Origin of the sequence: Terrabacter sp. 2YAF2 (genome assembly GCF_052114705.1) — a bacterium.
Classification (GTDB): Bacteria; Actinomycetota; Actinomycetes; order Actinomycetales; family Dermatophilaceae; genus Terrabacter.
In genome coordinates this window covers 1-56,943 of record NZ_JBFRFG010000013.1, presented here as the reverse complement: position 1 = coordinate 56,943, position 56,943 = coordinate 1, and the positions used below count along the sequence as shown (strand labels likewise).

Genomic DNA, 56,943 nt, shown 5'->3' with positions numbered 1-56,943 from the left:
CCGGGCCTGGCTGCGCGGCGCCGACCCGGAGCGGCTCGACACCTCCGCGTGGTGGGCCGAGCAGGAGCTGGGGGCGGACCGGCCCGCGGCGCCGAGCCTCGTCGTCCCGGCGACCGACGACCCGTTCGCGCCGTCGGTCGTCGACGACGGCCGTGTCACCCACGCCGTCGTCGACGGGCCGGCGCGCGCAGTCCAGAACGATGCCCTGCGCGCCCACGCGACGCAGGTCATCGTCGCGAGCGAGGACGTGCACGCCCTGTCCAACCTCGTCGCGGCGCGGACCACGGGCCGTGAGGGCTTCCGTCGCGTCGACCCGTTGACCTGGGAGACGCTCGGAGGAGCCGTCGAGCCCGGCGAAGCCGGCCTGCTCGCCTGACTCAATCGAAAGAGCAATCCGTCCGCTCTCACCAATCGAAAGAGCAATCCGTCCGCTCTCAGTCCTGTGAGCCGTGCGCACCTGACGATCGAAAGAGCAATCCGTCCGCTCTGGAGGCCCGCCAGCCGGGTCGCTGGGCGGACGGATTGCTCTTTCGATCGGACTGGGGGCGCTCGGTGAGTCTCGGGCCCGTGGGCCCGCGCGGACGCTGAACAAGCGACCTCCAGTGCCCTTCAGTGTCGCGGCGCACCGGCGGCAGGACGGCTAGACGTTCGACCATGGCGATTCGGGGGTCACCTCTCGGGTTTGGTGACCGGCTGGCGTTACCGTCGTGCCACTCGATGTCCCCTTGCCCGGAGAGCCGATGGCCGACGACTGGTACGACGACACGCGCCCGGAGCGGCGCTCGACGCTGCTGCGCCTCTTCGTCGCTGCCGTCGTTCTCGGCGGAGGCTATGCCGGCCTGTGCGTGTGGTCCTCGGAGCACGTCCCGGCGACGGTGTCGGTGGGTGGCATCCAGATCGGCGGCATGACCCCCGAATCCGCCCGAGCAGCCATCGCGCGGGGCTCGCGCTCGCTGGTCGCGACGCCGATCGCGCTGGACGTGCCCGGGCGCGACAGCCCGGTGCAGGTGGTGCCGAGCGACGCCGGGCTCACCGTCGACGCCGACCGCTCGATCGACGGGCTCACCGGCTTCACTCTCGACCCCCGCGTGGTCTGGGGCCGGCTCACGGGCTCGGTCCGGGCGCCGTTGCTGACGAGCACGGACGACGACGCGCTGACCGCGTACCTCGACCGGATCGCGCCCACGGTGGCCGTGGCACCCGTCGAGGGCCGCGTGACGTTCCCGGGAGGTGCCGTAGCGGTCGACATGCCGGTCCCGGGGCACACCCTCGACGTGGCCGCGACGAAGCTGGCCCTCCGCAGGGCCTTCCCCGACTCGACCCAGGCCACGGCGGTCCTCCGTGAGGCTCCACCGCGGGTGAGCGGCGAGATGGTCGAGCAGGTCGCCGCCGAGTTCGGCAGCACGGCGATGTCCGCGCCGCTGACCCTGGTGTCCGGTGCCAAGCGGGTCCAGCTCCCCCCGACGGAGTTCGCTCCGTACGTGTCAGCCGTCCCCGACGACTCGGGCCGTCTGGCGCCACGTTTCGACGAGGCCGCCCTCGCCCGGTTGGTGGCCAGCAAGCTGCCCGTGACGACGCGCGCTGCCAGCAGCGCACGCTGGGAGTTCGAGACGGGCAACGGCAAACCCCGCCTCGTCCCGTCGGTCGATGGTCTCGCCGTCGACGAGGACGCCTTGGCCAAACGGGCTGTCGCCGCCATCTCCGGCACGAACCGGACGGTGGACGTGAGCGCCTCCGCGGCCCGGCCGCCGTTCACGACGGAGGACGCCCAGAAGGCGGGCGTCACCGATCTCGTCGTCGACTTCCTCTCACCGTTCCCCACGAACGACGCCACCCGCACGAACAACCTCGTCTTGGCTGCCAAGCGCATCAACGGCACGTACGTCCCGCCCGGAGGGACCTTCAGCCTCAACGGGATCCTCGGCGAACGCACCGAGGACAAGGGGTATGCCGACGGCACCGTCATCATCGACGGTCGCCTGACCCGTGGCACCGGCGGCGGCATCAGCCAGGTCTCGACGGTCGTCTACAACCTCGCCTACTTCGCCGGGGTGGACTTCCTCGAGTTCAGCCCACACGCGTTCTTCATCCCGCGCTACCCGGAGGGTCGGGAGGCCACGGTCTACTGGCCCACGATCGACAACAAGTGGAAGAACGACACCCCCCACGGGATGCTCCTGCAGACCTGGGTCGAGGGCGGCAACGTCCACGGGAGGGTGTGGAGCACCAAGACGTGGGACATCGCATCGGTCAAGGGTCCTCGTCGAAATGTCACGCCGCCCAAGACCATTCGCAACGACAGCCTGAAGTGCTACCCGCAAGAGGCCAATCCGGGCTTCGACGTGACAGTGACCCGACAGTGGCGGCGTCCCGGGTCGAGCGCGCTCGTCAAGAGCGAGCCCGTGACGACGCACTACGTCCCCGAGGACCACATCATCTGCACGAACCCGCAGGCGACTCCGCCCTGACGCGGGGCCACGACCGGCCACGACCGGCCACGACCGGCCACGACCGGCCACGACCGGCCACGACCGGCCAGCACCGGTCAGGCGGACGGACGGGTGAGGTAGGTGTACTCGTGGTGCACTCCGAACCCGAGTCCCTCCCAGAACGCCACGCCATCGGTGTTGTCTGCCGAGACCTGCAGGTAGATCGCCGGCATGTTGTTCTCGCGCGCCACCATGGCGACGGCCGAGACGAGCGTCGTCGCGAGTCCCTTGCGCCGGTGGTCGGGGTGCACCCAGAGGCCGAAGATGCCGGCCCAGCCCGGATGGATCGCCATGCGGGCCACGGCGACGACGCGGTTGCTGTCCGGGTCGTTCACCGACAGGAAGAGCTGCCCGTCGCTGCCCGTGAGGACGGCCTCCGTGGCGCCCGGCACGATCGAGCGCTGTTCGGCGTAGGCCTGGAGCCAGTCCATCTTCAGCTCGGCGTCGGCGACGACCGGGGCCGAGGCCTCGGTGAGGGGCGGGACCGCGGCGGACAGGCCCGTCATGATCACCACCCGCTGCCAGTCGTCGCGACCGCCGCCGACGGCATAGCCCCGGTCCAGCAGTGCGGCGGCAACGGGCAGCTCCTCGACGACGAACCCGCGCTCGCCGTGCACCTGGAAGACCGGCGGGCGGCCGCGGTCGGAGTACCACTTCTCGACGAAGTCGATGGCCTTGTCGAGGGGCAGGCTCGGGTCGCCGACGACGAGCGCCGAGTTGGCGCGCCCGGTGAATCCCTCCGAGGCGCGCAGCACCCAGTCGCCGAGGCCGCCGCGGTCGAGGGCCTGCCAGCCCTTGGCCATGAGCTTCTCGAGGTCGTCGGCCGAGATGCGCTCGTGGGCGCGACCAGGACGGCTCGCCGGCGGCGGCACGTCCTTGGCAGCGATGACGTCGGCACGGATGAGCTTGACCCGTTCCGTCTTCGTGTCGATGACGAGGAAGTCCTCGTTGCGGGCCACCAGCTCGCCGAGGAAGTCGGTCGCGCCGGCCTCTGCGCCCTCAGCCAGTCGGTAGCGCACGACGACACGGCTCCCCACGGTCAGCGCAGCGCTGAGCCGGTGCCCGACGGTGTCGGTGAGCTCGCCGGCGTCCTCGAGGGGCCCGCCTCGGGAGCTGGTCTCGGAAGAGCTCTCGGAAGAGCTCTCGGTGCCCGAATTCGGGTTGGTCTCATCGGTGGGGCCGTCGGTGGGCTCGCCGTTCATGTCCGGCATACTAGGCGGTGCAGCATCCGCTCCCGAACGCCTCACAGCAGGAGGTCCGCACCCCCATGACCTACGTCATCGCCCAGCCTTGCGTCGACCTCAAGGACCGTGCCTGCATCGAGGAGTGTCCGGTCGACTGCATCTACGAGGGCAAGCGCTCGCTCTACATCCACCCCGACGAGTGCGTCGACTGCGGTGCGTGCGAGCCCGTCTGCCCCGTCGAGGCGATCTACTACGAGGACGACGTCCCCGAGCAGTGGGCCGACTACTACAACGCCAACGTCGAGTTCTTCAACGACCTCGGCAGCCCCGGCGGTGCCGCCAAGCTCGGCGTCATCGACAAGGACCACCCCCTCATCGAGGCGCTGCCGCCGCAGGAACACGACGAGTGACCGTGCCCGGCGCGCCCGTGCGCGGGCTCGACCTTCCGGACTTCCCCTGGGACTCGCTCGCGCCGTACAAGGCGCGAGCGGTCGCGCATCCGGAGGGCATCGTCGACCTGTCGGTCGGCACCCCCGTCGACCCGACGCCCGAGGTCGTATGCCGTGCGCTGGCCGATGCGGCCGACGCACCGGGCTACCCGCTGACGGTCGGCACCGCCGACCTGCGTGCCGCGATCTGCGAGTGGTTCGAGCGCCGCCGCGGGGTTGCCGGGCTGACGGCCGACGCCGTCCTGCCGACGATCGGCAGCAAGGAGCTCGTCGCGTGGCTGCCGACGCTGCTCGGCCTCCGCGCCGGTGACGTCGTCGGCATCCCGGCCGTCGCCTACCCGACCTACGACATCGGGGCGCGCATCGCCGGTGCGACGAGCGTCGTCGCCCAGTCGCTGACGAGTCTCGGCCCGCTCACCGCTGCGACGACGCCAAAACTGTTGTGGCTCAACAGTCCCGGCAATCCCAACGGGCAGGTGCTGGGTGTCGAGCACCTCCGCAAGGTCGTCTCGTGGGCGCGTCAGCACGGCGTGGTCGTCGCGAGCGACGAGTGCTACGCCGAGCTCGACTGGCGCGAGGGGCAGGTCGGCACGGCGACGCCGAGCATCCTGCACCCCGACGTCTGCGACGGCGACCACACGGGCCTGCTCTCGGTCTACTCCCTCTCCAAGCAGTCCAACCTCGCCGGCTACCGCGCGGCGTTCGTGGCCGGGGATCCCGCGATCATCGGGACGATCCTCGAGGTGCGCAAGCACGCCGGCATGATCATGCCCACACCCGTCCAGCACGCCATGGCGGTCGCCCTGCGCGACGACACCCACGTGCAGGCGCAGCGGACGGCATACGCCAGGCGGCGTGAGCTGCTGCTGGCCGCGGTCGCCCGTGCGGGACTTCGGGTCGACCACTCCGAAGCCGGGCTCTACCTCTGGGCCACACGCGAGGAGGACTGCTGGGCAACGGTTTCCGAGCTCGCCGAGCGCGGGATCCTCGTCGCGCCCGGCTCGTTCTACGGAGCGGCCGGGAGCCGGCATGTCCGGATCGCCCTCACGGCGACCGACGAGCGCGTCGCCGCCGCCTGCTCCCGGCTCTGACGGCCGGCCTCCGGCGCCGATCGGCCGCATCCCCGGGCGGTGGTGCGGAACAGGCCTGTTTTCTCCGTCGACCCGACGCTGGGGTAACGTCGCTCGCGGATACGTCCGGCGAGTTGGGCCGGAGTTACAAGAGGCGGAGGAACAGTGACGAAGGCAGTGGACGCGACACTCAGGGTCGCAGACAAGGAACTCACGTTCCCGGGCGTCGGCGCGGTCGACGGCAACGACGGGCTCGGTGTTGGCTCGTTGCTCAAGGAGACCGGCCTCGTCACCTACGACGTCGGGTTCGTCAACACCGCGTCGTGCAAGAGCGCCATCACCTACATCGACGGTGACGAGGGCATCCTGCGCTACCGCGGCTACCCGATCGCCGAGCTGGCCGAGAAGTCGACGTTCGTCGAGGTCTCCTACCTGCTCATCTACGGCGAGCTGCCGACTCCCGAGGAGCTGACGCGCTTCGAGGACTCCATCCGTCGGCACACGATGCTGCACGAGGACCTCCGCGCGTTCTTCAACGGCTTCCCGCGCGACGCGCACCCGATGCCCGTGCTCAGCTCGGCGGTCTCGGCGCTCGGCACGTTCTACCAGGACAGCCTCGACCCCTTCGACCAGGAGCAGGTCGAGATCTCGACCGTCCGCCTCCTCGCCAAGCTGCCGACCATCGCGGCCATGGCGCACAAGAAGAGCGTCGGCCAGCCCTACATGTACCCCGACAACTCGCTGTCGTTCGTCGAGAACTTCCTGCGGATGACGTTCGGCTACCCCGTCGAGCCCTACGAGGTCGACCCGACCGTCGCCAAGGCCCTCGACCTGCTCTTCATCCTGCACGCCGACCACGAGCAGAACTGCTCGACCTCGACGGTGCGTCTCGTCGGCTCGGCCCACGCGAACCTCTTCAACTCGGTCTCGGCCGGCATCCACGCCCTGTCCGGCCCGCTCCACGGCGGCGCCAACCAGGCGGTGCTCGAGATGCTCGGCAAGCTCCACGAGTCGGGCGACGACCCGAAGAAGTTCATGGAGAAGGTCAAGAACAAGGAGGACGGTGTCCGCCTCATGGGCTTCGGGCACCGCGTCTACAAGAACTACGACCCGCGCGCCGCGATCATCAAGAAGGCCGCCGACGACATCCTCGAGAAGCTCGGCCAGAACGACCCGCTGCTCGAGATCGCCAAGGGCCTCGAGGAGATCGCGCTGGCCGACGACTACTTCGTCGAGCGCAAGCTCTACCCGAACGTCGACTTCTACACCGGCCTCATCTACAAGGCCATGGGCTTCGAGTCGAAGATGTTCACCGTGCTCTTCGCCATCGGTCGCCTCCCGGGCTGGATCGCCCAGTGGCGCGAGATGATGACCGACCCCGAGACGAAGATCGGCCGCCCGCGCCAGATCTACACCGGCGAGCCCGAGCGGTCCTACCCCGCCTGAGCCAACTGGCTCGCACCACGTCGCCCGGACTCCGGCCCGTCCCGCACCAGCGGGGCGGGCCGGACGCGTTTCCCCGCGGGGTGAAGGGGTGGGGCGCGGTCGGGCCCGGTCGTATGCCGTCCGTCTCAGCCGAGGTTGATCGTGACCGTCGTGCCGTCCGCCCCGGACGACCACCCGTCGTCGCCCGCCGAGCGCGTCCACGCGCGCTCGCCGATGGCAACCTTCGTGGCGCCGTAGAGGTCGGCGCGTGCCACCGCCCACTGGGCCACGGCCCACGCCGTCGTCGTGTCACGGGCGGTCACGGTCAGGTAGCGCTCGCCGGGGCGGACCGAGGTCACGCCCATCTGCTCGGCCAGATCGCTCGCGACGCGCTGAGGGGTCACGCTCGTCTTCACCGCGTCGAGCCGGCACTTGAGGCCGGCGGGGGAGTGGCCGGTCAGGTTCGAGGCGAGAATGCGGCCCTGCCCCTCGTGGTCACGGTAGGCCTCGGGGTAACCACTCTTCTGGACCCGCTGGGCGATCTTCGTGATGTCGGCCGTCTCGTAGCCCGGGTACTTCACCAGCGCGTCGTAGAAGGCGTTCGTCGCGTGCACGGGGTCGAGGATCTGCTCCGCCGTGCCCCAGCCCTGGCTCGGCCGCTGCTGGAAGAGTCCGAGGGAGTCGCGGTCGCCGTAGCGCAGGTTGCGGATCTTCGACTCCTGGAACGCCGTCGTGATGGCGATGGTCGCAGCGCGCGGTGGCATGCCGCGCTTGACCGACAGGGCTGCGATGAGCGCGGCGTTGCCGGTCTGCTCGGGGTCGAACGTCTCGGTGCTCCCCGCGGCAGTGATCGTGCACTTCGGACTGGCGACGCTCTGGATCAGGTACCGGGCACCGAACCAGCCGGCCGTGACGACGACGGCCAGCACGAGCAGCGCCGTGAGCCGGCGGCGTCGGCGTTGTGCTGCGGATCGTGGCCGGGAGTCGGCGAGGGTCGGGCCCGGTCGTTTGGTCGGCATGGGGTCTGGTCCTCAAGTGGTCCGGCTGCGGTCTGAACCGGGTCGGTCGGGGCAGGCGTTGGTGTCAGGCGGGGCGGGGTCGGTAGGTCGGTGTGCTTCCGTGTCAGCGGGTTCAGTCGTTGTGGTGGAGCGCGGCGTTCAGGGTGATGCCGGTGCCCTTGCGGTCGCGGGCCTCGACCGCACCGGTCACGCTGTTGCGGATGAAGAGCACGTTGCTCGACCCCGACAGCTCCTTGGCCTTGACCACGGTGCCGTCGGGCAGCGTCACCTTGGTGCCGGCCGTCACGTAGAGCCCGGCCTCGACGACGCAGTCGTCGCCGAGTGCGATGCCGATGCCACCGTTGGCACCGACCAGACAACGCTCGCCGATGCTGACGCGTTCCGTGCCGCCGCCCGACAGGGTGCCCATGATCGAGGCGCCGGCCCCGATGTCGGACCCGTCGCCGACGATTACGCCCTGCACGATGCGGCCCTCGACCATCGACGTGCCGAGGGTGCCGGCGTTGAAGTTGCAGAAGCCCTCGTGCATGACCGTGGTGCCGGCGGACAGGTGCGCCCCCAGGCGCACGCGGTCGGCGTCGGCGATGCGCACGCCCTGGGGCACCACGAAGTCGGTCATCCGCGGGAACTTGTCGACGCCGTAGACCGCGACGTGCTGGCCACGGGCGCGCAGCCGCATCCGGGTCTGCTCGAAGCCGTCGACGGGGCAGGCGCCGGCGCTCGTCCAGACGATGTTGGGCAGTGCACCGAAGACGCCGTCGAGGTTGATCGTGTTGGGCCTGACGAGGCAGTGCGAGAGCAGGTGCAGGCGCAGGTAGGCGTCGGGTGCATCGGCCGGCGGAGCATCGAGGTCGATCTCGACCAGACGGACCTCGGTGCGCACGCGGCGTGCCTCGTCGGTGCCGACGAGTGCGGCCAGCCCCTCCGGGACGGCCGCGTCGGCGGGACGCTCACCGACCGTCGGCTGGGGGAACCACGTGTCGAGCACCTGCCCGTCGTCCGTGATCGTCGTCAGTCCGTGACCCCATGCGTTGCGCTCCGACATGGCCGCAAGGATATGGGGCTGCGGGGCGGCCGTGAAACGGCGACCCGCGGCGCGGACGCCCTTGCTGCAGCACTTCCCCGGGTCCCTGCGGATAACCTTCCGCGTATGCCGTCGACCAGCCCCGCCGCCGACCCGACCACCGCGCCCGCTTCACGCGATGCCCGTGGTGCCGTCCTGGACCTATCCGCCGACGTCACGTCGCTCACCGCGGCCGTCTGCGACATCGAGTCGGTCAGCCAGGACGAGGCGCCCCTCGCCGACGCCATCGAGGCGGCCCTCCGGCCGCTGGCCCACCTCGAGGTGACCCGCGACGGCAACACGGTCGTCGCCCGGACCTCGCTCGGCCGCGACGAACGCGTCGTCCTGGCCGGGCACATCGACACTGTTCCCCTGACGTCGGTGCCCAACCTGCCCACCCGCCGCGTCGACGGCGAGCTGTGGGGGCGCGGCACCGTCGACATGAAGGGCGGCGTCGGCGTCATGCTGCGCATCGCCGCCCAGGTCACCGAGCCCAGCCGTGACCTCACCTTCCTCTTCTACGAGTGCGAGGAGATCGATGCGAGCTTCAACGGCCTCGCCCGCGTCGCCGACACCTCGCCCGAACTCGTGGCCGGCGACTTCGCGGTGCTGCTCGAGCCCACCAACGGCGCCATCGAGGGTGGCTGCAAGGGCACCCTCCGCGTCGAGATCGTCACCAAGGGCGTCGCTGCCCACTCGGCCCGGCCGTGGAAGGGCCACAACGCCATCCACGACGCCGGCCCCGTCCTGACGCGCCTGGCCGCCTACGAGGCCGAGACCATCACCGTCGACGGCCTCGACTACCACGAGGCGCTGCAGGCCGTCGGGATCAGCGGCGGCATCGCCGGCAACGTCATCCCCGACCGGTGCACCGTGACGGTCAACTACCGCTACGCGCCGGACAAGAACACCGAGGAGGCCTTCGCGCACGTGCGCCAGGTCTTCGAGGGCTTCGACGTGACGTTGAGCGACGCCGCCGACGGCGCCCGCCCGGGCCTGCACCTGCCCGCCGCCAAGGCCTTCATCGACGCGCTCGGTGTCACCGTCAACCCCAAGGAGGGGTGGACCGACGTCGCGCGCTTCTCGGCGCTGGGCATCCCGGCCGTCAACTTCGGTCCCGGCGACCCCAACCTCGCGCACATGGACGACGAGCGCTGCCCCGTCGAGCAGTACGTCGAGGCCGAGGCCGCCCTGCTGCGCTGGCTCGGCTGACCTCTCCGCATAGGGTGGCGCTGTGACCGACCACCAGCCTGCACCCGTCACACCAGGGAGTCCGTCCGAGAACCGGCGCCAGACCGGCCCGGTGATGCTGCGCCGTCAGAAGGTGCCCCGGACGACGACCGACCAGCGACTGCTCGAGGCCCGCCAGCCCAACGAGTGGCTGCACGCCGATCCCTGGCGGGTCATGCGCATCCAGTCGGAGTTCGTCGAAGGCTTCGGCACCCTGTCCGAGCTCGGGCTCGCGGCCGCCGTGTTCGGCTCCGCGCGCACGCAACGCGACGACCCGGCATACGCCATCGGGGTCGAGGTCGGCCGCCTGCTCGCCGAGGCGGGGTACGCCGTCATCACCGGCGGTGGGCCGGGCGCGATGGAGGCGGCGAACAAGGGCGCCTTCGAGGCGAGGGGGACGTCGGTCGGGCTCGGCATCGAGCTGCCCTTCGAGACCGGGCTCAACGAGTACGTCGACCTCGGCATCAACTTCCGCTACTTCTTCGCCCGCAAGGTCATGTTCCTCAAGTACTCCCGCGGCTTCATCGTGCTGCCGGGCGGGTTCGGCACCCTCGACGAGCTCTTCGAGGCGGTCACCCTCGCGCAGACGCAGAAGGTCACCGAGTTCCCGATCGTGCTCATGGGCGTCGCCTACTGGCAGGGCCTGATCGACTGGATGCGCGACACGGTGCTCGGCAACGGGATGATCAGCCCGTCCGACCTCGACCGGATCATCCTCACCGACGACCCGCACGAGGCCGTCCGGGCGATCCGCACCTACGAGGAGCCCCGCGCGTGAAGTGGTTCATCCTCGTCGTCGGGATCGTCGTCCTGTGCTTCGTCGTCGCCCTCGTCCTCGGCCTCGCCGGCGGTGGCCTCGGGCGGGGCACCACGAGCCTGAGCCACGAGCCGCTGCCCGACGAGCCGATCCGCGACGCCGACTTCGACGACCTCGTCTTCGACGTGGGTGCCCGCGGCTACCGGATGAGCCAGGTCGACGGGGTCGTCGACCGCCTCCGGCGCGAGCTGCGTGAGAAGGACGCGGAGATCGCGGTGCTGAGAGGTGACGAGGCAGCGGTCGCATCGGACGAGGCCGCCGATCCCGCCGAACCTGTTGAGCCCGGCGAACCGCTCGGGCAGTCCGATCCGACGGTCGGCCGCGAACGCACCACATGACCGAGGCGCTCGCCCTGCGGCCCCGCCGCGTCTTCGTCGGCTGGGTGCTCGCGGTCTACGCGCTGGCCCGGATCGTCACCACGACGATCCTGCTGCTCGTCATGCAGCACCAGGCGCCGTCCGGCATGACCGGCGGGGACGACGTGCCCGTGTCGTACTTCCCGTTCACCGCGCTCTGGGACGGCCAGTGGTACCAGACCATCGCGCAGCACGGCTATCCCTCCACGCTCCCCACGAGCGAGGGCGGGGCCGTCCAGCAGAACGCGTGGGCGTTCTACCCTCTCTTCCCCCTGATGGCTCGGGCCGGCATGGCGGTGACCGGGCTCGACTTCCCCGCCGTGGGGTCGACGATCGCGCTGGTGTGCGGCGCTGGCGCGGCCGTGCTCATGGGTCTGCTCCTGCGCGAGCGCATCGGCGACCCCGCGGCCTACCTCGTCGTGGCGCTGTGGGCGAGCTTCCCGGCGTCGGTGACGCTGCAGCTGGCCTACACCGAGTCGCTGGCGATGCTGCTGCTCGTGGGCTACCTCTACGCCCTGGCCCGGGAGCGCTGGCTCGTCGCGACCGTCGTGGCCCTGCTCGTGGGCCTCTCGAGACCGATCGCCGTGCCGCTGGGGCTGGTGACGCTCGTCGTGGTCGTCCTGCGCTGGCGCGCGCGCCGCGAGCGGCCCCTCACGGCGGGAACGTATGCCGCCATGCTCGCCGCGCTCGTCGGCTGCGGTGTCGCCGGGCTGCTGTGGCCCGCGATCGCGTGGTGGCGCACCGGGGTCCGGTCGGCCTACACCGACACCATGGCCACGTGGCGCGGATCGGGGACCGTCGAACCGTTCACGCCCTGGGTCGGGATGTCGACGTACGTCTTCGGCGACACGTGGGGCCCGGTGATGCTCTTCGTCGTGCCGCTGGTCCTCGTGGCGATGGTCGCCGGCCCGTGGGCTCGCAATCTTCGCGCCGACCTGCGCACGTGGACGCTGGCCTATCCGGCGTATCTCGCGGCCGTGCTGGACCCGTTCACGAGCATCTTCCGCTACCTCATCCCGCTCTTCCCGCTCCTCGTCGTCGGGCTCGGGGCCGGTTGGGCCGACCGTCGCGGCAACACGTGGAAGCGCCTGCTGTGGCGCTTCGTGCCGCTGCTGGTGCTCTGCGTCGTCGGGCAGTACTACTGGACCGACATCCTCTGGCGCTTCATCCCCCCGAGCGACTACCCGCCGTGACCCGACCGGTCGCAGCACCGGTGACACCCGAATCCGCCGGGTAGCGACGATCCGCAGACTGTCTGCCGGGTCGTCCTGCGTCCGGGCGTGCCAGGACCCCTCTCGGGGCAGGACCATGGGGCAGACGACGAGCCGGGGCCGCCCTCACTGCATCCGCGGTTCCCGGCGTCCACACCCCTTCGGCGTCTCGGGCACTCGTCCACAACGGGGACCTCCGGCCACGTCGGTGACGGAGCACCCAGTCAGCCTGAGGCCATGCACCTACCGGACCCCGTACTTGCGCTCGCTCGGTCCCAGCACGGCGTCGTCACCCGTCGGCAGCTGCTCGAGGCCGACGTGACACGCGACACGCTGCGGTGGCGCGTCGGGCGCGACTGGCGGTTGTTGCTTCCCGGCGTCTACGCCTTGCAGACCGGCTTGCCGACCCAACACCAACGACTCGTCGCTGCCCTGCTGTCCGGCGGGGACGGAGCCTGGCTGGCGGGCATGACGGCAGGGGCCCTGCACGGGCTCAGGTCGTGCTCGGTCGGTCCGCCCGTCCGCGTGCTGGTTCCCGCGCCCCGCAGATCACGTCGGATCGCGTGGGTCGACATCCGGAGCACCACGCTGACAGGCGAGCCCGTCCTCGAGCGCGACGGGCTGCGTGTCGGTTGCCTGGCGCGAGCGGTCGTCGACGCGGCGGCTGAGACCCCGGACGGGCGGACGGCCCGAGCACTGGTGATCGAGGCAGTGCAACGTCGACTCGTGCGGCTCGACGACCTCGAGCACTGGGTCGACGCCCGGGGTCGTTCGGGAACCGTCCGCCTACGGCACATGCTGGCCGAGGTGGCGGCCGGCGCGTGGTCGGTGCCCGAGTCCGACCTGCTTGCACTGATCCGTACCTCGCCCAGCCTTCCGTGCCCACTGGCGAATCCTGTGCTCACCGGGCCCGCAGGAGAAGAGCTGACCTCGCCCGACGTGTGGTTCGACGACGTCGGCATGGCGGTGATGGTGCAATCGCGTGAGTTCCACGCCGACGGCCTCGACTGGGACGTCACCGTCGAGCAGGGCTCCGACCTGGCGGCGGCACGGGTCGTGGTGGTCGGCGTGACACCTGCGGCCTTGGCCCGTGACCCGAGCGCCCAGCTGCGCCGGATCGAGCGCGCCCACGCCGGTGCCCGACGGTCCGGCACGCGCGCCCCGGTGGCGGCCACACCGCGCCCGACCCTGCCGATCATGCGGGTGGGCTGAGGTGCGTCCATTCGTACGACGGATCGTCCTGCGTCCGGTGGCGCCAGGCCCCCACCAGACGCAGCACCATGCGCAGGTTCACTGCGTCCCGGACGCGGACCATTCGGCACCCGACGCGCCGGGCCCGAGCTCCGGTGGGATCAGGCGCCGGAGTAGGTGGGCTTCTCCTTGGCGAGGAAGGCGTCGACGGCGGCCCGGTGGTCGCTGCTGCCACCCGTGAGCGCCATGAGCTCGGCCTCGTTGGCCAGGGCATCGGCCAGGTCGGCGCTCGCCGAGTAGGCCACGGCGCGCCGGATCGAGCCGTACGCCAGGGTCGGCCCGTCGGCGAGGGTCCGGGCCAGCTCGAGCACGGCGCTCTCCAGCTCGTCGTCGGGAACCACCTTGGTCACGAGCCCGAGCGCCAGGGCCTCGGCGGCCGGCACCGTGCGCGGGAGCAGCAGCAGCTCCTTGGCGCGAGCCGTCCCGACGAGCCGGGGCAGCGTCCACGACGCACCGGAGTCGCACGAGAGTGCGATGCCCGCGAACGAGGTGTTGAGGCCGGCTCGTTCCGACGCGATCCGGAAGTCGCAGGCGAGCGCGAAGCTCATCCCGGCCCCCGCCGCCACGCCGTTGAGCGCCGCGACGACCGGCTTGTTCATCGTCGACAGCGCGGTGACGATCGGGTTGTAGTGGTCGGTCACCGTCGTCGCGAGCGTCGAGGTCGGGTCACCGAGGCTGCGCACGTGCTCCTTGAGGTCCTGCCCGACGCAGAAGGCGCGACCGGTGCCGATGAGCACGACGCACCGGACAGCAGGGTCCTCGCCGACCTCCCGCAGCGCCGCCACCAGGGCGTCCTTGAGCGCGTTGTCGAGGCTGTTCATCGCCTCGGCACGGTTGAGTCGGAGCCACGCGATGCCGTCGGCGACCTCGACGAGCAGCGGTCCGGTGGCGGGGGAGTCGGGCGTCTGCGTCATGGGCGCCACTCTGTCCCAATCCGTCCGGCGGTGGAAGCAAGGCTGGCCCGGAGAGCGCCGACGTGCCCTCTCTCACATCCCCAATTAGGTCTCGCAAACGAGACACGGAATAATGGTGCCAAAGACCGAGGATTCCTAGGGAAGGGGAACCATGGCAGCAATGAAGCCGAGGACCGGCGATGGCCCGCTCGAGGTCGTCAAGGAGGGCCGCGGCATCGTGTTGCGGATGCCCCTTGAGGGTGGCGGGCGTCTCGTCGTCGAGATGACCCCCGACGAGGCTGCAGCTCTGCGTGACGCGATCCAGGGTTGTGACGGCGTCAACTGACCCTTCCGCCTGATCCAGCTTCGACGGCCCCTGACCTCACGGTCGGGGGCCGTCTCGCATCCCCGCGCGGTGGTCAGGTATGCCGGGTGGCGCGCCACCCGGCATACGCGGTCAACGCTTGACGGCGACGAGAAGGCCCTCGCCGACGGGAAGCAGCGAGACGGTGAACTGGTCGTGGTCGCGGATGGTGCGGCCGACCTCGCGCAGCGTGCGGGTCTCGGCGTCGCGGTTGGCGGGGTCGGACTCCTTGTCGGACCACGTCATGGCGAGGGTGCCGCCGCGGCGCAGCAGCCGCGTGGCCTGCGCGAGGTAGTCGGGGTAGGCCTGCTTGTCCGCGTCGACGAAGACGAGGTCGTAGGCCCCGTCGGTCATGCGGGGGAGCACCTCGAGCGCGCGCCCGGCGATGACGCGGGTGCGCTGGTGGGCGATCCCGGCCGCGCCGAAGGCCTCGCGTGCTGCCCGCTGGTGCTCGGTCTCGAGGTCGATGGTCGTGAGGATGCCGTCGGCGGGCATGCCGCCGAGCAGCCACAGGCCCGACGCCCCCGCGCCCGTGCCGATCTCCATGACGGCCTTGGCCCCGGTCGCGGCGGCGAGCATCTGGAGGGCGGCACCCACGCCGTTTCCCACGGCGGGTGCTCCCAGCTCGTCGCCGCGGTGGATGGCCTCCTCGACCTGCTCGCTCGGGGTGACGAACTCCTCGGCGTGCGACCACGCGGCGACCTTCTGGGTGCTCATGTTCGTCACCCTACTGTGACGTGATGGGGCCAGTTCGCCACCCCGGCCCCCGATCCGGGCCAGAATCGGGGTCATGGACGAACAGGACCTGCCGATCCCCGAGCACCGCCGTCCGCACGGCGTGGACGATGCCACCATCGAGGCTCTCGGCAAGCTGTCCGAGGCGTTCGAGGTCGTCGAGGACGCGCGCGGCCGCCTCTACGGCTTCCACCGGCTGACGGGGACCGCCGACCTCGCCCTCGGAGATGCCGTCGAGCTCTTCCGCAAGGCCGGTCACGAGGCCCTGGCCGACCAGCTCCAGACCGAGCTCGTCGGCCGGAACGTCATCCAGGGGCGGTGGACCTTCCAGATCGTCGAGGAGTACGACGACGACTACTACGCGACGTTCAAGCGTCTCGAGGCGTCGGCGCGCGACCAGCTCGTGGGCGGCCGGCGTCACCTCTTCGAGGCGGAGATGAAGGAGGACCGGCGCACGCACGGTCTCGCGCACCACGAGGCGGTCCCGCACGACGGCGGTGAGCAGGCCCCGTGACAGAGGCCTGTCCCGCCCACAGCGGAACCACAGGTTCCGGCTGGCGGCAGGACAGGTCGATCCGAGACGATGAGTGGGAACGAATCCCCTCCTGACGGCGTTCAAGTCGTTGACCCCCTGCGTGAAAGGCCCAGCCCCCAGTGAGCACCCCCGTGACGTCCACCTCTCCCACCTCGGTGGAGCAGGCCGACTCGACGTGGACTCCTCCGACGTGGGAGGAGATCGTCGAGCAGCACTCGGCTCGCGTCTACCGGCTGGCATACCGCCTCACGGGCAACCCGCACGACGCCGAGGACCTGACGCATGACGTCTTCGTCCGCGTCTTCCGGTCGCTCCACTCCTACCAGCCCGGCACGTTCGAGGGCTGGCTGCACCGCATCACGACGAACGTCTTCCTCGACAAGATGCGCCGCAAGCAGCGGATCCGCTTCGACTCCCTCCCCGAGGATGCCGCCGGCCGACTGCCGAGCAGCGACAAGGGACCCGAGCAGACCTACCACGACGCCCGGTTCGACGACGACGTGCAGCGCGCGCTCGACGCGCTCGCGCCGGAGTTCCGCGCAGCGGTCGTGCTGTGCGACATCGAGGGCCTCTCCTACGAGGAGATCAGCGCGACGCTGGGCGTCAAGCTCGGCACGGTGCGCTCCCGCATCCACCGCGGACGCGCCCAGCTGCGCGAGGCCCTCGCGCACCGCGCACCCGAGGTGGCTGCTGCCGCCCGTCCCGCCAAGCCCGGGTCGCGGGCCGCGCGCGCCGGTCTGCGTCTCCCCGGCCGCCGCGTCGCCGCGAGCTCGCGGTGAGGCCGTGGAGGTGATGTCGTGACGCCGCACCTCAAGGGACACGTCCGGGCGTACGTCGACCGCGCCCTGCCCCCGGCGATGCTGCACCTCTACGACAAGCACCTCGTCTGCTGCACCGTCTGCCGTGCGGCAGCCGACCAGGAGCGTCGCATCGTCGCCGCGCTGCGGTCGGACACCGGCGTCCCGATGAGCCTGCGGACCTCGCTCATGGGTCTTGCCGCGGCAGCACCGCCCGACGCGCGGCCGGTCCCGGGAGCCTCCGACGGGCCACGCGTGCCCCTGGCGCCGTCCGGCTTGCGTATGCCGTCCGTGCCCTCCTACGACCCCGTGCCCACGGTGCGCCCGACCGCCCCGGCCCTGCACCGCTCGCCGATGCGCGCCGCCGTCGTCGCCTCGATCGCCGCCGGTGCCTCGGTGGCGGCGGCCTGGGGCCTGGCCATCTCGCCGGTTCCCGGCTCACGCCCTGCGTCGGTCCGCGGGCCGGTGGCGAGCTTCGGCGCCAGCCACGTGAGCGCCGTGAGCTTCGGCGGCTCCGTGCTTCCCGGTGAGGGGGTCGCGCCGGCCGCGCGGGACGCACAGCCCTCGAACGGGATCGGTGTCGGCAGCGTCCCCACCTGGGTGGTCTCGACCCGCTCGTCGATCCGTGCGCTGGGCACGGCGTCGGGTGTCGTGGCCCCGGTTCGGATGAACACCTTCCGTTCGGCACAATCAGGTCCATGAGCGACGAGTCGAGGACGCCGGACCCCGAGCCGACGGCAGTTCCCGAGTCGACGGGGCCGCCCGAGCGGACGGGCCCCATCGAGGTCGCCGACTCGACGTCGCCCACCGACCCGGGTGCGGCCCCGCAGCGCTCTAAGTCCTACCGGGAACCGGAGACGGAGCACACCGGCATCATCGACCTCCACGACACGCGCGCCATCCCCTCGGGCGCCGGGTCGGCGTCGTCCCGGGACGACGCATGGTTCGACGTCTTCGGCGGTGAGCACCCCACGGAGGGAGCGGGTGTCCCTGCGCGGGCCGACTCCTCGTGGGGCAGCGACCGGGCCGACGCCGCGGCCGAGCAGGCCCACCGGTCGGCCTACGCGCCGCCGGTCGCGGCCCCCGTTCCGTCGTCCGCTCCTGCTGACACGTCGGGTGCCGGGCCGGCGAGCCCGACCGACCCGGGCGCGGACGCGCAGGCGGGGGGCGACCACCCGGCATACGTCGGCCCCGTGCCCCACGCTCCCGCGGGGGAGCCGGGCCCAGACGCTGGATCCGTGCCACCCGGCGGCGTCCCGCTCACCGATGCTCCCGGCGCGCCTCGGCGCGGCCGCGGCAGGCTGGCCGCTCTCGTGGTCGGCCTGTGCCTGCTCTCCGGGGTCATCGGCGGCGTCGCCGGTCAGCTCGCGCAGGACCGCATCCACCTCGCCGGCACGACGCTGCCTGAACCCGGGCCGGGCGCCACGCAGCGCCCAGCCGGTTCGGTCGCCAACATCGCCGCCGTGGCGCTGCCCAGCATCGTCACGATCAAGGTCGACGCCGGCAGCGAGGGGTCGGCGACGGGCTCCGGCTTCGTCATCGACGGCAAGGGGCACGTGCTCACCAACAACCATGTCGTCGAGCCCGGCGTCAACGGTGACATCCAGATCGTGCTGAGCAACGGCGACACGGAGAAGGCCACCATCGTGGGGCGTGACGCGAGCTACGACCTCGCGGTCCTGAAGATCCAGCGCACCGACCTCACGCCGTTGCAGCTGGGACAGTCCGACAAGGTCGTCGTCGGTGACCAGGTCATCGCCATCGGAGCACCACTGGGGCTCGACCAGACGGTCACGACGGGCATCGTCAGCGCTCTGAACCGCCCGGTGACGCCCGGTGAGGGCAGCGAGGCCTCCTTCATCAACGCCATCCAGACGGACGCCGCGATCAACCCCGGCAACTCCGGCGGCCCGCTGCTCGACATGTCCGGCAAGGTCATCGGCGTCAACAGCGCCATCGCCCGCGTCCCCGGCACGACCGGCTCCACCGGGGGCAGCATCGGCCTCGGCTTCGCCATCCCGAGCGACCAGGCGCGGCGCACCGCCGACCAGCTCATCGCGACGGGCAAGGCCACGCACCCGGTGATCGGCGTCAAGCTCGACCGCACCTTCTCCGGGGACGGCGCCCAGGTCGTCGACAGCCCGGACGCCGTGACCTCCGGGGGGCCCGCGGCGAAGGCCGGCGTCCAGGCGGGCGACGTCATCGTCGGCTTCGAGGGCAAGCGCATCCGCACCCCCGACCAGCTCATCGTCTCGATCCGGGCGCGGGCCGTCGGCGACACGGTGAGCCTCAAGGTCCAGCGGGACGGCAAGGAGCTCGACCTGCAGATGACGCTCGAGGCCGACCCGGCCAAGTAGCTGTCAGGCAGGTCCCGGCTCGTGACCGTAGGATGACGCAGCCGGCATGCATGGAAGCGAGGAACTGTGTTCGACATCAACGGGTGGGAGCTGCTCCTGCTCGGTCTGTTCGCGATCCTCATCCTGGGTCCGGAACGGCTGCCCGAGTATGCCGCGAAGTTCGGCAAGTTCGTCCGCCAGGCGCGCAGCATGGCCGACCGCGCCAGACAGCAGCTCAAGGACGAGATGGGTCCGGAGTTCTCCGACGTCGACTGGCGGGCCTACGACCCCCGGCAGTACGACCCCCGCAAGATCGTGCGCGACGCACTCGCCTCACCGCCCGACGAGGACTACGAGCCGTCTCCGGCCGTGGACAAGCCCGTGAGCACGCCCCGCGGTCACGACCCGTCGCTCCCGACCCCCTGGGACAGCGAAGCGACCTGAATCTCTGACCCAGAGGCATCACTGTCGGACCGCACGGTTATCGTCACTGCTTGATGCCTGCCGATCCCGCCTCCCAACCGCCTGCCTCCGTCCGTTCGCTGTGGCGCCTACGGGGCTACCTCCGACCCCACCGCTGGGCCCTCACCGTCATGTTCGCAGTGTCGCTCGCGGGCGTCGGGCTCTCCATCGCGATCCCGCTCGTGACCCGGGCGATCATCGACGGGCCGATCACGCGGCACGAGCTGGCCCCCGTGTTGCCGCTCGGTCTCCTCGCCCTGGGGCTCGGCGTCCTCGAGGCGGTGCTCATCTTCGTGCGCCGGTGGGTCCAGTCCAACGCGGTCCTCGGTCTCGAGACGGACCTGCGCCGCGACCTATACCAGCGCCTGCAGGCGCTGCCGATGAGCTTCCACACCCGGTGGCAGTCAGGCCAGCTGCTGTCGCGGGTCACGACGGACCTGTCCGCGATCCGCCGCTTCAGCGGCTTCGGCCTGCTCTTCCTCGTCGTCAACATCCTGCAGGTCCTCGTCGTCACGATCGTCCTGCTGACGATGTACTGGCCACTCGGTCTCGTCGTCGCTGCGACGGCCGCACCGATCGTCTGGCTCTCGATGCGCTTCGAGAAGGCCTACGTCGTCGTGTCGCGCCGAGTCCAGGACCAGCAGGGCGACCTCGCGACCCAGGCCGAGGAGGGCGCGGTCGGCATCCGGGTGATCAAGTCGTTCGGCCGCAGCGACCACGTGGCACGGCGCTACGACGAGGCAGCGCTCGAGCTGCGTGCGACCAGCCTCGACAAGGTCCGGTTGTCGGCGCGGTTCTGGACCTTCCTCGAGGTCATCCCCAACCTGGCCGTCGTCGTCGTGCTCCTGCTCGGGGCCATCGGCGTCGGCCAGGGCGCCCTGACGCCCGGCGAGCTCGTCGCGTTCATCACCCTCCTGCTCTCGCTCGTGTGGCCGGTCTCGTCGCTCGGCGTCATCCTCGCCATGGCGCAGGAGGCCATGACCGCCGCCGCGCGGGTCCTCGAGATCTTCGACACCGAGCCCGACATCGTCGCCGGTGACCGGCAGGTCAGAGTGCCGCGTGGCCACCTGCGCTTCGAGCACGTCGACTTCGCCTTCCCCGACGCCCCCGACCAGCCGGTGCTGCGTGACGTCAACCTCGACGTGCCGCCGGGCGAGACGCTGGCCCTCGTCGGCGCCACCGGTTCCGGCAAGACGGCGCTCACCGCGCTCGTGCCGCGGCTGTTCGACGTCACCCGCGGCCGCGTCACGATCGACGGTGTCGACGTGCGTGACCTCGAGCTCGTCGCCCTGCGCAGTCTCGTGGCAACCGCCTTCGAGGAACCGACGCTGTTCTCGATGAGTGCCCGGGAGAACGTGACCCTCGGCCGTTCCGACGCGGCGGAGGACGACGTGCTCGCGGCCCTCGAGATCGCCCAGGCAGGCTTCGTCCACGACCTGCCGTGGGGTCTCGACACCCGCATCGGCGAGCAGGGCATGTCGCTCTCCGGCGGACAGCGCCAGCGGCTGGCGCTCGCCCGGGCCGTGCTGGCACGACCGGCCGTCCTCGTGCTCGACGACACGTTGTCGGCCCTCGACGTGCACACCGAGAAGCTCGTGGAGGAAGCCCTGTCGAACGTCCTGTCCGAGACAACCGGCCTCGTCGTGGCCCATCGCGCTTCGACCGTGCTCCTCGCCGACCGCGTGGCGCTGCTCGAGCACGGGACCATCACGCACATCGGCACCCACCGCGACCTGCTCGAGCGTGTGCCGGCCTACCGCGACCTGCTCGCCGCCGACGGTGCCGACCCAGCCGATGGTGCCGACCCCGCCGACCTCGCCGATCCCGCCGATCCCGCCGCGCCGGCCGCCGAGGAGGTCCGCGCATGAGCTCCACCACGCAGCAGTGGCGCGGCGTCGCGGCCGACGACATCGAGGGCGACCTGACGGCAGAGACCTCGGCCCGCCTGGCCGGCCGCTCCCGACGGCTCCTGCGGGAGGTGCTGCGTCCCTGGCGGCGCGCCCTCTGGTGGCTCATGGTCGTGGTGGTCGTGGAGAACGCCGCTCGGCTGTCCATCCCGTACCTCGTCAAGGAGGGCATCGACACCGGCATCCCACCGATCCGGGAATCCGGCGACCTCGGGCCGCTGCTGCTCGTCGTCGGCCTCGTGCTTGCCGCGACCGTGATCCAGGCGGTCGCCCGCAACCTCTTCCTGGTGCGCTCCGGCGTGATCGGGCAGGACATCCTCCTGTCGATACGCCGACGCATTTTCCGACACTTCCAGGTGCTCAGCCCGGCCTTCCACGACCGCTACACCTCCGGTCGGGTGATCTCCCGTCAGACCTCCGACGTCGATGCCATCTACGAGATGCTCGAGTCGGGTTTCGACGGCCTCGTCACGGCGGCCCTGACGCTCGTCGGCACCTCGGTGCTGCTGCTCGTGCTCGACGTCAAGCTCGGCCTCGTCGCCCTGCTGTGCGGACCCGCCCTCGTGCTGCTGACCAACTGGTTCCGCAAGGAGTCGGCCAAGAGCTACCGGTCCACGCGCGAGAAGGTCGCACTCGTCATCGTCCACTTCGTCGAGTCGATGAACGGCATCCGGGCCGTGCAGGCCTTCCGTAGGGAGCCCCGCAACCAGGCGATCTTCGACGACGTCAACGACCAGTACCGCCGCGCCAACCTCGTGGCGTTCCGTCTCGTGGCCTGGTTCATGCCCGGCATCCGCCTGATCGGCAACGTCACGATCGCCGCCGTCCTGCTCTACGGCGGCTACCTCGCCTACCACGGCGAGGTCACGGTCGGTGTGCTCGCGGCCTTCCTGCTGTACCTGCGCCAGTTCTTCGAACCGATGATGGAGATCTCGCAGTTCTACAACACCTTCCAGTCCGCGTCGGCCGCCCTGGAGAAGCTCTCCGGGGTGCTCGAAGAGGTGTCCGACGTCCCCGAGCCCAGTGACCCCGTGCCCCTCGGCGCCCCCCGTGGAGAGCTGCGATTCGACGGGGTCCGGTTCGCCTACGTCGAAGGTGCGCCCGTGCTGCCCGACCTGGACCTCACGGTTCCCGCGGGGCAGACCGTCGCGCTCGTCGGCACGACGGGGGCTGGCAAGACCACCATCGCCAAGTTGGCGACACGGTTCTACGACCCGACCGCGGGAGCGGTGCTCCTCGACGGCGTCGACCTGCGCCGGATCGCCTCCGACGACCTGCGCCGCGCGGTCGTGATGGTGACGCAGGAGAACTACCTCTTCAGCGGCACCGTGGCCGACAACATCCGGTTCGGACGTCCGGACGCCACCGACGAGCAGGTCGAGTCGGCCGCCAGGTCCCTCGGTGCGCACGAGTTCATCGCTGCGCTGCCCCAGGGCTATGACACTCCGGTCTCCAACCGGGGCGGCCTGCTGAGCGCAGGGCAACGACAGCTCGTCGCGTTCGCGCGTGCCTTCCTCGCGGACCCGGCGGTGCTCATCCTCGACGAGGCGACGTCATCGCTCGACATCCCGTCGGAGCGGCTCGTGCAGCAGGCGCTCGGGACCATCCTCGCCGGACGAACCGCGGTCGTCATCGCACACCGCCTCTCGACGGTCGAGAACGCCGACCGCGTCCTCGTGCTCGAGCACGGCCGCATCGTCGAGGACGGTGCGCCGAGCGAGCTCGTGGCCGCAGGGGCCGGTCGCTACTCCGACCTGCACCGTGCCTGGGTGGACTCGCTGGCCTGACTCGCCCCCAGCAATCGAAAGAGCAGTTCGTCCGACGCGACGAACTGCTCTTTCGATTGAGGTCAGCGGCCGGCGGGGGTGAGTCCGAGTGAACGGCCGGCGAGTCCGCGGGCGCGTGACCCCAGGCTGCGCGCGATGCCGCGCAGCGCCACGGCAGCGGCGGTGTCGGGCGCCCCCAGCACGACCGGGGTGCCGGCGTCGCCACCCTCGCGCAGGCGCGTGTCGAGCGGGATCTGGCCGAGCAGCTCCACCGGGGCGCCGATGCTCTTCGTCAGCGAGTCGGCGACCGCCTGGCCGCCCCCGGACCCGAAGATCTCCTGACGGGTCCCGTCGGGCAGCTCGAGCCAGCTCATGTTCTCGATGACGCCGACGACGCGCTGGTGCGTCTGCAGGGCGATCGAACCGGCCCGCTCGGCGACCTCGGCGGCGGCCTGCTGCGGCGTCGTGACGACGAGGATCTCGGCCGTCGGGATGAGCTGCGCGACGGAGATCGCGATGTCACCGGTGCCGGGCGGCAGGTCGAGCAGCAGCACGTCGAGGTCGCCCCAGAAGACGTCGCCGAGGAACTGCTGGAGGGCGCGGTGCAGCATCGGGCCACGCCACACGACGGGCTGGTTGCCCGGGACGAACATGCCGATCGAGATGACCTTCACGTCGTGGCTGATGGGCGGCAGGATCATGTCGTCGACCTGCGTCGGGCGCTGCTCGACCCCGAGCATCCGCGGCACGGAGAAGCCGTAGACGTCGGCGTCGACGACGCCCACGCGCAGTCCCTGCTCCGCCATCGCGGCGGCGAGGTTGACGGTCACGGACGACTTGCCGACGCCGCCCTTGCCGGACGCGACGGCATACACGCGCGTGAGGCTGTTGGGCTTGGCGAAGGGGATCTCCTTCTCGGGAGCCCCGCCACGCAGCTGCGATCGGAGCTCCGCGCGCTGCTCGTCGCTCATGACGTCGAGCTCGACCTCGACCGACGTGACGCCGTCGAGCGCCAGGAGGGCGTTGCTCGAGTCCTTGGTCAGGGTCTCCTTCATCGGGCAGCCCGAGACGGTCAGGAAGATCGCGAGGTCGACCTTGCCCGCCTCGTCGATCTCGACCGACTTGACCATGCCGAGCTCGGTGATCGGCTTGCGGATCTCGGGATCGTTGACCTTCGACAGCGCCGTGAGCAGGGCATCACGGCTCGGCAGTGCGACAGACATGTGTTCCATCGTATGCGTCGTGCCGAGGCTCCCGGACCACGGCCGGGGTGCGCTCGCTCACGGTCAGGTCCGGTCGCCGGCCCCGTCGTCGGGTCCGCGGACGATGGCGCGGTCCTCGAGCTCGTCGAGGAGGTTGCGCAGCTCCGAGCGCACGAAGTCGCGGGTCGCCTGTTCGCGCAGGGCAATGCGCAGGGAGGCCACCTCTCGCGTGAGGAACTCGGTGTCGGCCAGGTTGCGCTCGTCGCGGGCGCGGTCCTGCTCGAGGGCCACACGGTCGCGGTCGGCCTGGCGGTTCTGGGCGAGGAGGATGAGGGGCGCGGCATACGACGCCTGGAGGCTCAGCATGAGCGTGAGGAAGATGAAGGGGAACTCGTCGAAGCGCAGCCCGACGGGCGCGAGGACGTTCCAGAGGATCCACGCGGCGACGAAGACCGTCATGCCGATGAGGAAGCCGGCGGTCCCCATCAGTCGCGCGAACTGCTCCGAGAGGACCCCGAAGGCCTCCTGCGAGAACGTCATTCTCGGCAGGACCCGGGCGCGCTGCTCCTGGGGCTGGTCGAGCTTGTCGCCGCGCACGGCTCGGGTGCCGGTGCGCCGGTCGGCGCGTTCGCTCACGGGCCCACCTCGATCTCGTGCCGCTCTTCACGCCAGTCCTCCGGGAGGATGTGGTCGAGCACGTCGTCGACCGTCACCGCACCGATGAGCCGCCCGTCCTCGTCGACGACAGGCAGCGAGACGAGGTTGTAGGTGGCGAGGGTGCGGGTCACCTTCTCGAGGGAGTCGCTCGCGCCCACCGGCTCGATCTCCTTGTCGATGATCGACCCGATCGCGGCGTGCGGGGGCTCACGGAGCAGCCGCTGGATGTGCACCAGTCCGAGGTAGCGGCCGGTCGGCGCCTCGAGGGGCGGACGGCAGACGTAGACCATGGAGGCGAGGGCGGGCGCGAGCTCCTCGCGCCGCACCGTCGCGAGGGCCTCGGCGATGGTCGCCTCGGGGCCGAGGATGACCGGCTCGGTCGTCATCATGCCGCCGGCGGTGTTCTCGTCGTAGGCGAGCAGGCGTCGCAGCGGCGCGGCCTCGTCGGGCTCCATGAGCTGGAGCAGCTGCTCGGCCTGCTCGGGCGGCAGGTCGGCGAGCAGGTCGGCGGCGTCGTCGGGCTCCATCGCTTCGAGCACGTCGGCCGCCCGGGCGTTGGCGAGGCCGGCGAGGATCTCGACCTGGTCGTCCTCGGGCAGCTCCTCCAGGACGTCTGCGAGGCGCTCGTCGTCGAGCGCAGCCGCGACCTCGGCGCGCCGCTTGGGGTTGAGGTCGTGGATGACCTCGGCGAGGTCGGCGACCTTGAGGTCGTCGTAGGTCTCGAGCAGGCGTTCGGCGCTCTGGGCGCCCAGCTGCTCGTGCAGCCCCACGACGTCACGGATGTCGACGAGCATCGTCTTGCCCGAGCGGCGGCGGGTGAGGCGCGACATCGCCTTGGAGGCCGACGACACGCCGGTTGCGGCCTGCCGAACGAAGACCTTGACGCCGAGCCAGTCGCGCCGCGGTCCCTGCTCGATCGCGAGGTCCTCGACGAGCGCCGCGGAGAATCCGGCCTCGACCGCCTCTGAAGCGGTGACCGTCACGGTGCGGTCGAAGAGCTCGGCCGCGACGAGGACCTCGTTCGTGCGCTGCTCGAAGCGACGCATGTTGACGAGGCCGGTCGTGATGACGGCGCCGGCGTCGATCGAGGTCACGCGGGTCATCGGGACGAAGACGCGACGGCGGCCCGGCACCTCGACGACGAGGCCGATGACGCGGGGTTCGGGCCGGTTCACCGAGAACATCACCACGACGTCGCGGACGCGCCCGACCTGGTCACCGAGCGGGTCGAAGACGCTCAGTCCGGTCAGGCGCGCGACGAAGACGCGGGTGCTCGCACTCATGGGGCAAGGCTATGGGGTCAACGTCCACGCCGACGGGCGCCACGTCGCTGGCGCTTCTTGCGCAGCTTGGCCCGCTCCTTCGCGGCGCGCCGGGCGGCCTTGGCCTTGGCGCGGGCGCGCTTGCGGTCGGCCTTCGCCTCGCCGCGACCACGCCAGTGCCAGGGGCGCCACGACGTCGTCGTCGCGGCGGTGCGCGCGGGCGGCTCGCGATGGTCGTGGGCGGAATACGCCTCCGGCGACTCGAGCGGGTCGCCGAAGGGCACCAGCGCGGCGACGGTGCACTCGGCGGCCCACCGGGTCAGCGAGTCGTCGACCGAGTTGAGCCGCGAGGCGCGGAGCAGTTCGGTGGCGCGCTGCCACTCGGGCGTGCTCGGCTCGAGGACGTGCACGTGGGCGCGCACCGTGAGCAGGCGCCCACCGGTGTCCTTGCTGCGCAGGATCACCCGGACCTCCGGGGGAAGCCAGGGGAGGGGCTGCTCACCCGGCCCGCTGACGACGAGGGCGGCCCCGTCGTCCCACACGTGCCACGCGGGCCACGTGCGGTCCCCGTCCACCTCGATCCAGAGCAGGCCCGACTTCGTCATCGCCTCGCCGAGCAGGGCGGCGGCGAGCGCAGCGGAGGCGTCGGGGTGCTCGGGGACGGCCCCCTGTTCGGTCGCACGCTCGGTCACACCGCCACCCTAGTGATCCCGGCCTCACCGGTGGCACGCGTGACTGTCGTCATAACGTGGACCGGCCGGCCGTTGCTACGTTGGCGCGCATGCGCAGCGCCAAGGACTTCTTCCGACCGCTCGCGTTGGGGGCGCCGACGCCCCTGACGCAGGTGCCCGCCCGCCCGTCCCGGGTCATCCACTTCTTCGATCCGAGCAACCCGAAGATGGCAGCGAAGGTGCCCGACCTCGTCGGCACCGTCGACGTGCTGCTCGGCAACCTCGAGGACGCCGTCAAGGCCGACCGCAAGGAGGCCGCGCGGGCAGGGCTCGTCGAGATCGCGAAGGCGACCGACTTCGGTGAGAACACCCAGCTGTGGACGCGCATCAACGCGCTCGACAGCCCGTGGGCGCTCGATGACCTGACGACGCTCGTCACCGAGATCGGCGACAAGCTCGACGTCGTCATGGTGCCCAAGGTGCAGGGCGCCGAGGACATCCACTACGTCGACCGCCTCCTCGCCCAGCTCGAGGCCAGGGCAGGGCTCACCCGGCCGATCCTCGTCCACGCGATCCTCGAGACGGCGCGCGGGATGGTCAACGTCGAGGAGATCTGCGGCGCCTCGCCTCGCATGCAGGGTCTCTCGCTCGGTCCGGCCGACCTCGCCGCCGACCGACGGATGAAGACCACCCGGGTCGGCGGGGGACATCCGGGCTACCTCGTGCGGACCGACCCGGTCGACGGCGACATCTCCGGTTCGAGGGCCACCGCGCAGCAGGACCTCTGGCACTACACGATCGCCCGCATGGTCGACGCGTGCGCGATGCACGGGATCTACCCGTACTACGGCCCCTTCGGTGACATCAAGGACGTCGTGGCCTGCGAGGACCAGTTCCGCAACGCCTTCCTCCTCGGCTGCGTCGGCACGTGGTCGCTGCACCCGGTCCAGATCGAGATCGCCAAGCGCGTCTTCAGCCCGTCCGCCGAGGACGTCGCGCACGCCCGCCGGGTCGTCGCGGCCATGGGCGACGGCACCGGCGCCGTCATGCTCGACGGCAAGATGGAGGACGACGCCAGCTTCAAGCAGTGCCTTGTCATCGTCGAGCTCGCGGAGCGACTCTCGCAGACCGACCCGGAGCTCGCCGAGCTGTATGCCGACGCACGGGGGGCCACGCCCCCCGTGGGCCCCCCGACAGCTCCCGCAGCCCAGGAAGGTGCGCGATGACGCAGCAGACGGCATACCGCCCCCGCCGCTCGGTGCTCTACATGCCGAGCTCCAACGAGCGCGCCCTCGAGAAGGCGAAGACGCTCCCGGTCGACGCCCTCATCCTCGATCTCGAGGACGCCGTCGCTCCTGATGCGAAGGATGCCGCACGCGAGAACGCTTGCGTCGCAGCTCGATCCGGCGACTACGGTCGACGCGAACTGACGATCCGCGTCAACGGTCTCGGCTCGCAGTGGCACGACGCCGACCTCGCTGCCGCAGCGACGGCAGCGCCGGACGCGGTCGTCGTGCCAAAGGTGAACTCGGCCGAGGAGGTGCGCGCGCTCGTTGCGGCGATGGAGGCTGCCGGGGCGCCCGCGCACACGCGCCTGTGGGCCATGGTCGAGACACCGGTCGCCGTGCTCCACGCCGAGGAGATCGCCCGGGCCTCCGACCGGCTCGCCTGCCTCGTGCTGGGCACCAACGACCTCTACAAGGAGCTCGGCGCCACCTTCGCCCCGGGGCGGGCCGCGATCCAGACCTCGCTCCAGCTGGCGATCCTCGCGGCCCGTGCTGCAGGGGTGGCTGTCGTCGACGGCGTCTACAACGACGTCAAGGACAGCGACGGCTTCCTCGATGAGGCGCGCCAGGGCCGCGAGATGGGCTTCGACGGCAAGACCCTGATCCACCCGGGGCAGGTCGGGGCGGCCAACGAGGTCTTCGCCCCGAGCGAGGCCCAGGTCGAGGACGCGCGGGCCGTGATCGACGCCTTCGAGACGGCCCAGGCGCAGGGGCGCGGCGTCGCGACCCTGAACGGCCGGCTCATCGAGAACCTCCACGTCGACACGGCGAAGAAGGTGCTTGCGACGGCGGAGGCGATCGCTGCCCTGTCCTGACCGACCGGCTGTCGACCGGCGCCGCGGAGGTGGCGCCTGGACGCGGGACGCGGCACTCAGAGGCGTGCGGCCGCCCAGGCCATCTCCGCCGCGACGTTGCCGCTCCAGAAGTCGTCGTCGTGGCCGCCGTCCGGGAAGTGGGCCTCCACCCCTGGCAGCTGCCGGGCCAGCGCGCGGTTCGCCGCGATGAAGGGGTCCGAGGTGCCGCAGTCGAGGCGGACCGGGATGCCCGCGAACCGGGACAAGCGGTTGAAGATCGAGTGCCGGTCGAAGTCGGAGCGCCCGTCGTAGGCCGCTGCCGGCGTCTGGCTGCCCTTCAACCACAGCGCCGCGCTTGCCGCGACGACCCCGCTGACTCGCGACCGGCCGAGGTCGCTCGCGAGCAGGAGGGCGCCGAACCCGCCCATCGACCAGCCGAGGAAGGTGACCCGCGAGGTGGGAGACAGTCCCGACGCGGACAGGGCCAAGGGCACGAGCTCTTCGCGGACCATGGCGCCGGTGTCGCTGCCGTCGCGCCGCGCGTGCCAGTACGTGTCGCCGCCGTCGACGGAGACGAGCGCCATCCGCGAGGTCTCGACGGCGTCGGCGAAGCCGAGGTTGAAAGCGTCGTCCGCTGACCCGCCGAAGCCGTGCAGGGCGACGACGAGGCCGCGCGGGTGCCCGGAACGCGGCACCGCCATCCGCCAGCGCGGCGCGTCGAGACCGAAGCGGTTCGACAGGACGCCGTCGGTGAGGACGGGCCCGCTCGCGGAGGAGCAGCCGGTGACGGTTGACACGAGGGTCGTCGCGGCGACAGCCGCTCCGAGCATCACCGTGCGCCGTGACGGACCGCTTCCGGTGGGCATGGCGGGAGCGTAGCCCCGGACGCGGGACGATCGGGCGAAGCGGCTCGCGGGATCGGTGCGCCGCGCTCGCGCGTTGAGCAGTCATGAGCCGGGACCCGCTGAAGGACGAGAGCGGGCTCGGCCCACCAGCGCTGGACGGGCCACGTCGCAGACTCTCCCGACGTCGCGTGCTGTCGCTGGGCGCCGTCGGCGCGGTCGCCGCCGGGGCGTATGCCGTGTCGCGCGGGCCCGGGCTGTCGTCCCTCCCACAGCTCTCCGGTCTGGATGAGCCGAGCCCGCCGGAGCGGCACCTCGATCCGCAACCGGTGGACCTCCGCGGCCTCCAGGCGCGGCAGCGCATCGGGTCCGCCGTCACGTCGGTCTGCCACCCGATGAGATCCGGTCGTACGGCGCCTGGCCCTCTACTGGCGCACCGCGGCAGGGTTGCACCGTGAGTTCGCCGACGTGCTGACCTATCTCTTCGACGCCGCACACGGCAACCACATCCACGTCGACATCGGCCGGTTCGGGCCGGAACAGCCTCGCCTCATCCGCCGTTCCCACGCCCAGGTCCAGGCGGTCCAGGCCATCTGCCGCCACGTCTGGGGTCGCACCGACGTCGAGGTCACCGGCGACTTCGACTACGTGACCCGAGACGCCACCACACGCATACTCGAGCAGGCCGGTGGGCCGGGCGAGCTCGCCGACTCGCGTGAGGCGTGGCAGGCGTTTCTCGTCGCCACCATGGAGCACGCCTAGCCATGCTGCCGAGCGTTTAACGGCGCGCGGCGGGCTCCACACCGACCCTAGGATCGACGCCATGGCCAAGACCGTGCTCACGCCCCAGTCCGTGGACTTCCCCCGCTGGTACCAGGACGTCGTCGCCAAGGCGGAGCTCGCCGACAACGGGCCGGTGCGCGGGACGATGGTCATCAGGCCGTACGGCTACTCCATCTGGGAGCGGATGCAGGCCGACATGGACCGCCGCATCAAGGAGGCCGGCGCGCGCAACGCCTACTTCCCCCTGTTCATCCCGGAGTCCTACCTGAGCCGCGAGGCCGAGCACGTCGAGGGCTTCAGTCCCGAGCTCGCCGTCGTGACGCACGCGGGCGGCAAGGAGCTCGAGGAGAAGGTCGTCGTGCGACCGACCTCCGAGACCGTCATCGGCGAGTACATGGCCAAGTGGACGCAGAGCTACCGGGACCTGCCGCTCCTGCTCAACCAGTGGGCCAACGTCGTGCGGTGGGAGCTGCGCCCGCGAATCTTCTTGCGCACCAGCGAGTTCCTCTGGCAGGAGGGGCACACGGCGCACGCGACCGAGGAGGACGCGCGTCGCTACGCGAAGCGGATCCACGAGGAGGTCTACGCGACCTTCATGCGCGAGATGCTCGCGTTGCCAGTCGTGCTCGGCCGCAAGACCGCGCGTGAGCGCTTCGCCGGTGCGACGAACACCCTTGCCCTGGAAGCGATGATGCGGGACGGCAAGGCCCTTCAGATGGGGACGAGCCACGAGCTCGGACAGAACTTCGCGCGGGCCTTCGACATCGACTACCTCTCCGAGGAGGGCCGGCAGGAGACGTGCTGGACGACGTCGTGGGGCACGTCCACCCGCATGCTCGGCGGCCTCATCATGGGTCACGGCGACGACCAGGGACTGCGCCTGCCCCCGCGCCTCGCACCGGTGCAGGTCCTCGTCATGGTGGTCAAGGACGGCGAAGGAGTCGTGGAGGCCGCGCGCCAGGTCGTCGCCGACCTCGTCGCTCGCGGGGTCCGCGCCGAGCTCGACACCCGCGTCGACACGCCCTTCGGTCGTCGTGCGGTCGACGCCGAGCTCAAGGGCATCCCCGTCCGCGTCGAGGTGGGACCCCGCGATCTCGCCGACGCCTCCGTCACCGTGGCTCGCCGGATCGCCGGCGGCAAGTCGTCGGTACTGCTGCGAGCCGTCGTCGACGTGGTGACAGGCGCGCTCGAGGAGGACCACGACGCGATGTATGCCGCCGCGTTGGCCCACCGGGATGCCCACACCGCCGCCGTCGCCACCGAGGGGGAAGCCGCCGAGGCGGCCCAGACCGGCTGGGCGACGATCCCGTGGTCCACCCTCGGTCCGGAGGGTGAGGCGCGGCTCGCAGAGTCGGCGGTCACCGTGCGGTGCCTGACGATGCCCGACGGCTCGGTGCCCCTCTCGGAGCACGACGACGGGGTTCTCGCGTTCGTCGGACGCGCCTACTGAGTCCGGCAATCGAAAGAGCGATCCGTCCGGGCGCGCGTGCGGACGGATTGCTCTTTCGATTGTGGGGAGCGGGGAGGTGGCGTTGCCGACACCGGTCGGCGGGAAGAGACGGGGGTCAGGCATGGTTGTGGTGTGCGTGAGGACGGTGAGCGCGACGTGACGGACGAGACGAAACCCGCTGGACGGCATACGCCCCCAGCGGTGGCCGCGCAGCCGGAGATCCTCACGCCGCTGCTGCGCGACCGCGAGAGCGTCATGGTCTACGACCGGTCGCACGTGCTCGGACCCGATGCGCTGCGCGCCATCCTCGAGGCGGCGCGCTGGTCGCCCTCGGCCGGCAACTCGCAGCCGTGGGGCTTCATCGTCGGCCTGCGCGGGGACGACACACACGCAGGCATGGTCGACGTCCTGTCGTCGGCCAACCAGGCGTGGGCGCCGTCGGCATCCGCGATCATCCTCACGCTGCACCAGGTCGCGACCGACGAGGACCACGAGATCTCCTACAGCGACTACGCGATGTTCGACCTCGGGCAGGCCGTCGCCCACATCACGGTGCAGGCACGCTCGATGGGCCTGCAGGTGCGTCAGTTCGGCGGCTTCGACCACCGGGCCGCGACCGAGCGGTTCGCGGTGCCGCCACACTGGGTCGTCACGACCGGGATCGCGCTCGGGCTCCCCGCCGGTCCCGACGACGACGACACGGAGATGCCGGCATGGGTGCGCACCCGGGCCAGGCTGCCCCGCTCACGGCTGCCGCTCGAGGCGTTCGTGCACTCGGGGAAGTTCGGCCACCCGGCGGACTTCCTCATCGACTGACGCCCCGGTCGACGGACAGGGATGGAGGCCACCCCACGAACGGGTGGCCTCCACCTGACCTGTGGGCTCTTCAGCGTGACCCGACGTGACTCGCGTGCCTGCGCGGGACGGCAGGCCGTCGTCACCAGCGGGACGTCGCCGCAGCCATGAGGTCACCGAAGAGCAGTCCCTCGTCCACCGCGTACCCACGACGACCGAACCAGTCACACATGTTGTGGGTGTCGCGTTCGAGGAACTCGGGCCCGTGCGGGTTGCCGATGACGTCGACGACCTGCGGCCAGTCGATGAGGACGAGCCGCGCCTGCTCACCCTCGCCCTCGAGGAGCACGTTGTAGGGCGAGAGGTCACCGTGCGCCCAGCCGAGCTCGGCGAGCCGGAGCATCGTCTCGCGCAGCTGCTCGAAGAGCACCGGCAGCAGGTCGGCGTGGGGTCGCACCTGTGCGAGGCGTGGTGCAGCTTGTCCGTCGGAGGTGCCGATGAACTCCATCAGCATCTCGTCGTCGGTCATCTGCACCGGATAGGGCACGGGCAGCCCCTCGTCCCAGAGGCGCACGAGCGTCTGGAACTCGGCGAAGGCCCAGAGCCCGCTGATCAGCTCCTTGCCGAACGAGGTGCGGGTGCGCATGGCCCGCATCTCACGCGACTTCCGCACCCGCCGCCCCTCGAGGTAGCCCGAGTCGCGGTGGAACATGCGGTGCTTGCTCGACCGGTAGCGCTTGCCGGCCATGAGCACGTCCCGGTCGGGCGAGCCCGGCACCCACCGGCGCACCAGGTGGACGTCGGCCTCCTTGCCCGTCTTGAGGACCCCGAGGTCGGCATCGACCGCGCCGAGGTCGGTGATCACCCAGTCGGGCCGGGGCTTCGGGCCGTGGGTCGCCCCGTCCCAGCTCGACCACCGCTCACCCTCGGGCGGGCCGTCGGGGCCGGTGTCGACCGCGTACTGCTCGTCCTCGAGGCCGAGGACGGTCCGGCTGGTCAGCCGGGAGCCGAGGATCTCGAGGTTGTCATCGTGGAATGCATTGAAAGACAAGAGAACTCCAAGGAAGAAGAAGAAACGTGGGCAGGCATGCCCGGAGCCGTGATCGACATGTCACCCTCCTTGGGTCGGTGCGTCGGTCGTCCACCGTCGCGGTCGTGTCCGAGCGTGACGCACTCGCCACGGGCGGTGCAACAGATTTATCCGTCCCGTCGAGACCGTTTGGCGCAATCCGTGTCACCGGGGCGCCCAGCGGCTCTACCGTGACGAGGAGGTGCACGTCTCGAGTTCGTCTCGGAGGGAGCCCAGGTATGCCGTCCGCGTCCTTCGGCGGGGGATCGGTGCGCGTGCGCGCGCCCCGTGGGTATGACGCGTCAGCCGCCTCGGATCGCGCGGACCGCGACCTCCCCGGTGGTGGGGCCGGGGCGGCCCAGCGGGCGGCGTTGGTCGAGGCACTGCGTTCCGGCGACTTCGTGGTCATCGAACGAATCGACCTGACGCCACAGCGGGGTCGCGATCTGGACGGCCGTGCGCCGGACAACCGGCGCGGCACGGTGACGCTCGACGTCGACGTCCCAGCCGGTCACGACGCGGTCGTCCTGCTCGAGCGCGACGGCCTCTACTCCTGGCACCTGCCCCTCGGTGCCGCTGAGCGCACCCGGTCGATCGATCCCGGGCCCCGAACCGTGTCCTTCGAGCTCTCGGTCCAGCCCGAGCGCCCCCGCCGTCCACCACCGCGCTCCCGCGCGCTCGGCGCCCCCTCGGCAGATGCCGACCGAGGGCTGCTCGGGGACCTCGCGCACGGCGCCCTCCAGGCCATCGTGCTCCGCTTCGCCGCACCGGTCGTCGTGGGCAAGGTCGTCGAGCACCTCGAGTCGGGCGTGCGCACCGGGCTCGTCCACATCACGGGCGGGACGCTCGACGCGTGGAGACCGGTGGACACGCTGGAGGACGTCGGCCTCCCCACCGGCCGGGCGGCGCGCATCCTCCTGCTCGTCCACGGCACGTTCTCGTCGACGACCGGGGCCTTCGGGACGCTCGCCGTCACGCCCGGGGCCGAGGGCTTCGTCGACACCCTCGTGTCTGCGTACGACGCCGTCCTCGGTTTCGACCACCGCACCCTGAGCGTCGACCCCGAACGCAACGCACGTGACCTGCTCGCCCTCCTCGAGCCCCACGACGGCGAGCTCGTCATCGACGTCATCACGCACAGCCGCGGCGGGCTGGTGACGCGGTCGTTCGTCGAGTCGGTGCTGCCCGGCTCGGGCCTCCGGGCTTCAGTGGACTCGATCGTCTTCGTGGCCGCCACCAACGGCGGCACCCACCTCGCCGACCCCGATCGCTGGCACGATCTCGTGGACCTCTACACGAACCTCGTCATGGTGACCGCGGCCGCCCTGTCGCTCGTGCCCGGCGGGGCGCCGTTCGCGGCAGTCGTCAGCGGGGTCGTGCGCGGTGTCGGCGCCCTCGTGAAGTACCTCGTGTCGTATGCCGCGGGCGACGACGGCGTCCCCGGCCTGGCCGCGATGACGCCCGGCGGCCCGTTCGTGACGAACCTCAATCGCGACCAGCCCGGGCAGCCCCGACCGGGGACGAACTGGCACGTGGTGACGTCCGACTTCCACGTCTCCCTCTTCGACGACCACCACAACCCACCGGAGTTTCCCCGCGAGCTCGCGATCAAGCTCGCGGAGGGCTTCGTCGACGGGATCTTCCACGGGCACAACGACCTCGTCGTCGACACCAACTCGATGTCGGCGATCGGGCTCCCCGTGGGTGGCTTCGTCCGGGACACGTTCGCGCTCGGCACCAACGACCTCGTCTACCACGTGAACTACTTCTCCCAGCTGTCGGTCATCGGGGCGATCTCGCAGTGGCTCCCACTCGGGCTCGGAGCCTCCGACCCGGAGGCGCACGTGCCCGAGTGGATGACCGCTGGGCCCGTTCTCGACCACGGCGACGAGACCGGCGAGACCGGCGGGACCGGCGAGACCGGCGAGACCGGCGAGAACGGCGAGGTCGGCGGGGACCGCGGCCTGGAGATGGCTGACGCGCCGGTGCGCCCGGCGCCGTCACCCCCGCCACTATCACCACCATCACCACCACCACCATCACCATCGTCACGGCCGCCCATGGTCGAGCCGCCCACGACAGCGGCCGAGCTCGCCGCCGAGATGCCTTCGACGGTGACACCGGGCTCGGAGTTCACGGTGCGGGTGCGCCTCGCCCGCCAGGGGCTTGCCCCGACCGAGGGCACGGTCCATGCGGCGCAGACCGTCCACCTCGACGCCGAGCGTCCGGCCAGCGTGCAGGTCTACGCCAAGGACAACGTCCAGGTCCTCGAGACGGACGCCAAGGTCTTCGGGCTGCCTGCGGGGGACTGGGCCAGTGAGCTGACCTTCCGGGCGCGTGCCCTCGCGGCCGGGCCGGTGCGCGTGTCGATCATGCTTCGCCAGGGCTGGGTGCCCGTCGCCACGCTGACCCTCGAGTCGACCGCGGCAGCAGCCGGTCTGGCCGCGCCGGTGCCGGTCACAGCTGCCGTGCACACCGGCATCGACGCGCCGGAGCTCGACGGCCTGCCGTGCCTCGACATCGTCGAGGGTCGACGCGTCACGGGGGAGCGGGTCTACAGCTACGCGCTGCGGATCGTGCCGGGGGAGCCCGAGCGCATCTTCGAGTCGGCCCCGATCATGGGCCGCGACGAGTTCGTGCGCGACCGGATCGCCGAGGTCGAGCGCGTCATCAAGGATCCCGATCTCACGCCGCGCCAACGGATGTCGCAGCTGCAGAACACCGGCACCATGTTGTTCGACCAGTTCTTCCCGGAGGACATGCAGGCCTACCTCTGGGAGCACCGGGACCTCGTGCACGACCTTATCGTCTACACCGACGAGCCGTTCGTCCCGTGGGAGCTCATGCACCTCAAGCCGGCCCGTGGCAAGCGCGGCACCACCCCACGGTTCCTCGCCTCCGGCGGCCTCGTCCGCTGGCAGCTCGGCAGCTTCCCACCCCAGCACGTACGCGTGCGCCGAGGGCATGCGCGCTCCATCTGCCCGGTCTACGCCGACCCGATGTTCAAGAACGACGTCGGGGCCGTCGAGGCCAGCTTCCTCCGGGACCGGTTCGGCGCCAAGGCCGTGAGGGCCACCCCGACGGGCGTCGGACGACTCCTGCGCGGCGGGGGGTTCGACCTGCTCCACTTCTCGGGCCACGGGGCGGCACGTTCCGACGACATCGCCGAGGCGAAGGTGCTGCTCCAGGGGCAGCGGCGGGGCCGCACGGTGCGCCAGCAGTACCTCAGCGCGACCGACGTCTCCGAGAACCTCGACTGGACCGGACCCGACCGGATCGGCCCGCTCGTCGTCCTCAACGCGTGCCAGACCGGCCGCTCCGGCGAGCTCTTCACGACGGTCGGTGGCTTCGCCAAGGCGTTCCTCGACGCCGGCGCCTCGGCGTTCGTCTCGTGCCTGTGGTCGGTCCAGGAGGAGCCGGCACGCCTCTTCGTCCAGACGTTCTACGAGGAGCTGCTCCGGGGCACCCCGATGTCCAGGGCGAGCGCCCTCGCCCGGGCGGCGGCCCGGGACGCGGACGACCCGACGTGGCTCGCCTACGTCGTGTACGCGAGACCGGACGCCGTTCTCGAAACGGTGTGAAGCGGCATACGCCCCAATCGAACCCGCTCACCCGAGGGGTTCTCGAGATGGAAGGAACGACCATGGCACGCAGGGCTCTGTGCGTGGGGATCAACGAGTTCGAGTCGTTGCCGCAGACGAGCTGGCTCGCCGGCTGCGTCAACGATGCCAACGACATCGCCAAGGCCCTGCGGCAGATCGGCTTCGCCGGGCGGGCCACGACGGTGCTCACCGACTCCGCCGCGACCAAGAGCGCCGTCATGACGGCCCTGACGAAGCTCGTCGACACCGCGAAGGCGGGTGACCACATCGTCTTCACCCTCTCGAGCCACGGCACCCAGGTGCCCAACGAGCCCGGCGGCGACTTCGAGCCCGACGACCTCGACGAGGCCTTCGCCTGCTACGACATCCGCCAGAAGGGCGACCAGTGGGACCGCGACACCGTCATCGTCGACGACGAGCTGCACGACCTCCTGGCCCGCGTTCCGGCCGGCGTCCTGTTCGAGGCGCTGCTCGACACATGCCACAGCGGCACCGGCCTGAAGGACCTCGAGGAGATCATGCAGGCACAGCTCCTGGGTCGGAAGCCGCGGTTCCTGCCGCCGCCGACGCGCAAGGGCCTGGAGCAGACGAGGGAGCTGCGGGCCCTCGCCCCGACCGGCCGTCCCGACCGCAGGGCGCTCGTCGAGCTGACCAAGAGCCGGTCGACCGCGTCGAAGCCCGTGCTGTTCGCCGCGTGCAAGTCGGGGCAGACCGCCTCGGACGCGACGTTCGGGGGCCGCTCGAACGGCGCGTTCACCTACCTCTTCCTGAAGGCGCTCAAGGACCAGCCGGCCGCGACGCGCGCCGACCTGCTGCGCGCGGTCACGGTCGGTCTCAAGGACGGCGACTTCAGCCAGCGTTCGACGCTCGAGGGCCCGGTCAAGTGCAAGAAGGTCGGGTTCGGGCAGCCCTGGTAGCCCTGGCTCGAGGGCACCCGCGCGCCGGCCGGTGACCGACGACACAGGTGTCGACCCTCACATGCCGGGGCGGTGACCGCCCACCCGGCGCGACGGCATACTCGATCGCAGTTGACCGAGAGCCCAGACGCAAGGTGGCGATTCGAGCATGTCCCGACTGCAGCAGACCGACGGCCTCACCGAGGAGCAGACCGAGCTGGTCAAGCTCGTCCGCGAGTTCGTCGACGAGCAGATCCTCCCCGTCGCCACCGAGCTCGAGCACCGGGACGAGTATCCGCAGGCCATCGTCGACGGCATGAAGGAGATGGGGATCTTCGGCCTGATGATCCCCGAGGAGTACGGCGGCCTCGGCGAGTCGCTCCTGACGTACGCCCTGTGCGTCGAGGAGATCGCGCGCGGCTGGATGAGCGTCAGCGGCATCATCAACACCCACTTCATCGTCGCCTACCTGGTGCTCCAGCACGGCACCGAGGAGCAGAAGCAGCACTACCTGCCGAAGATGGCGACCGGCGAGATCCGTGGCGCGTTCTCGATGAGCGAGCCGGGCTGCGGCTCGGACGTGTCGGCGATCAAGACGAAGGCCGTTCGGGGCGACGACGGCGAGTGGTCGATCACCGGTCAGAAGATGTGGCTGACCAACGGCGGCTCGGCCAACCTCGTCGCGGTCCTCGTCAAGACCGACACCGGCGCGGACTCGGTCTACCGCAACATGACGACGTTCCTCGTCGACAAGGAGTCGGGCTTCGGAGAGACCGCACAGGGCGTCACCGTGCCGGGCAAGATCGACAAGATGGGTTACAAGGGCGTCGACACGACCGAGCTCATCCTCGACGGCCACCGCACGACCGACGCGCAGATCCTCGGGGGTGAACCGGGCAAGGGCTTCTACCAGATGATGGATGGCGTCGAGGTGGGCCGGGTCAACGTCGCCGCCCGCGGATGCGGTGTCGCGAGAAGGGCGTTCGAGCTCGGCGTCTCCTACGCCCAGCAGCGCGAGACGTTCGGCAAGAAGATCGTCGAGCACCAGGCGGTGCTCTTCCGGCTCGCCGACATGGCCGTCAAGGTCGAGGCCGCCCACGAGATGATGGTCAAGGCCGCCCGCAAGAAGGACTCCGGGGAGCGCAACGACCTCGAGGCGGGCATGGCGAAGTACCTTGCGTCGGAGTACTGCTCGCAGGTCGTCGAGGACAGCTTCCGGATCCACGGCGGCTACGGCTACTCCAAGGAGTACGAGATCGAGCGGCTCTACCGTGAGGCGCCGATGCTGCTCATCGGCGAGGGCACGGCCGACATCCAGCGGATGATCATCGGCCGCCGACTCGTCGAGGACTACAAGCTCAAGGCCTGAGTGTCCCTCTCCGTCGCGGTGAGGGATGCGAGGATGGAGGCATGAGTCTGCAACCGAAGGGTCCGGGGGGACGCCAGGGATTCGCGACACTGTCCTTGGAGTACCCCATGTCGCTCGGGGTGTTCGAGAAGTACGTCGATGCGCAGAAGGCCGTCGACACGCTGTCGGACAACCAGTTCCCGGTCGAGAACTGCCTCATCGTCGGCACCGACCTCAAGCAGATGGAGCGGGTGACGGCCCGCCTCACGTGGGGCCGCGTCGCCCTCGGTGGCCTGCTCTCCGGCGTGTGGCTCGGCCTCTTTGTGGGCCTGATCCTCTCGCTGTTCTCGCGCCCCTCCAACCCGATGACCCTGCTGCTCTCCACCGCCGTCTACGGCGCGGTCTTCGGGCTCATCTGGTCGCTCGTCGGCTATGCCTTCACCCGCGGCGCTCGTGACTTCTCGTCGGTGAGCCAGGTCGTCGCCACGCGCTACGAGGTCTTCTGCGAGCACAAGTTCGCGCAGCAGGGTCGCCAGGTCCTCGCCCAGGCGGGCATCCCGGTCAGCCACTCCGGCTTCGGCAGCGCGACGCCGCCGGCGCCGCCGACGCCTCCGGCGGCCGACCCGGGCCAGGGCGGCCCACCCCCGCCCGCCGTCTGACACCCACCCTCTGGACGGCAAATGACCCGCGGAGGGGCGCTGACGGTCAGGGGCGCGCGGCCCAGATGCCGGCGATCCACTGCTCGACCTCGTCGGCGCTGCGCGGCATCGCGGCCGAGAGGTTCTCGCAGCCGTCGTCGGTGATGAGGACGTCGTCCTCGATGCGCACCCCGTTGCCGCGGAGCTCGACCGGGACGAGCTCGTCGTCCGCCTTGAAGTAGAGCCCCGGCTCGACGGTGATGACCATGCCCGGCTTCAGCTCGGCGTCGGAGTACTCCTCGCGGGTCGCGAGCGCGCAGTCATGGACGTCGATGCCCAGGTGGTGGCTCGTGCCGTGCACCATCCAGCGCCGGTGGTACTGCCCGTGGTCGGGGTCGAGCGTGCCCTCGACGTCGACGCCCTCGGGCAGCAGGCCCCACTCGTGCAGGTGCTCGGCGATGACGCGGATGGCGGCGGCGTGCACGTCGCTGAACTTGTTGCCCGGCTTGCAGGCGGCGATGCCGGCCTCCTGGGCGGCGTACACGGCGTCGTAGATCTTGCGCTGCGCCTCGGTGAAGGTGCCGCTCACCGGCAGGGTGCGCGTGATGTCGGCGGTGAAGAGGGAGTCGACCTCGACCCCGGCGTCCAGCAGGAGCAGGTCGCCGTCCTTGATGTCACCGGTGTTCTTGATCCAGTGCAGGGTGTTGGCGTGGTCGCCGCTGGCGCAGATCGAGTCGTAGCCGACGCCGTTGCCGTGGTGGCGGGCGTGCAAGCCGAAGATCCCCTCGACCCAGCGCTCGCCGCGCCCGCGACGAACCGCCTCGGGCAGGTCGGCGATGACGGCGTCGAAGCCCTGGTGGGTGCCGGCGACGGCGTCGCGCATCTGCTCGACCTCCCACTCGTCCTTGACGAAGCGAAGCTTCGAGAGGAAGGCGGCGAGCTGCTCGTCGGCCTCCCGCTGGTGGTCGAGGCGGGTCTCGGCCTCGGCCGCCTCCTGCGCCTCGGCCGTTGCGGCGCGGGCCTTGTCGACGCGGGCCGCCACCTCGGCATCGGCGTCGCGCACGACGCGGATCGTGACCTCGCCCGCGTCCTTCCCGACGGCCTCACCGAACTCGTCGATGTGGCGGGCGGTGAGACCGAGCTCGGACTCGATGTCGGCCAGGGTGGGACGGGCCCCGACCCAGAACTCGCCGTAACGCGAGTCGCCGAAGAACTCCTCGGTGTCGCGGTCGGCGAGGGGGCGGAAGTAGAGGACGGCCTCGTGCCCTGCCGGGCTGCCGTCGGCCGCGTCGCCGGCGGACCGCACCGGCTCGAGGACGAGCACCGCGTCGGGCTCGCGGTCGCTGCCGAGGCCCGTGAGGTGGGCGAAGGCGCTGTGCGGCCGGAAGACGTAGTCGCAGTCGTTGCTGCGCACCTTGAGGCCACCGGCCGGGACGACCAGGCGCTCACCGGGGAAGGCGGCACTGACGGCGTCGCGTCGACGGGCTGCGTGGTCGGCGACCTGCGCCCGAGGGGTCACCTCGGTGCCGCGGGGCGCCCACCCACTCGCGACGAAGGCCCGGAACTCGTCGGTCGTCGGGCGCTTGCGGCTCGGAGAGGTCTGCTGTTCTTCACTCATCACCCGGCCATGGTGCCACGAAGGGCAGGCGCTGCCGAACCAGGTTTCGACGGGGCGGGGCACCCCGGTGGGGTACCACCCGACCGGAGCAGGTGGCATACGGTCTGTGGGTGGCCAGCACCGACCGAACCGCCCGGCCGACCACCGCCTACCGCAGCCTGCCCTCGTTGAGGGCGGGCACCCGGCGCGCCATGAGGCCGAGCGGGCCGCCGACCGACGAGATCCCGATCTGGACGACCCCCGACGGGGTCGACTCGGTGACGGCCCAGGCCGTCATCGACCTCGCGATGCGCGCCGGGGTCGCGATGATCGCCACCGGCGCGGCAGCCGCCGATGTCACGGCGACGGTGCTGACCCTGACCAAGGCGTACGGCCTCAGCTCGGTCCACGTCGACGTCACCTACACCTCGGTCACCGTCTCCTACCACCGCGGCCCGAACGCCGACCCGATCACCGTGATGCGCATCGTCCGCTTCCGCGTGCAGGACTACACGCGGCTCGAGCGACTCCGCAGCCTCATCGTCGACCTGTCGCAGGACCCGGTGTCGGTCGACGAGGCCCGGGTGCGCTTCGACGCGGTCATCACGGCGCCGCACCCCTACCGCCGCTGGCTCGTCACCGTCGCCGGTGGCGCGCTGGCCGCGGGCGCCGCGGGCCTCGTCGGCGCGGGGCCGTTCATCATCCTGCTCAGCTTCCTCACCGCGACCGTCGTCGGCAGGGTGTTGGCGTGGCTCACGGGCGCGGGCGTCGCGGCCTTCTTCGCCCAGTGCGTCGGCGCGGCGATCCCGACCGCCGTTGCGACTCTCCTCGTCGTGGCCCAGTCGGCCGGCCTCACCTTCGTCGGCGACGTGTCGCCCTCGCTCGTCGTGGCCTCCGGCATCGTGCTGCTGCTGGCCGGGCTCTCGGTCGTCGGAGCTGCGGAGGACGCCCTGGGGGGCTACTACGTCACGGCCGGGGCCCGCGGCTTCGAGGTCATCGTGCTCTCGCTCGGCATCGCCGTCGGCATCTCGATCGTCCTGTCGCTCGGCAAGCGGCTCCACTACCCGATCGCAATCACCTCGCAGACGCTGCTCAGCGACAACCTGGTCGTGCAGGTCGTCTGCGCGGTCATCATCTCCGTCGCCTTCGCGGTGCTCTCCTACTCGAGCGGCACCGCGGTCGTCGTGGCCGGTTTCGCGGGCGGTTTCGGCTGGGTCGTGCTCGCCCTGGCCGAGCGGACCCTCGAGCTCGGAGCCGTGACCGCCTCGGCCACCGCCGCCCTCGTCATCGGTTTCGCGGCGCGCCTCGTCGCCCGCTGGCTCACCATCTCGGCGCTCGCGGTGACGACGGCCGCGATCGTGCCGCTCCTGCCGGGACGGATGGCCTACGAGGGCATCTCGCAGCTCGTCACCAACCCGGACGGCAACGGGTTCGCGGTGGGCATCCCGATCCTGGTGCAGGCCTTCGGTCTGGGCCTGGGGCTGGCCGCCGGGGTCTCGCTCGGCACCTACTTCGCCGGGCTGCTCGTCGCCAAGCGCCAAGGCGTGCGTCCCCGTCCGGCAGCCGGGGCGACCCTGCCCACCGACCCCGACCCGATGGCGACCGGCAGCACCGCGCCCGTGCTCTCCGAGACGAGCGACCTACCTGTCGTCCCCGACGACGCCCAGCGCGCGGAGCAACCGTGAGCAAGCACACGGCATACGACCATGGGCGTATGCCGTGTGCTCGGGCAGGCTGGTAGCCGCTCGTCCCAGCGGGGCCGGGTGATCACTCTCGACGAGGAGCGGGCATGCAGTTCGGACGCAGCTACGAGGAGTTCGAGGTCGGTGCGGTCTACCGGCACTGGCCCGGGAAGACGGTCACGGAGTACGACGACCACCTCTTCTGCCTGCTGACGATGAACCACCACCCGCTGCACCTCGACACGCACTACGCCGCCGGCTCGACGCAGTTCGGGCAGAACGTCGTCGTCGGCAACTACGTCTACTCGCTCCTGCTCGGCATGTCGGTGCCGGACGTCTCGGGCAAGGCCATCGCCAACCTCGAGATCGAGTCGCTGCGGCACGTCGCCCCGACCTTCCACGGCGACACGATCTACGGCGAGACGACCGTGCTCGACAAGTGGGAGTCGACGTCGAAGGACGACCGCGGCGTCGTCCATGTCGAGACGATCGGCTACAAGCAGGACGGCACCGTGGTGTGCATCTTCCGACGCAAGGTGATGGTGCCCAAGGACAACTACCTCGAGGCGCGCGGCGGCGAGCAGCCCGGTCGACCGGTGCCGGTGCCCGACAGGAACTGGCCCGGCCCGAGCACTGCCTCGCAGACCTGAGCCTCGGGCGTCGCGGCCCTCCGCGTCGCCCGAACCCCGATCGAAAGAGCAGTTCGTCCGGACGAACTGCTCTTTCGATCGGGTGGTCCACCCGCGCGGTTGCCTGTTGGCGGGTCTGTTGCGGGGCAGCGACGACTGCGTGGCCTCCCGCCCCTACGCTGGGGGCGTGACACCGACCGGGACCGCGCACGGGGCGCGCACGCATCCGGTCATCGACCTGCACGCGCACTCGACGGCGAGCGACGGCACCGAGACTCCTGCTGAGCTCGTCGCGGCAGCGGCCGAGGCGGGGGTCGACGTGCTGGCCATCACCGACCACGACACCGTCGCGGGATGGGACGAGGCGGCCGAGGCGGCCCGCGTCCGCGGCGTCACCCTGGTGCGCGGCATCGAGATCTCGTGCGCGTGGCGGCACTCGTCGATCCATCTGCTCGGTTACCTCACCGACGCCGCCGACGGGCCGCTGGCGCTGGAGCTCGAACGGGCCAGGGAGTCACGGTCGACACGGCTTGAGCGGATGGTCGCGCTCATGGCGGCGGACGGCATACCCCTCGGGTACGACGAGGTGCTCGCCCAGGTGGGCCCCGGCGCGACCCCGGGGCGCCCCCACATCGCGGACGCCCTCATCGCCAACGGCACGATCGGGCACCGGGACGAGGCGTTCGAGTCCTGGCTCGGCAACGACTCGCCCTACTACGTCGGCCACTACGCGCCGGACCCCGTCCGGGCGGTCGAGCTCGTTCGGTCCGCCGGCGGCGTCCCGGTGATCGCGCACCCGTTCACCCGGACCCGTACGGGGGTCCTGGACGACGCGCTCATCGAGCGGATGCGCGACGCGGGCCTCGTCGGGCTCGAGGCCTACCACCGCGACCACGGCCCCGAGGAGGTCGCGCGGGCCACGGCGCTCGCCGGCCGGCTCGGACTGCTGCTCACGGGGGCGAGCGACTACCACGGCGCGGGCAAGCGCAACCGGCTCGCCGAGAACACCACGGCCCCGGAGGTGTTCGAGGCGCTCGAGGCCGCCTCGACCGGGGTCACCGAGGTCCTGAGGTCGGGGACCTCGTCGCCCTGACCCCGAATCGGTCCGGTCACCCCCGTGAGTCACTCTGCTTGCCGTAGTACCGTGCTGGGAAAGGGCAAGGCTGGGCACCGACGGGCGGCGTCGGGAGCGGAGGCGGACATGACGGCCGGCAGCCCGAGCGCGTCCCCGACGGGGGTCTGGGTGCTCGGTGGGTTCCAGACGGACTTCGCGCGCAACCTGACCCGTGAGGGGCGTGACGTCTCAGATCTCGTGGGCGAGGTCGTCGACGGCACCCTCGAGGCGAGCCACGTCGCCGCGACCGACGTCGACGTCATCCACGTCGGCAACGCCTTCGGCCAGCTCTTCACCGGTCAGGGGCACCTCGGCGCCATGCCGGCGACCGTCCGTGCCGACCTGTGGGGCCTGCCTGCCACCCGACACGAGGCCGCCTGCGCGTCGGGCGGTGTCGCCCTCCTGGCCGCCATGGCCGACCTGCGCGCCGACCACTACGGCTGCGCCCTCGTGCTCGGGGTCGAGCTCGAGAAGACGGTGCCCGGCGACGAGGCCGCGACGCACCTCGGCGCAGCGGCCTGGGTGGGCCACGACGGCGAGGGCGCGCGTTTCATGTGGCCGCACGTCTTCAGCGCGATCGCCGACGAGTACGACCGGCGCCACGGCCTCGATGACGCCCACCTGCGCGCCATCGCGGCGCTCAACCTCGCCAACGCCCGGCGCAACCCGAACGCCCAGACCCGCGGTTGGGACGTCCCCGACCTCACCGGAGCGCAGGCGACCGACGACGCCCTCAACCCGGTCGTCGAGGGCCGCCTCCGCCGCTACGACTGCAGCCAGGTCACCGACGGCGCCGCCGGTGCGGTACTCGTCTCCGACGCGTGGCTGCGCGACCACCCGAAGCGCCGACCCGTTGCCGGCATCGAGGGCTGGGGCCACCGGACCGTGGGCCTCGGGTTGCGCCAGAAGCTCGAGCGCGACCGGGACGAGCTCTACGTCCTGCCCCACGTGCGCCGGGCTGTCACCGACGCCTTCGACCGGGCCCACGTCACGCTCGAGGACCTCGACGGTTTCGAGGTGCACGACTGCTTCACGCCGACCGAGTACCTCGCGATCGACCACATCGGTCTCACCGGGCCGGGCGAGTCGTGGAAGGCCGTCGAGGACGGCTCGATCTCGCCCGGCGGCCGCCTGCCGATCAATCCGAGCGGCGGCCTCATCGGTGGTGGGCACCCGGTGGGGGCGAGCGGCATACGCATGCTCCTCGATGCGACCAAGCAGGTCAGCGGGACCGCCGGCGACTACCAGGTCGAGGGTGCGCGCACGTTCGGCACGCTCAACTTCGGTGGCAGCACCGCCACCACAGTCAGCCTCGTCGTCGGCGCGGTCGATGACTGATCGCGAAAACCACTGTGCGGCAAGGAGATCCGAATGGATGTAGAGATCGTCGGTCGGATGCTCTCGACCCTTCCCGCGGACGACGACCACCCTTACCGCACGGGTCCGTGGCAGCCGCAGACGACCGAGTGGCGGGCGGACGACCTCGACGTCGTCGAGGGGGAGGTGCCTGCCGACCTCGACGGCGTCTACCTGCGCAACACCGAGAACCCGGTCCACCCGTCGCTCAAGCACTACCACCCGTTCGACGGTGACGGCATGGTCCACGTCGTCGGCTTCCGCGACGGGAAGGCCTTCTACCGCAACCGTTTCGTGCGCACCGACGGGCTGCTCGCCGAGCAGGAGGCGGGGCAGTCCCTGTGGGCCGGGCTCGCCGAGCCGCCCTACCTCGCCTTGCGCGAGGACGGCTGGGGTGCCCGGCGGCAGATGAAGGACGCGTCGTCGACCGACGTCATCGTGCACCGTGGCACGGCGCTGACGAGCTTCTACCAGTGCGGGGACCTCTACCGGCTCGACCCGCTGTCGGCCGAGACGCTCGGCAAGGCGACGTGGAACGGCCGGTTCCCCTTCGACTGGGGCGTCTCCGCGCACCCGAAGGTCGACGACCGCACCGGTGAGCTGCTCTTCTTCAACTACAGCAAGGAGGCGCCGTACATGCACTACGGCGTCGTCGACGAGGCTGACGACCTCGTCCACTACGTCGACGTGCCGCTGCCCGGACCGCGGCTGCCCCACGACATGGCCTTCACCGAGAACTACGTCGTCCTGAACGACTTCCCGCTCTTCTGGGAGCCCGAGGCGCTCGCGAAGGGCGCGCACGTCGCGCGCTTCCACCGCGACCTGCCGAGCCGCTTCGCCGTCATCCCACGGCGCGGGCAGACGAGCGCCATCCGGTGGTTCGAGGCCGACCCGACCTACGTCCTGCACTTCGTCAACGCCTACGAGGAGGGCGACACCATCGTGCTCGACGGCTTCTTCCAGGGCGACCCGGAGCCCCAGGACAACGGCATGGGCAACCGGTGGGAGCGGGCCTTCCGCTTCCTCGCGCTCGACCGCATGCAGGCCCGTCTGCACCGCTGGCGGCTCGACCTGCGCACCGGCCTCGTCAAGGAGGAGCAGCTCTCCGACAGCATCACCGAGTTCGGCATGATGAACGGCGCCTACACAGGCGGGAAGTACCGCTACGCGTACGCGGCCACGGGCAAGCCCGCCTGGTTCCTCTTCGACGGCCTCGTCAAGCACGACCTCCAGACGGGCCTGGAGGAGCGGTACTCGTTCGGCGACAACGTCTTCGGCAGCGAGACCGCGATGGCGCCACGGGTCGGGAGCACCGGCGAGGACGACGGCTACCTCGTGACGCTGACGACCGACATGAACGACGACGCTTCGTACTGCGTGGTGTTCGACGCAGCACGGGTCTCGGACGGTCCGGTCTGCCGGCTCCGGCTGCCGGAGCGGATCTCGAGCGGCACCCACTCGACGTGGGCGCCCGGATCCGAGCTTCGGCGATGGAGCACGGCGGAGACGGCAGCGGATGCGATCGCTCTCTGAACCGGTCGTCGACGACGCCGGCCCCGGCTCCGTCCCCACCGCGCTCCAACCCGGTTCGACGAATGCCGTCGGACGTATGCTCGGCCTGCTCGGCGACGAGTGGACCCTCCTCATCCTCCAGCGAGCACTGCGGGGGACGACGCGCTACGGCCAGTTCCTCGACGAGGTCGCCATCTCCAACGCGGTGCTCTCCGCGCGCCTGGCGACGATGGAGCACGAGGGGCTGCTCCGGCGCGTCGTCTACCAGGACCGTCCGGTCCGGGCCGAGTACGTCCTCACCTCGCGAGGTCGTGGCCTCTGGCCCGTCACGATCGCGATCTGGGACTGGGAGCGCCGATGGGTCCCGCGGCACGCCCAGACGCTCCCCGCGATGCGGCACCGGCTGTGCGGGCAGGACTTCGCCCCGGTCCTGACCTGCAGGACGTGCCGCGAGGCCGTTCACTCCAGCGACGTGCATGCCGAGTGGGGGCCGAGCGGGTCCTGGGAGCGGTCCGTGCCGGAGTCGACGACCCGACGCCGGTCCGACCTGCGAGCCGACCGGTCCGCTGCGGGCCTCTTCCCGGAGACGATGTCCATCTTCGGGAACCGGTGGTCCTCGGCCCTCATCGGCGCCTCCCTGCGGGGGCTCACCCGCTTCGGCGACTTCGTGGACGCCCTGGGCGCGCCCCCCAGTCTCGTCGCCGAACGGTTGCGGGCGTTCTGCGACATCGGGGTTCTCGAGGCCCGGGGACGTCGCGGGCGCGGGCGCGTCGGGCGGGCGGAGTACCACCTCACCGAGAAGGGACACGCCTTCTACCCCGTCGTCGCGGTCGCCATCGACTGGGCGCAGCACTGGTATGCCGCCGCGGAGGGGCCGGCGCTCGTCCAGCAGCACGTGCCGTGCGGGGCGCCGCTCGTCGTGGCGCTCGCCTGCGACCAGTGCTCGACCGTCCTCCACGGCAGCGACATCGAGATCGTCCCGCGGTCGGCCCGTCGAGCGGACCGGTAGCCGGCCATGGCTGACACACGGGGACTGCACCCGGCCGAGAAGGTCGCCGACTACCGCGCCAGGGGGTGGTGGGGCGAGCAGACGCTCGACGGGATCTTCGCCGACCAGGTGGCCGCCCGCGGTGACGCGCTCGCCGTCGTCGACCCGGCCAACCGCGAGGCGCTGCTCGGGTCGCCGCCGCGCCGGCTGACCTGGCACGAGCTGGACGACGAGGTCACCTCCCTCGCCGCCCGCCTCCTGTCGCTCGGTCTGGGTCGCGGCGACGTGCTCGGGGTCCAGCTCCCCAACGTCGTCGAGCTCGTCGAGGTCTACCTCGCGGCGTGGCGGCTGGGGGTCGTCGTGTCACCGTTGCCCGTGCAGCTGCGCGAGCGCGAGGTGGCCACGATGTGCGCCCGAGCCGACGTGACGGCATACCTCAGCTGTGGGCGTTTCGGGGACCGTGCGCTGGCGGCCGACGCCGCCACGGCGCTCGCCGACGTGGACTCGGTGCGCGCCGTCGTCGCGTACGGCCCCGAGGTGGAGAGCGCGGACGTGCCGATCGGCGTCCGCGTGTGGCATCCGGGGCCGGCCACCGCGGGCGACCGCGAGGCGGTGGAGGCGTATGCCGCGGACGACCCGAACGAGGCCAACGACGCCGTGACGATCTGCTGGACCTCGGGCACCGAGAGCGCGCCGAAGGGCGTGCCGCGCTGCCACATGGACTGGCTGGCCGTCGGCATCGCGACGACCGAGGCGCCGCAGGTCACGACCGACGACGTGCTGCTCAACCCGTTCCCGATGATCAACATGGCCGGCATCAGCGGGATGTTCCTGCCATGGCTGCTCACCGGGTGCGTCCTGGTGCAGCACCACCCCTTCGACCTGCCGACGTTCCTCGGCCAGGTCGCCGTGGAGCGCGCCACCTACACGTGCGCCCCGCCGGCGCTGCTCTGGATGCTGCTCAGCAACGAGGACCTCATGGCGACGGTCGACGTCAGCAGCCTCACGCGGATCGGTTCCGGCTCGGCTCCGCTGCAGCCGGCGATGGTGCGCGGCTGGCAGGAGCGCCACGGGATCAGCGTCATCAACTTCTTCGGGTCCAACGAGGGGGTCGGGCTGCTGTCGAGTCCGGTCGACTTCCCCGACCCCGACGTGCGGGCGCAGTTCTTCCCGCGGTTCGGCGCCCCCGGGGTCACGTGGTCGACGCGGGCCGGGGAGTGGACCGACACCCGGCTCGTCGACATCGTGACGGGCGAGGACGTGACGGCGCCCGGGCACGCGGGCGAGCTGCACATCAGCGGTCCGAGCGTCTTCGCGGGCTACCTCCACGGCGACGAGCTGCCCAGCCCCTTCGACGACCGTGGCTACCTGCGCACGGGCGACCTCTTCGAGATCGCGGGCGACCAGGGACAGTACCTCCGCTACCTCGACCGGGCGCGGGACCAGGTCATCCGCGGCGGCATGAACATCGCGCCGGCCGAGCTCGAGGGCCTCATCGCCGACCATCCCGCGGTGGCGGACGTCGCCGTCATCGGCGACCCCGACGAGCGGCTGGGGGAGCGCGTCGCAGCGGTCGTCGTCCTGCGTGCGGGGGCGTCCCTGACGCTCGACGAGCTCGTGGCCTGGCTGCGCGAGCGGAGCATCGCGTCGTTCAAGCTCCCGGAACGGCTCGAGGTGCGTGACGAGCTGCCGCGCAATGCTGTCGGCAAGGTGCTCAAGAGGACGCTGCGCCGGGGCGGGGCCCCGGGGTGACGCCGGGCGAGCTGCTGCGATCGCTGCGGCTGCCGATCGTCGCAGCGCCCATGTTCCTCGTGTCGGGGCCCGAGCTCGTCGTCGCCGCGGCTCGGGCCGGCATCCTCGGCGCGTTCCCGACGCAGAACTGCCGGACGCCGGAGCAGCTCGACGAGTGGCTGGGGGCCATCGCCTCGGGGGCGGGCACCGCGCCCTGGGCGGTCAACCTCATCACCCACCGGAGCAACACCAGGCTCGCCGACGACCTGGCCCTCGTGGCGGCGCACCGGCCGCCCGTCGTCATCACCGCCCTGGGCTCTCCCCGCCCCGTCATGGACGCGGTCAAGGGCTACGGCGGACTCGTCGTGGCCGACGTCATCGACCTCGTCCTCGCCCGCAAGGCGATCGACGCGGGAGTCGACGGGCTCGCCTGCATCAGTGCCGGGGCGGGAGGACACACCGGCCACCTGTCGCCCTTCGCCTTCGTGTCGGCCGTGCGCGACCTCTTCGACGGCCTCGTCACCGTGGGCGGTGGCATCGCGAACGGTGCCGGTGTCGCGGGCGCCGTGGCCGCCGGAGCCGACCTCGTCTACATGGGCACGCGGTTCCTGGCCACGACGGAGAGCCGGGCGGCCGAGGGTTACAAGCAGATGGTCGTCGACCACGGTCCTGACGACCTCGTCGTCAGTGACGGCATCACCGGTGCGGACGCGTCGTGGCTGCGCCCGAGCCTGAGCGCCCAAGGCCTCGACCCCGACGACCTCGCCGGAGGCAGGGTGCCCAGCTATGACGTGGGCCAGTCCGAGGCCAAGCGCTGGTCGCAGCTGTGGGCGGCGGGGCAAGGCCTCCAGAGCATTCGCTCCGTGGCTCCCGTGGGCGAGGTCGTGGCCGAGCTCGAACGCGAGTTCCACACGGCTGCAGACCGGCTCGCGGTCGTTGCCCGCCAACGGCGCTGGGGTGGGGATGTCGTCGGACGTGGTGTCGGCCCCGCGTCGTAGGGTATCGGCGTGACGACCGGACCCGCGGAGCAGACGACGTTCGCCGGCATGCCCACCCCGCTCTACTCCGGCTCGCCGTCGCGGTTGCTCGCGTGGCTCGACTGCCCGCGTCGCTACCGCATGCAGTACCTCGACCGTCCGCGGCCGCAGGCCCGCCCGCAGCGCGCCCACACGTCGGTCGGCATCGCGACCCACAACGTGCTGCGCGACTTCTGGGACCTGCCGGCCGGCCACCGCACGCCTGCCGGCGTGGCCGAGCTCGTCCGGACGTCGTGGATCGACGTCGGCTTCCGCGACCCCGAGCAGTCCGCCGCGTGGCGGTTGCGGGTGCGTGACGCGGTCACCGACTACCTCCGCGTCAGCGACCGCGACAACCAGCCTGTCGGCATCGAGCGGAGCGTGTCGCTCAAGACCGACGAGGTCGCCATCACCGGCCGTATCGACCGCCTCGACGACCGCGAGGGCGAGCTCGTCGTGGTCGACTACAAGACGGGGCGCCAGGTCCCCACCGACGACGACGCGCGCACGTCGCTGCCGCTGGCGTTGTATGCCGTCGCGGCCGCCCGCATGTTCCGTCGCCCCTGTCACCGGGTCGAGCTGCACCACGTGCCGTCGGGCACCGTCGCCGCGCACGAACACACCGACGAATCGCTGGCCCGCAAGATCGCCGAGGCCGAGTCGATCGCCTCCGACCTGCGCCGGGCCGACGCGGACTTCAAGGAGGTTGGCGTCGAGTCGACCCGGTTCGAGCCGCGCACCTCGGCGATCTGCTCGTGGTGCGACTTCCGGGCGCACTGCCCCGAGGGCCAGCAGATGGGCCCGGAGAAGTCCGACTGGGCCGGCCTCGAGCCTGCCGGCTACGACACCACCCCGACGGAGCGCGACCGTGCCTGACCTCGACCTCCGGCCGGCATTTCTGGCCGCGACCGACCACGTCATCTCCGTCCTGTCGCGCGACGACGTCGCCGCGGCCTGGTACCAGCCCAGCGCTCTGCCCGAGTGGGACGTCGGGGGACTCGTCGCCCACCTCGCGAGCCAGCCGCTCATTGCGCTCGACCTGCTGCGCGGCGAGCCGTCTCCCGAGGCGATCGCCCTCGACGAGCACTACGCGCGGTCAGCCTGGGTCTGGGGCGCCCTCGACGACGACGTCAACGTCTCGATTCGCTCCGGCAGCGACGCACAGGCCGAGGCCGGCCGCGACCCGCTCCTGGAAGCGGTCGTGGCCGCGCGTGCGGCCCTGCCCGACGTGCTCGCCGACCAGCACCCCGACCGGGCGGTGCTCATCCCGTGGACGGGGTGGGCGTTGCGCCGCGACGACTTCCTCACCGGCCGGATGATGGAGATCGTCGTGCACGGGGAGGACGTCGCCGCCAGTGTGGGTTTCACGTCGCCGCCGTTGCCCGACGACGTGCTCAGCCCCGTGGTCGCCCTGCTGACCCGACTCGCCGTGCGCCGGCACGGTCAGGGGGCGGTCGTGTCGGCTCTGTCACGTGCCGAGCGTGCCCCGCGGACGATCGCGGCGTTCTGAGCGCCCGACCTGACACACTGGCCGCATGCCGCCCCGCACTCCCACGAGCGACCGCTCCACCGCCACGCGCCACAGCGCGAGACGCACCACTCGTGACAGCGGCCCCACGACGATCGCCCTGGCGAACCAGAAGGGCGGGGTCGCCAAGACGACCTCCGTCGCGAGCATCGGTGCAGCGCTCGCCGAGCTCGGTCGGCGCGTCCTGCTCGTCGACCTCGACCCGCAGGCGTGTCTGACCTTCTCCCTCGGTGTCGACCCCGACACCGTCGAGAGCTCGATCCACGACGTCCTCACCGGCCGCGCCGAGGTCGGGGACGTCGTCGTCACGTGCGAGGAGGGCGTCGACCTCGTGCCCTCGACCATCGACCTCGCCGGTGCCGAAGCCATGCTCCTTCCGCGACCCGGTCGCGAGTACGTCCTGCGGTCGGCCCTCGAAGGCCTCGACACGGCATACGACGTCGTGCTGCTCGACTGCTCGCCGAGCCTCGGGGTGCTGACGCTCAACGCCCTCACGGCCGCCGACGCGCTCATCATCCCGATGCCGTGCGAGATGCTCAGCCACCGTGGCGTGGGGCAGCTGCTCGACACCGTCGCCGACGTGCAGAAGATCCTCAACCGCGACCTCGAGGTGTGGGGCATCCTGCCCACCCTCTTCGACGGCCGCAGCAACCACGCGCGTGAGGTGCTCGCCGACGTGGGGGAGCGCTACGACCTCCCCGTCCTCGAGCCGCCGATCCCCAAGACGGTGCGCTTCGCCGAGGCCCCGGCGGTCGGTCGCTCGATCCTCGCGACGGCTCGCACGTCGAAGGGTGCCCAGGCCTACCGCGACGTCGCCACGTCGCTGCTGGCGGGGCTGTGACCGAGTCGCACACGTTCGAGGGGACCCGTGGGCGGGGAATGAATCGGGGTGAGGCTGCGCTGGACCGAAGAGCGTCGCCACCCACCACGAAGGAGACATTCTCTTGATTTCCACCCCCGCCCTGGTCGCACCGAGCGCCGGAGCCGCCTTCGAGGCCCGGACCGTCGAGCACCGCGACCTTCGTGACGACGACGTCCTCATCGACGTCAAGTTCGCCGGCATCTGCCACAGCGACATCCACCAGGTCCGCGAGGAGTGGGGGAGCGCCATCTTCCCCATGGTCCCGGGCCACGAGATCGCCGGTGTCGTCTCGGCCGTCGGTGACGGCGTCACGAAGTACAAGGTCGGCGACCGTGTCGGCGTCGGCTGCATGGTCGACTCGTGCGGCGAGTGCGAGTTCTGCAAGGACGGCGAGGAGCAGTTCTGCTCCAAGGGCGCCGTCATGACCTACAACGGCAAGGGCTACGACGGCGAGCCGACCAAGGGCGGCTACGCCCAGCAGGTCGTCGTCTCGGAGCGTTTCGCGGTCGGCATCCCCGACGGCATCGAGCTCGACGTCGCCGCGCCGCTGCTGTGCGCCGGCATCACCGTCTGGTCGCCGCTCAAGCGCTGGGGCGCCGGCCCGGGCAAGAAGGTCGCCGTCATCGGCCTCGGCGGCCTCGGCCACATGGCCGTCAAGCTCGCCGCGGCCATGGGCGCCGAGGTCAGCGTGCTGAGCCGCAGCGACGCCAAGAAGGAGGACGGTCTCGCGCTCGGCGCGACGGCCTACCACGCCACCGGTGACGAGGGTGTGCTGGGGAGCCTCAAGGGCAGCTTCGACATCATCATCAACACCGTGAGCGCGGACCTGCCCATGCAGACCTACATCGGCCTGCTGCGCCCGCTCGGCGTCATCGCGAACGTCGGCCTGCCCGCCGGCAACTACGACTTCGCCCCCGGCGCCGTCGTCGGCGGCAGCCGTGTCGTCGCGGGCTCTAACATCGGCGGGATTCCCGCGACCGCCGAGATGCTCGCCTTCTGCGCCGAGCACGGCATCGGTGCGACGATCGAGAAGATCTCGGCCGGCGAGGTCGACGCCGCCTACGACCGTGTCGTGGCCGGTGACGTGCGCTACCGCTTCGTCATCGACACCGCGACCATCAACGCCTGACCATCGTCTGACGTGCGCCCGTCGTGGGCGTATGCGTTCGGCCGGGTCCTTCGGGACCCGGCCGTTCGTGTCCCCGGCGCCCGGTGCGGCCTCGGCGCGTCGCCGTGGCGCGCCGCCGGGTCCGCCGGGTCCGCCGGGCCGATCGGCCGGATCGAGTGCCCGGAACCGGCCGTGGAGCAGGTTCGGTGGGTTCGCTCCGGCCGGTTGGACCGCGCCCTCGCCGGCAGGACGGTCCGTCAGCGTGGGACGTCAGGGGTCCGCGCGGCGTGGTGGAGGGCGGGGAGGCCGTCGATCGAGGTTGCGTTCTTCGACGCGCGATAGGTCGCCAGCCCGTCCTCGCCGCGGTTGTCCGCCCACCGGGTCAGCAGCTCGCGGTCACCGTCGTGCGTCATCAGGGGGACGGCATACCCGCACGAGTCGGAGACCCTCTGCACGTCGACCACGACGATGCCCCGGGCGCCGGGGTGCTCAGCGAAAAACCCACGGTACGAGGCGAACTCGGCGTCGTGGAGGTCGACGTAACGACCCGTCCCATGCAGCCGCACGATGTTGGGCGCCCCTTCGAAAGCGCAGAACATGACGGTGATGCGACCGTTCTCGCGCAGGTGGGCAACGGTCTCGGAGCCGCTCCCGGTGAGGTCGAGGTAGGCCACGGAGTGCTCGTCGAGGACCGCGAACGTGCCGTCGAGACCCTTGGGGGAGACGTTGACGTGCCCGTCGGGTGACAGCGGGGCCGTCGCGACGAAGAACAGGGGCTGGGCCTCGATGAACGAGCGCAGTCGTCCGTTGATGCCGTCATGGAGCTTCATGGGCCGTCCTCCTCGGTGCCGCGTCTCCGGCCAGCCTAGGAGCGCGGGGCACGGGCGCCACGGACCCGCCCGCAGCGTGGACGTTCCGGACGCGTGAAGGCCCGGGCCGGACACCGTGTGGTGTCGCCCGGCCCGGGCCTGTCACGTGCTGGGTGCGGTGTCGGTCGCTCCCGCCCGACACCGCGAGGTCACTCGGTCGCGCTCGTGGCGGGAGCCGACTCGGTCCGACCGGCACCGCCACGCCCCGAGCCGCCACGGCGGCGTCGGCGCGGCGGGCGCGAGCCGCCCTCGGCGTCCGAGCTGCCCTCGGCCGGAGGCGTCGACCGGTTGCCCTCG

General features: G+C 71.2%; 52 protein-coding genes (1 of these 52 only partly in view). 39 read left to right on the top strand and 13 right to left on the bottom strand.

Translation table 11 applies throughout. From position 1 onward, the window contains the following. On the top strand, positions 1-376 hold the 3' end of the coding sequence (gene mshB, locus AB4030_RS14830) for an N-acetyl-1-D-myo-inositol-2-amino-2-deoxy-alpha-D-glucopyranoside deacetylase (RefSeq protein ID WP_442279977.1). Its footprint begins 557 nt before the window's first position; the window shows 376 of its 933 coding nt (coding positions 558-933); its start codon lies off the left edge, out of view; the stop codon is at positions 374-376. A 364-nt stretch (positions 377-740) separates the two neighbouring features. Continuing rightward, positions 741-2,468, top strand: coding sequence for a VanW family protein (locus AB4030_RS14825; RefSeq protein WP_442279976.1), 1,728 nt, complete (start codon positions 741-743; stop codon positions 2,466-2,468). Between the two features lie 77 nt (positions 2,469-2,545). On the opposite strand, the gene AB4030_RS14820 is transcribed toward AB4030_RS14825, so the two are convergent. After that, positions 2,546-3,691, bottom strand: coding sequence for a GNAT family N-acetyltransferase (locus tag AB4030_RS14820; RefSeq protein WP_442279975.1), 1,146 nt, complete (start codon positions 3,689-3,691; stop codon positions 2,546-2,548). A 65-nt stretch (positions 3,692-3,756) separates the two neighbouring features. On the opposite strand from AB4030_RS14820, the gene fdxA reads away from it, so the two are divergent. The 3 genes from fdxA to AB4030_RS14805 all read left to right on the top strand — a co-directional run bounded on the left by fdxA (position 3,757) and on the right by AB4030_RS14805 (position 6,638). Next, complete coding sequence (gene fdxA / locus AB4030_RS14815; protein ID WP_020143133.1) at positions 3,757-4,083, top strand: ferredoxin; 327 nt, start codon at positions 3,757-3,759, stop codon at positions 4,081-4,083. A 2-nt stretch (positions 4,084-4,085) separates the two neighbouring features. Then, positions 4,086-5,213, top strand: a complete 1,128-nt coding sequence (gene dapC, locus AB4030_RS14810; RefSeq protein ID WP_442279974.1) for a succinyldiaminopimelate transaminase — start codon at positions 4,086-4,088, stop codon at positions 5,211-5,213. A gap of 144 nt (positions 5,214-5,357) precedes the next feature. Beyond that, positions 5,358-6,638: a citrate synthase gene (locus tag AB4030_RS14805; protein WP_442279973.1), complete on the top strand. Its 1,281-nt coding sequence runs from the start codon at positions 5,358-5,360 to the stop codon at positions 6,636-6,638. Positions 6,639-6,763: 125 nt separating this feature from the next. Here the strand turns inward: AB4030_RS14805 and AB4030_RS14800 are convergent, their stop codons facing one another. Further along, a complete protein-coding gene (locus tag AB4030_RS14800) occupies positions 6,764-7,636 on the bottom strand; it encodes a hypothetical protein (RefSeq protein WP_442279972.1) in 873 nt (290 codons plus the stop codon). A gap of 112 nt (positions 7,637-7,748) precedes the next feature. Beyond that, on the bottom strand, positions 7,749-8,681 hold the full coding sequence (dapD, locus tag AB4030_RS14795; protein ID WP_442279971.1) for a 2,3,4,5-tetrahydropyridine-2,6-dicarboxylate N-succinyltransferase: 933 nt from the start codon (positions 8,679-8,681) through the stop codon (positions 7,749-7,751). A 105-nt stretch (positions 8,682-8,786) separates the two neighbouring features. On the opposite strand from dapD, the gene dapE reads away from it, so the two are divergent. From dapE to AB4030_RS14770, 5 genes are all read left to right on the top strand, one after another. Further along, the gene (gene dapE, locus AB4030_RS14790) at positions 8,787-9,911 is read left to right on the top strand and encodes a succinyl-diaminopimelate desuccinylase (RefSeq protein ID WP_442279970.1); all 1,125 of its coding nucleotides are present in this window, start codon (positions 8,787-8,789) and stop codon (positions 9,909-9,911) included. Between the two features lie 22 nt (positions 9,912-9,933). Continuing rightward, a complete protein-coding gene (locus AB4030_RS14785) occupies positions 9,934-10,707 on the top strand; it encodes a TIGR00730 family Rossman fold protein (RefSeq protein WP_442279969.1) in 774 nt (257 codons plus the stop codon). After that, positions 10,704-11,084, top strand: coding sequence for a cell division protein DivIVA (locus AB4030_RS14780; protein ID WP_442279968.1), 381 nt, complete (start codon positions 10,704-10,706; stop codon positions 11,082-11,084). The genes AB4030_RS14785 and AB4030_RS14780 overlap by 4 nt, the downstream gene beginning before the upstream one ends. Beyond that, a complete protein-coding gene (locus tag AB4030_RS14775; RefSeq protein ID WP_442279967.1) occupies positions 11,081-12,295 on the top strand; it encodes a hypothetical protein in 1,215 nt (404 codons plus the stop codon). Before AB4030_RS14780 ends, AB4030_RS14775 begins: the two co-directional genes overlap by 4 nt. Positions 12,296-12,550: 255 nt before the next feature. Then, entirely contained in the window at positions 12,551-13,525 is a 975-nt protein-coding gene (locus tag AB4030_RS14770; RefSeq protein WP_442279966.1) for a hypothetical protein, read from the top strand. 140 nt (positions 13,526-13,665) lie between these two features. Here the strand turns inward: AB4030_RS14770 and AB4030_RS14765 are convergent, their stop codons facing one another. Beyond that, positions 13,666-14,478, bottom strand: a complete 813-nt coding sequence (locus AB4030_RS14765) for an enoyl-CoA hydratase/isomerase family protein (protein ID WP_442279965.1) — start codon at positions 14,476-14,478, stop codon at positions 13,666-13,668. 151 nt (positions 14,479-14,629) lie between these two features. On the opposite strand from AB4030_RS14765, the gene AB4030_RS14760 reads away from it, so the two are divergent. Further along, on the top strand, positions 14,630-14,803 hold the full coding sequence (locus AB4030_RS14760; RefSeq protein ID WP_013493416.1) for a DUF3117 domain-containing protein: 174 nt from the start codon (positions 14,630-14,632) through the stop codon (positions 14,801-14,803). A gap of 111 nt (positions 14,804-14,914) precedes the next feature. On the opposite strand, the gene AB4030_RS14755 is transcribed toward AB4030_RS14760, so the two are convergent. After that, the gene (locus tag AB4030_RS14755) at positions 14,915-15,538 is read right to left on the bottom strand and encodes an O-methyltransferase (protein ID WP_442279964.1); all 624 of its coding nucleotides are present in this window, start codon (positions 15,536-15,538) and stop codon (positions 14,915-14,917) included. A gap of 73 nt (positions 15,539-15,611) precedes the next feature. Between AB4030_RS14755 and AB4030_RS14750 the strand changes: the two genes are divergently transcribed. From AB4030_RS14750 to AB4030_RS14720, 7 genes are all read left to right on the top strand, one after another. Then, entirely contained in the window at positions 15,612-16,070 is a 459-nt protein-coding gene (locus tag AB4030_RS14750) for a hypothetical protein (RefSeq protein WP_442279963.1), read from the top strand. A 152-nt stretch (positions 16,071-16,222) separates the two neighbouring features. Beyond that, entirely contained in the window at positions 16,223-16,870 is a 648-nt protein-coding gene (gene sigE / locus AB4030_RS14745; RefSeq protein WP_442279962.1) for an RNA polymerase sigma factor SigE, read from the top strand. An 18-nt stretch (positions 16,871-16,888) separates the two neighbouring features. Further along, complete coding sequence (locus AB4030_RS14740; RefSeq protein WP_442279961.1) at positions 16,889-17,590, top strand: anti-sigma factor family protein; 702 nt, start codon at positions 16,889-16,891, stop codon at positions 17,588-17,590. Further along, a complete protein-coding gene (locus AB4030_RS14735; RefSeq protein WP_442279960.1) occupies positions 17,587-19,245 on the top strand; it encodes a trypsin-like peptidase domain-containing protein in 1,659 nt (552 codons plus the stop codon). Before AB4030_RS14740 ends, AB4030_RS14735 begins: the two co-directional genes overlap by 4 nt. Before the next feature lie 66 nt (positions 19,246-19,311). Beyond that, positions 19,312-19,668 carry a twin-arginine translocase TatA/TatE family subunit gene (locus AB4030_RS14730; RefSeq protein ID WP_442279959.1) on the top strand — a complete coding sequence of 119 codons (357 nt, stop codon included), beginning with the start codon at positions 19,312-19,314 and terminating at the stop codon, positions 19,666-19,668. A gap of 149 nt (positions 19,669-19,817) precedes the next feature. Further along, the gene (locus AB4030_RS14725) at positions 19,818-21,554 is read left to right on the top strand and encodes an ABC transporter ATP-binding protein (RefSeq protein WP_442279958.1); all 1,737 of its coding nucleotides are present in this window, start codon (positions 19,818-19,820) and stop codon (positions 21,552-21,554) included. Further along, complete coding sequence (locus AB4030_RS14720) at positions 21,551-23,380, top strand: ABC transporter ATP-binding protein (RefSeq protein ID WP_442279957.1); 1,830 nt, start codon at positions 21,551-21,553, stop codon at positions 23,378-23,380. Before AB4030_RS14725 ends, AB4030_RS14720 begins: the two co-directional genes overlap by 4 nt. A 62-nt stretch (positions 23,381-23,442) precedes the next feature. On the opposite strand, the gene AB4030_RS14715 is transcribed toward AB4030_RS14720, so the two are convergent. From AB4030_RS14715 to AB4030_RS14700, 4 genes are all read right to left on the bottom strand, one after another. After that, the gene (locus AB4030_RS14715) at positions 23,443-24,582 is read right to left on the bottom strand and encodes an Mrp/NBP35 family ATP-binding protein (RefSeq protein WP_442279956.1); all 1,140 of its coding nucleotides are present in this window, start codon (positions 24,580-24,582) and stop codon (positions 23,443-23,445) included. Between the two features lie 63 nt (positions 24,583-24,645). Beyond that, positions 24,646-25,197 carry a DUF1003 domain-containing protein gene (locus AB4030_RS14710; RefSeq protein WP_442279955.1) on the bottom strand — a complete coding sequence of 184 codons (552 nt, stop codon included), beginning with the start codon at positions 25,195-25,197 and terminating at the stop codon, positions 24,646-24,648. Beyond that, positions 25,194-26,501, bottom strand: coding sequence for a magnesium transporter MgtE N-terminal domain-containing protein (locus AB4030_RS14705; RefSeq protein ID WP_442279954.1), 1,308 nt, complete (start codon positions 26,499-26,501; stop codon positions 25,194-25,196). The genes AB4030_RS14710 and AB4030_RS14705 overlap by 4 nt, the downstream gene beginning before the upstream one ends. A 17-nt stretch (positions 26,502-26,518) precedes the next feature. Beyond that, positions 26,519-27,172, bottom strand: coding sequence for a hypothetical protein (locus tag AB4030_RS14700; RefSeq protein WP_442279953.1), 654 nt, complete (start codon positions 27,170-27,172; stop codon positions 26,519-26,521). Between the two features lie 89 nt (positions 27,173-27,261). Here AB4030_RS14700 and AB4030_RS14695 point away from each other — a divergent pair, with 89 nt between their 5' ends. Together AB4030_RS14695 and AB4030_RS14690 are read left to right on the top strand one after the other, a co-directional pair. Continuing rightward, on the top strand, positions 27,262-28,377 hold the full coding sequence (locus AB4030_RS14695) for an HpcH/HpaI aldolase/citrate lyase family protein (protein ID WP_442279952.1): 1,116 nt from the start codon (positions 27,262-27,264) through the stop codon (positions 28,375-28,377). Continuing rightward, positions 28,374-29,252, top strand: coding sequence for an HpcH/HpaI aldolase/citrate lyase family protein (locus tag AB4030_RS14690; RefSeq protein ID WP_442279951.1), 879 nt, complete (start codon positions 28,374-28,376; stop codon positions 29,250-29,252). The genes AB4030_RS14695 and AB4030_RS14690 overlap by 4 nt, the downstream gene beginning before the upstream one ends. Positions 29,253-29,308: 56 nt before the next feature. On the opposite strand, the gene AB4030_RS14685 is transcribed toward AB4030_RS14690, so the two are convergent. After that, positions 29,309-30,097 carry an alpha/beta hydrolase-fold protein gene (locus AB4030_RS14685; protein ID WP_442279950.1) on the bottom strand — a complete coding sequence of 263 codons (789 nt, stop codon included), beginning with the start codon at positions 30,095-30,097 and terminating at the stop codon, positions 29,309-29,311. A 423-nt stretch (positions 30,098-30,520) separates the two neighbouring features. Here AB4030_RS14685 and AB4030_RS14680 point away from each other — a divergent pair, with 423 nt between their 5' ends. The 3 genes from AB4030_RS14680 to AB4030_RS14670 all read left to right on the top strand — a co-directional run bounded on the left by AB4030_RS14680 (position 30,521) and on the right by AB4030_RS14670 (position 33,122). Next, positions 30,521-30,835, top strand: coding sequence for a hypothetical protein (locus AB4030_RS14680; RefSeq protein WP_442279949.1), 315 nt, complete (start codon positions 30,521-30,523; stop codon positions 30,833-30,835). A gap of 61 nt (positions 30,836-30,896) precedes the next feature. Continuing rightward, positions 30,897-32,306: a proline--tRNA ligase gene (proS, locus tag AB4030_RS14675; protein WP_442279948.1), complete on the top strand. Its 1,410-nt coding sequence runs from the start codon at positions 30,897-30,899 to the stop codon at positions 32,304-32,306. Positions 32,307-32,438: 132 nt separating this feature from the next. Next, a complete protein-coding gene (locus tag AB4030_RS14670) occupies positions 32,439-33,122 on the top strand; it encodes a nitroreductase family protein (RefSeq protein WP_442279947.1) in 684 nt (227 codons plus the stop codon). A 121-nt stretch (positions 33,123-33,243) separates the two neighbouring features. Here AB4030_RS14670 and AB4030_RS14665 read toward each other — a convergent pair whose 3' ends face one another. Continuing rightward, positions 33,244-34,152, bottom strand: coding sequence for a serine protein kinase RIO (locus AB4030_RS14665; RefSeq protein ID WP_442279946.1), 909 nt, complete (start codon positions 34,150-34,152; stop codon positions 33,244-33,246). Positions 34,153-34,409: 257 nt separating this feature from the next. On the opposite strand from AB4030_RS14665, the gene AB4030_RS14660 reads away from it, so the two are divergent. The 4 genes from AB4030_RS14660 (at position 34,410) to AB4030_RS14645 (ending at position 40,675) form a co-directional block, all read left to right on the top strand. After that, positions 34,410-37,751: a CHAT domain-containing protein gene (locus AB4030_RS14660; protein ID WP_442279945.1), complete on the top strand. Its 3,342-nt coding sequence runs from the start codon at positions 34,410-34,412 to the stop codon at positions 37,749-37,751. Positions 37,752-37,813: 62 nt separating this feature from the next. Beyond that, positions 37,814-38,689, top strand: a complete 876-nt coding sequence (locus tag AB4030_RS14655; protein ID WP_442279944.1) for a caspase family protein — start codon at positions 37,814-37,816, stop codon at positions 38,687-38,689. A gap of 148 nt (positions 38,690-38,837) precedes the next feature. Next, a complete protein-coding gene (locus tag AB4030_RS14650) occupies positions 38,838-40,037 on the top strand; it encodes an acyl-CoA dehydrogenase family protein (protein ID WP_442279943.1) in 1,200 nt (399 codons plus the stop codon). Positions 40,038-40,078: 41 nt separating this feature from the next. Then, positions 40,079-40,675, top strand: a complete 597-nt coding sequence (locus AB4030_RS14645; RefSeq protein WP_442279942.1) for a general stress protein — start codon at positions 40,079-40,081, stop codon at positions 40,673-40,675. A 46-nt stretch (positions 40,676-40,721) separates the two neighbouring features. Here the strand turns inward: AB4030_RS14645 and AB4030_RS14640 are convergent, their stop codons facing one another. Then, positions 40,722-42,272 carry an aminopeptidase P family protein gene (locus tag AB4030_RS14640; protein WP_442279941.1) on the bottom strand — a complete coding sequence of 517 codons (1,551 nt, stop codon included), beginning with the start codon at positions 42,270-42,272 and terminating at the stop codon, positions 40,722-40,724. A 110-nt stretch (positions 42,273-42,382) separates the two neighbouring features. Between AB4030_RS14640 and AB4030_RS14635 the strand changes: the two genes are divergently transcribed. The 12 genes from AB4030_RS14635 to AB4030_RS14580 all read left to right on the top strand — a co-directional run bounded on the left by AB4030_RS14635 (position 42,383) and on the right by AB4030_RS14580 (position 55,798). Beyond that, positions 42,383-43,936, top strand: coding sequence for a threonine/serine ThrE exporter family protein (locus tag AB4030_RS14635; RefSeq protein WP_442279940.1), 1,554 nt, complete (start codon positions 42,383-42,385; stop codon positions 43,934-43,936). 104 nt (positions 43,937-44,040) lie between these two features. Continuing rightward, the gene (locus tag AB4030_RS14630) at positions 44,041-44,583 is read left to right on the top strand and encodes a MaoC family dehydratase (protein ID WP_442279939.1); all 543 of its coding nucleotides are present in this window, start codon (positions 44,041-44,043) and stop codon (positions 44,581-44,583) included. Between the two features lie 166 nt (positions 44,584-44,749). After that, positions 44,750-45,655, top strand: a complete 906-nt coding sequence (locus tag AB4030_RS14625; RefSeq protein ID WP_442279938.1) for a PHP domain-containing protein — start codon at positions 44,750-44,752, stop codon at positions 45,653-45,655. 108 nt (positions 45,656-45,763) lie between these two features. After that, complete coding sequence (locus AB4030_RS14620) at positions 45,764-47,014, top strand: acetyl-CoA acetyltransferase (RefSeq protein WP_442279937.1); 1,251 nt, start codon at positions 45,764-45,766, stop codon at positions 47,012-47,014. A gap of 33 nt (positions 47,015-47,047) precedes the next feature. Then, positions 47,048-48,565 (top strand): carotenoid oxygenase family protein, encoded by a 1,518-nt coding sequence (locus AB4030_RS14615; RefSeq protein WP_442279936.1) that lies wholly within the window; start codon positions 47,048-47,050, stop codon positions 48,563-48,565. Further along, a complete protein-coding gene (locus AB4030_RS14610) occupies positions 48,549-49,553 on the top strand; it encodes a winged helix-turn-helix transcriptional regulator (RefSeq protein ID WP_442279935.1) in 1,005 nt (334 codons plus the stop codon). The genes AB4030_RS14615 and AB4030_RS14610 overlap by 17 nt, the downstream gene beginning before the upstream one ends. A gap of 6 nt (positions 49,554-49,559) precedes the next feature. Beyond that, positions 49,560-51,284, top strand: coding sequence for a class I adenylate-forming enzyme family protein (locus AB4030_RS14605; protein WP_442279934.1), 1,725 nt, complete (start codon positions 49,560-49,562; stop codon positions 51,282-51,284). Then, positions 51,281-52,261, top strand: a complete 981-nt coding sequence (locus AB4030_RS14600; RefSeq protein ID WP_442279933.1) for an NAD(P)H-dependent flavin oxidoreductase — start codon at positions 51,281-51,283, stop codon at positions 52,259-52,261. Before AB4030_RS14605 ends, AB4030_RS14600 begins: the two co-directional genes overlap by 4 nt. Positions 52,262-52,270: 9 nt before the next feature. Continuing rightward, positions 52,271-53,155, top strand: coding sequence for a RecB family exonuclease (locus tag AB4030_RS14595; RefSeq protein WP_442279932.1), 885 nt, complete (start codon positions 52,271-52,273; stop codon positions 53,153-53,155). Next, positions 53,148-53,789 (top strand): maleylpyruvate isomerase N-terminal domain-containing protein, encoded by a 642-nt coding sequence (locus AB4030_RS14590; protein WP_442279931.1) that lies wholly within the window; start codon positions 53,148-53,150, stop codon positions 53,787-53,789. Before AB4030_RS14595 ends, AB4030_RS14590 begins: the two co-directional genes overlap by 8 nt. Before the next feature lie 25 nt (positions 53,790-53,814). Continuing rightward, entirely contained in the window at positions 53,815-54,648 is an 834-nt protein-coding gene (locus AB4030_RS14585; RefSeq protein WP_442279930.1) for a ParA family protein, read from the top strand. Positions 54,649-54,751: 103 nt separating this feature from the next. Continuing rightward, positions 54,752-55,798, top strand: coding sequence for an NAD(P)-dependent alcohol dehydrogenase (locus AB4030_RS14580; protein ID WP_442279929.1), 1,047 nt, complete (start codon positions 54,752-54,754; stop codon positions 55,796-55,798). A gap of 236 nt (positions 55,799-56,034) precedes the next feature. Here AB4030_RS14580 and AB4030_RS14575 read toward each other — a convergent pair whose 3' ends face one another. Beyond that, complete coding sequence (locus AB4030_RS14575; protein ID WP_442279928.1) at positions 56,035-56,607, bottom strand: pyridoxamine 5'-phosphate oxidase family protein; 573 nt, start codon at positions 56,605-56,607, stop codon at positions 56,035-56,037. Between the last annotated feature and the right edge of the window lie 336 nt (positions 56,608-56,943).

Excerpts from the sequence above, each read along its gene's own strand:
- AB4030_RS14615 (WP_442279936.1), top strand. The coding sequence starts at position 47,048 with ATGGATGTAGAGATCGTCGGTCGGATGCTCTCGACCCTTCCCGCGGAC.
- AB4030_RS14650 (WP_442279943.1), top strand. The coding sequence starts at position 38,838 with ATGTCCCGACTGCAGCAGACCGACGGCCTCACCGAGGAGCAGACCGAG.
- AB4030_RS14750 (WP_442279963.1), top strand. The coding sequence starts at position 15,612 with ATGGACGAACAGGACCTGCCGATCCCCGAGCACCGCCGTCCGCACGGC.
- AB4030_RS14645 (WP_442279942.1), top strand. The coding sequence starts at position 40,079 with ATGAGTCTGCAACCGAAGGGTCCGGGGGGACGCCAGGGATTCGCGACA.
- AB4030_RS14715 (WP_442279956.1), bottom strand. The coding sequence starts at position 24,582 with ATGTCTGTCGCACTGCCGAGCCGTGATGCCCTGCTCACGGCGCTGTCG.
- AB4030_RS14800 (WP_442279972.1), bottom strand. The coding sequence starts at position 7,636 with ATGCCGACCAAACGACCGGGCCCGACCCTCGCCGACTCCCGGCCACGA.
- AB4030_RS14765 (WP_442279965.1), bottom strand. The coding sequence starts at position 14,478 with ATGACGCAGACGCCCGACTCCCCCGCCACCGGACCGCTGCTCGTCGAG.
- AB4030_RS14655 (WP_442279944.1), top strand. The coding sequence starts at position 37,814 with ATGGCACGCAGGGCTCTGTGCGTGGGGATCAACGAGTTCGAGTCGTTG.
- AB4030_RS14705 (WP_442279954.1), bottom strand. The coding sequence starts at position 26,501 with ATGAGTGCGAGCACCCGCGTCTTCGTCGCGCGCCTGACCGGACTGAGC.
- AB4030_RS14725 (WP_442279958.1), top strand. The coding sequence starts at position 19,818 with ATGTTCGCAGTGTCGCTCGCGGGCGTCGGGCTCTCCATCGCGATCCCG.
- dapD (WP_442279971.1), bottom strand. The coding sequence starts at position 8,681 with ATGTCGGAGCGCAACGCATGGGGTCACGGACTGACGACGATCACGGAC.
- AB4030_RS14585 (WP_442279930.1), top strand. The coding sequence starts at position 53,815 with ATGCCGCCCCGCACTCCCACGAGCGACCGCTCCACCGCCACGCGCCAC.
- AB4030_RS14695 (WP_442279952.1), top strand. The coding sequence starts at position 27,262 with ATGCGCAGCGCCAAGGACTTCTTCCGACCGCTCGCGTTGGGGGCGCCG.
- AB4030_RS14820 (WP_442279975.1), bottom strand. The coding sequence starts at position 3,691 with ATGAACGGCGAGCCCACCGACGGCCCCACCGATGAGACCAACCCGAAT.
- AB4030_RS14610 (WP_442279935.1), top strand. The coding sequence starts at position 48,549 with ATGCGATCGCTCTCTGAACCGGTCGTCGACGACGCCGGCCCCGGCTCC.
- AB4030_RS14620 (WP_442279937.1), top strand. The coding sequence starts at position 45,764 with ATGACGGCCGGCAGCCCGAGCGCGTCCCCGACGGGGGTCTGGGTGCTC.
- AB4030_RS14605 (WP_442279934.1), top strand. The coding sequence starts at position 49,560 with ATGGCTGACACACGGGGACTGCACCCGGCCGAGAAGGTCGCCGACTAC.
- AB4030_RS14775 (WP_442279967.1), top strand. The coding sequence starts at position 11,081 with ATGACCGAGGCGCTCGCCCTGCGGCCCCGCCGCGTCTTCGTCGGCTGG.
- AB4030_RS14640 (WP_442279941.1), bottom strand. The coding sequence starts at position 42,272 with ATGAGTGAAGAACAGCAGACCTCTCCGAGCCGCAAGCGCCCGACGACC.
- AB4030_RS14735 (WP_442279960.1), top strand. The coding sequence starts at position 17,587 with ATGAGCGACGAGTCGAGGACGCCGGACCCCGAGCCGACGGCAGTTCCC.
- AB4030_RS14760 (WP_013493416.1), top strand. The coding sequence starts at position 14,630 with ATGGCAGCAATGAAGCCGAGGACCGGCGATGGCCCGCTCGAGGTCGTC.
- AB4030_RS14685 (WP_442279950.1), bottom strand. The coding sequence starts at position 30,097 with ATGCCCACCGGAAGCGGTCCGTCACGGCGCACGGTGATGCTCGGAGCG.
- dapE (WP_442279970.1), top strand. The coding sequence starts at position 8,787 with ATGCCGTCGACCAGCCCCGCCGCCGACCCGACCACCGCGCCCGCTTCA.
- AB4030_RS14770 (WP_442279966.1), top strand. The coding sequence starts at position 12,551 with ATGCACCTACCGGACCCCGTACTTGCGCTCGCTCGGTCCCAGCACGGC.
- AB4030_RS14825 (WP_442279976.1), top strand. The coding sequence starts at position 741 with ATGGCCGACGACTGGTACGACGACACGCGCCCGGAGCGGCGCTCGACG.
- fdxA (WP_020143133.1), top strand. The coding sequence starts at position 3,757 with ATGACCTACGTCATCGCCCAGCCTTGCGTCGACCTCAAGGACCGTGCC.
- AB4030_RS14755 (WP_442279964.1), bottom strand. The coding sequence starts at position 15,538 with ATGAGCACCCAGAAGGTCGCCGCGTGGTCGCACGCCGAGGAGTTCGTC.
- AB4030_RS14575 (WP_442279928.1), bottom strand. The coding sequence starts at position 56,607 with ATGAAGCTCCATGACGGCATCAACGGACGACTGCGCTCGTTCATCGAG.
- proS (WP_442279948.1), top strand. The coding sequence starts at position 30,897 with ATGGCCAAGACCGTGCTCACGCCCCAGTCCGTGGACTTCCCCCGCTGG.
- AB4030_RS14690 (WP_442279951.1), top strand. The coding sequence starts at position 28,374 with ATGACGCAGCAGACGGCATACCGCCCCCGCCGCTCGGTGCTCTACATG.
- AB4030_RS14720 (WP_442279957.1), top strand. The coding sequence starts at position 21,551 with ATGAGCTCCACCACGCAGCAGTGGCGCGGCGTCGCGGCCGACGACATC.
- AB4030_RS14630 (WP_442279939.1), top strand. The coding sequence starts at position 44,041 with ATGCAGTTCGGACGCAGCTACGAGGAGTTCGAGGTCGGTGCGGTCTAC.
- AB4030_RS14660 (WP_442279945.1), top strand. The coding sequence starts at position 34,410 with ATGCCGTCCGCGTCCTTCGGCGGGGGATCGGTGCGCGTGCGCGCGCCC.